Origin of the sequence: Kitasatospora sp. NPDC056731 (assembly GCF_040687675.1) — a bacterium.
In the GTDB taxonomy this organism is placed as follows: Bacteria; Actinomycetota; Actinomycetes; order Streptomycetales; family Streptomycetaceae; genus Kitasatospora.
In genome coordinates this window covers 56,909-113,248 of sequence record NZ_JBFBNR010000016.1, presented here as the reverse complement: position 1 = coordinate 113,248, position 56,340 = coordinate 56,909, and the positions used below count along the sequence as shown (strand labels likewise).

Sequence of the window (56,340 nt, the reverse complement as noted above, 5' to 3'; positions counted from 1 at the left end):
TCGGCCAGTTCCGGCGCGGCCTCCAGCCGGACCTGTGCGGCGGCCAGCGCGGTGCGGGCGGCGGCGAGTTCGACCGGCAGGGTGGGGCGGCGGAAGCCGGTCACCGCCTCCCGGACGTCGATCAGCGACTGCCGGGCGACCTGCTCGATGTCGGCGACCTGCGCCCGCGCCGCCTCGTCCTTGCCGGCGTCCATGAACCGCCCGGCCAGTTCGCTCTTCAGCGTGATCAGCGACAGCGAGTGCCCGAGCAGGTCGTGCAGGTCGCGGGAGAGGCGCAGCCGTTCCTCGGACGCGGCCAGGTGGGCGACGGCGGCGCGGGCCTCGCGCAGCTCCTTCATGGTGGCGACCAGCCGCTGCATGCCGGTCATCGCGGCGCCGGCGAGGAAGGAGGTGAGGGCCAGGGTGGGGATGGTGTCGCCGCCGGCGTGGCTCAGCACGCCGACGGTGGCGGTGAGCGCGGCCATGGCGGCGACGCCGGGCAGCGCGTAGCGCACCGGCAGGACCACGGCGACGCACACCGAGGCGTAGGTGAAGAGGGTCAGGAAGGCCTCACCGAGGACGAAGGCCGAGACGGTCGCGAGCACGACCATCGTCGCGACGATCAGCCGACAGGCCCGGGGCCGCATCCCGACCATCGAGCGGAAGATCACCAGCAGGACGTAGCTGCCGACGAAGACCGCCAGGCAGAGCCAGCCGAACACCCGGGCGGCCGTCCCGTGCCCGCCGTGCAGGAGGTTGCCCACCGGGTAGGCCAGGTAGATCGTCCACAGCAGCATCCAGCTGACCTTGACCAGCAGTTGCCGCCTGGTCTCGATCGGCGAGCCCGGGACGGTCATGAACGACGTGCGCGCCGGACCCGCCTCCGGCTGCTCGTCGGATCGGCGGGTCTGGCGCGGCTCGGTCATGTCGGTCATCATGCCTGGCGGGTGTCGCGGCGGTACAGCGCCGCCGCGGCGACGACGAACACCGCGAGGAAGGCGGCCAGTCCGGCGACCGCGCCGGTGTCCAGGGAGTGCCCGGGCCGGGTGAACGCGGCCAGTTGGTTGTACAGGTACACCGGATTGAACCGGGCGAACTTCTCCAGCGAGCCGCTCACCGGGAACCACGTCCCGCCGAACAGCGCCATCACCATGTAGGTGATCATCACGATGGTCTGCACCGAGTCCGGCGCCGCCGCGTACCCGAGTGCCACCCCGAGTGCCGCGAACACGAAGCTGCCCAGCCACAGCGCCGCCGCCAGACCGGCCCACTGCGCCGCGCCGAGCGACACGCCCTGGACCGCGCCGAGCGCGAAGACCACCAGGATCGCCGGCAGCGTGGTCACCGAGCTCGCGGCGATCTTGCCGAGGGTGTACGCCCGGCCGGGCAGCGCGGTGAGCCGCAGTTGGCGCACCCAGCCGCTCTTGCGCTCCAGCGAGATCCGCTGCGCGCTGCCGGTGAGCACCGCGCCGACCGCGCCGAAGGTGGCCATCGAGACCATGAAGTAGGTCTTCACCGACAGCCCGCCGGCCAGTGGGGAGGAGCCGTAGGCGTGGGTGAAGAAGAAGTACATCAGCGCCGGGAAGGCGATGGTGAAGACCAGGTAGCGCCGGTTGCGGAAGGTCCGCAGGATCTCCAGCCGGATCAGGGTGGTCATCGCACGGTCTCCTTCGCGTCCTCGCGCTGGTCCTGCGCGCCGGTGATCGTCAGGAAGGCCTGTTCCAGGCCGAGGCCGGTGACTTCCAGCCCCCGCGGGTACAGGCCCGCCCGGTAGAGCCCGGCGACGCTGGCGTCGGCGTCCGCGGTGCGGATCCGGACGGTCCGCACGCCCGGCACCCGGGCGGTGACGTCCAGGGACTGCACGCCCGGCAGCAGGCGCAGCACGCTTTCGTCGAACTCCCCGTCCACGTCGTGGAGTTCGAAGGCGACCCGACGGGCTCCGGCGCGCGCCTTGATCTCGGCGGAGCTGCCGTCGGCGATCAGCCGGCCCCGGTGCAGGACGAGAACGCGGTCGGCGATCGAGTCCGCCTCCTCCAGGTAGTGGGTGGCGAACAGCACCGTGCGCCCGGCGTCGGCCTGTGCCCGCATGCTCGCCCAGAACGCCCGCCGGACGGTGACGTCCATGCCGGTGGTGGGCTCGTCCAGCACGATCAGGTCGCTGTCGCCCGCGATCGCGAGCGCGAAGCGGACCCGCTGCTCCTGGCCGCCGGACAGCTTGTCGGCCCGGCGCTCGGCCAGTTCGGTGATCCCGGCGTCGGCCAGCACCTCCTTGACCGGCCGGCCGCGCGGGTGCACGTCGCGGGCGAGCTCGACCAGCTCGCGGACCTTGGCGTCGGCCATCAGCCCGCCGCTCTGCAGCATCGCGCCGACCCGGCCGGCCACGATCGCCTCCCGCGGGGTGCCGCCGAACAGCGTGACGCTGCCCTGGTCGGGCTGGCGCAGGCCGAGCAGCAGGTCCAGGCTGCTGGACTTGCCGGCGCCGTTCGGGCCGAGCAGGGCGACGGTCTCGCCCGGTCGCAGCACGAGGTCGAGGTCGTCCACGGCGCGCACCCGCCCGTAGCTCTTGCCGACGCCGCGGAAGGCGGCCACTTCGGTGCTCATCGCCCTGCTCTTCTCTCCTGGTGGTGTCGCGCCCGTGGTCGCGATCGGTGTCGCGATCGGTGTCGTTCGCACCACCTCAGAGTCCCGTGCGGGCGGGGTGCGGCGGCAGTGTCCGCCGTCGTGCCTTCGGTATGACGGATGTCATGGCTGCGGCCGGTACCCGGGTCAGGGGTACCGGCCGCACAACCGCAGGTCAGGCCAGTTGTCAGAGGCCCAGCGCGCGCTTCACGAAGTCGACCTGGAGCAGCAGCAGGTTCTCCGCGACCTCCTCCTGCGGCGTCATGTGCGTGACGCCGGACAGCGGCAGCACGGTGTGCGGGCGGCCGGCCGCGAGCAGCGCGGAGGACAGCCGCAGGGTGTGCGCGGCGACCACGTTGTCGTCCGCCAGACCGTGGATGATCATCAGCGGCCGCTCCAGCCCGGCGGCGTAGCCGGTCAGCGAGTTGGCCGCGTACACCTCGGGCCGCTCGGCCGGGTGGCCGAGGTAGCGCTCGGTGTAGTGGGTGTCGTACAGCTCCCAGTCGGTCACCGGCGCGCCGGCGACGGCCGCGTGGAAGACGTCGGGGCGGCGCAGCACGGCGAGCGCGGAGAGGTAGCCGCCGTACGACCAGCCGCGGATGGCGACCCGGCCGAGGTCCAGCGGGAACTCCTCGGCGAGCGCCTGCAACGCGTCGGCCTGGTCGTCGAGGGTGGCCCCGGCGAAGTCGAAGGCGATGGACTTCTCCCAGGCCGGGTTGCGCCCGGGGGTGCCGCGCCCGTCGGCGACGACCACGGCGAAGCCCTGGTCGGCGAACCACTGCGAGTTGAGGTGCGGGTTGTGCGCCTGGACGACGCGCTGGCCGTGCGGGCCGCCGTACGGGTCCATCAGGACGGGCAGCAGGCCGTCCCGCTCGCGGTCGTAGCCGGTGGGCAGGAAGACGGCGGCCGGGATGCGGCGCTCGCCGGCGAAGCGGAACACCGGGCGGGCGGTGATGACCGGGGTCTCGGCGTAGGAGGCGATGGTGGCGACGTCGTCGACGACCACGCCTTCGGGCAGGTCGCGGGCGACCTGGACGAGGGTGCCGGGCAGGTCGGGCTCGGCGGTGGCGCGCACGGTGATCCCGCCCGCGTGCACGGCGCTGGTGACGGAGGTGAACGGACGGCCGTTGGAGGACTCCCAGCCGAGCCGCTTGCCGTCGTGGCTGATCCGGCCGACGGCGATCCAGCCGGGCTCGGGGTCGGTCTCCGCGGCGCCGCCGGAGGCGGTGAACAGCACCTCGTCGTCGGTGACGGCGACCACCGAGCGCAGGTGCAGGTCGGCCCCGGTGACGGCCTGGTCGCCGATCACCAGCGCCCGCACGCCGCCCTCGTCAGAGATCCGGACCAGCTTGCCGTCCGGGGTCCAGGACGGGACGCCCTGGAACAGCTCAAGCCAGACGTCGTCGCGCTCCTCGAACAGCACCTCGGTGGCGCCGGTGGCCACGTCGAGGCCGAGGATCAGCTGGCTGCGCTGGTCGCGGGCCTGGACGAGCAGCAGCGGCACGCCGCCCGCGGACCAGTGCACCCGGGCGAGGTACGGGTAGGCCGTGCGGTCCCAGACCACCTCGGTGCGGCCGCCGTCCAGGTCGAGCACCCAGAGGCCGACCTCGGCGTCGGCGGTGCCGGCGGCCGGGTAGGCGACCTCGGCGGGCTCGCGCTGCGGGTTGGCCGGGTCGGCGATCCACCAGCGGCGCACCGGGGTGTCGTCGGCGCGCTCGACCAGCAGCCGGTCGCCGTCGGGGGACCACCAGAAGCCCCGGTCGCGGCTCATCTCCTCCTGGGCGATGAACTCGGCCTGCCCCCAGGTGACGTTCGGGCCGTCGGGCTCGGCGAGCACCCGGTCGGCGGTGCCGTCGGTGCGGGTGAGGCGCAGTTCGCCGGCGGTGTTGGCGTAGGCGACGTGGCTGCCGTCCGGGGAGACCCGCGGGTCCAGCAGCGGGCCCTGGGCGGGCAGTTCGGCGGTGGCGCCGGTGGCCAGGTCGGCGGTGAACAGCCGGCCGGAGAGGGCGAAGGCGGCCAGTCGGCCGGCCGCGTCCAGGGCGTAGCCGACGATGCCGGCCGAGCCTTCGCGGCTGCGCTCGCGGCGGGCCTTCTCGGCGGGCGAGAGGTCCTCCTCGCCGCCGCCGAGCAGCACGGCCGGGTCGGCGGCGATCCGCTCCTCGCCGGTGGCGGTGTCGAGGGTCCAGAGCAGGTTGGCCCGGTCGCCGCCCGACCGGGAGCGCAGGAAGACGACCCGCGAGCCGTCCGGTGCGACGGAGAAGGAGCGGGGCGCGCCGACGGTGTAGCGCAGGGTCCGCGCGTACTGCCGGGGGAAGGTGTCCGCAGGGGTGTGGGAGGTCATGGCACCAGACCCTACGATGCCGTACTCCCGCTGCCGGGCGCCTGGTGATCACTCGTTCGGAGCATCGTTCCCGAGTGCGCCCCAAAGGCGCCCATACCCCCTCCGACCGGCCCATGCGCCCCACGAGTGCCCCCGTACCCCGGCGCGTGGAGACTCACCGAATGTAATGCTCCCCTTACCCATCGGGTATGACTGGTCGGGCGGGTGATCGTCGGGCCCGTCCCGGCCCCGGTCGCCCGACCGCAAGTCCCGTACGGTCCCACCGTCACCCTCCCCAGGGGGTGGCGCACCCGAGAAGGGGTGTGAGCCGACATGGCTTTGTCCGTCTCCGCAGCCATGCTGATGCTGGTCATCGTGGTGGTGCTGATCCGCCGCTCCGGGCTGAAGCTCGCGCACGCGATCATCTGCGCGCTGCTCGGCTTCTACCTGGCGTCCAGCTCGATCGCGCCGTCGATCAGCCAGGTCACCAGCAACCTCGCCGGGATGATCAACGGCCTGAAGCTCTGACCCCGCCACGGCGGTCGTTAGGCTTCCTCCCATGACCGCGACTACCGGCCGCCGCCTGCTCCTGGTGCACGCCCACCCCGACGACGAGTCGATCGGCAACGGCGCCACCATGGCCCGGTACGCCGCCGAGGGCGCCCAGGTCACCCTGGTGACCTGCACCCTCGGCGAGGGCGGCGAGGTGATCCCGCCCGGGCTGGCCCATCTGACGGCCGATCGATGGGGGTCCCCCCGGCCGGAGGCTGGGGGAGGCACCCTCGGCGCGTACCGGATCGGCGAGCTGACCGCGGCCATGCGCGCGCTCGGCGTCACCGACCTCCGCTTCCTCGGCGGCCCGGGCCGCTACCGCGACTCCGGGATGATGGGCCTGCCCGACAACGACGTGCCCGGCTGCTTCTGGCGGGCCGACGTCGACGAGGCGGCCGGCCACCTGGTCGCGGTGGTCCGCGAGGTCCGGCCGCAGGTGCTGGTCACCTACGACGAGAACGGCGGCTACGGGCACCCGGACCACATCCAGGCGCACCGGGTCGCGATGCGCGCGTACGAGCTGGCGGCCGATCCGGCGCACCGCCCGGAGCTGGGCCCGGCCTGGCGGATCGCCAAGGTCTACTGGAACCGGATGCCCCGCTCGGTGATCGAGGCCGGGCTCGCCGAGACCGCCGCCCGGGCGCCCTTCCCCGGGACGGCCCGGCCGGCCGACGTTCCCGGGGTGGTGGCCGACGAGGTGGTCACCACCGTGCTGGACGGCTCCGCCTACGCCGGGCGCAAGGCCGCCGCGATGGCCGCGCACGCCACTCAGATCACCGTGGACGGCGCCTTCTTCGCGCTCTCCAACGACCTCGGCCAGCCGCTGGTCGCCACCGAGTACTACCAGCTGGTACGCGGCCAGGCCGGGCCGGAGCGGCCCGAGGACGACCTGTTCGCCGGCCTGTCGCCCGCCGCCGACCCGCTGCCCACCACCGCCACCGCCACCGCCACCGCCACCGCCACCGCCGAGGAGAGCGTCCGATGACCGAGCCCGCCGCCGCCCGGCCGCCGCGCCGCTCGTTCCCGGCGGCCGTCCTCGGCACCCGCGAGGAGCGGCTGGCCGAGCCTCAGCCCCCGCGCGGCGCCCGGATCACGGCCTACGCCCTGTTCTTCCTGCTGGGTGTCGCGGTGTCGGTCTGCGGATCCTTTGTGCAGGCCTTGTGGCCGCCCGTGGGGGTCCTGCTGGCGCTCGCCGCGACCGGCGCCACCTTCTACGGCGGCCTGCGGGTCACCGGCACCCGGCTGGGCGCGGCACTGCCCGCGGCCGGCTGGTTCATGGCGATGCTGCTGGTGATCGTGCCCCGACCGGAGGGCGACAACGTGCTGTGGTCCAACGCCACCTCGCTCGGCTGGCTGTTCGGCGGCTCGGTCCTGGGCGTGATCTGCGCCACCCTGCCGACCCGTAGCGGCTGGTTCCCGGGCGTGCCCGGCCCGCCGCGCTGAACCCGCCCGCGGGGCACGTACGGCACCGCGCACGACGCGCAGTCAGGAGCGCACGGCCGTACTCTCATACCGGAGGAACCGGACGTATCAGGATCTGTCCGAAGCCGTTCGTCGCTCTGTTCTTCCCAGTATGGTGGTCCCGCAGAACGCCGTACCCGACCGCCGCCCGCCCAGGCCCGGCGACCACGAACCGCGGTCGCGCCGCACGGCCCGCCCGCGAACCCGGAGCAGAGCAGCATTGAGCAGCCGCGAATCTGACAACGCCCACCCGACGCCCCGGCGTACGGGTCCGGACGCCTACCCGTCGGGCACCCCGCCCTACGGCACACCGGGACTCCCGGGCGGCGACCGGGCCGGTGCCGCCCAGGGCGCCGCGTCGGGCGGCGAGGACGACGGCCCGAAGACCGAGACCACCCTGACGACCCGGGTCCGGATCAACATCCCCGGGTCGCGTCCGATCCCGCCGGTCGTGGTCCGCAGCACCGTCAAGAACGAGGACGGCCCGGGCGAGGAGGCCCCGGCGGCCGCCCCCGAGCCGGGCGGCCCGCGGCACCGGTCCGCGCCCTCCTCCCCCGTCCTCGGGGTGATGGAGGGCGGCGCCCGCACGGCCACCCCGCCGGAGCTGCCGCCGGAGTGGCAGGTCCCGCCGATCCCGCCGGCGACGTCCGAGGCCGAGTCCACCGGCGCCTGGTTCCGGCCGCGGCAGAAGAAGGCCGAGCCGGCGCCGACCGCCGTACCGGCCGGTGCCCCGAACACCCCGGGCGCGCCGGAGGCCCCGGCCGCGCCCGCCGCCGCCGAGCCCCGGCCGACGGCCGCCCCGGCCCCCGGCGCCCGCCCGAACGGTGCCCGCCCCGCCCAGGGCGCGGCCCGTCCGAACGGCCGACCGGTACCCGCCCAGGCCCCGAACCCGGCCCCGAACCCGAACGGCTCGCCCGCCGCGCCGTTCCCCGCCGGCCCCGGTGCGCAGACCCCGGCGGAGGAGCCCGGCGTGTACGAGGCCGCCTCCCCCTTCGCGCCGCCCACCGCCGACCCGTTCGCCCCGATGGCGCCCACGGCCGGAGCCCGCGGCCGGCGCGACGACCGCCCCCAGCAGGGCGCCCAGCAGAACGGCGGCCAGCAGAGCGGCAGGCAGCGCAACGGCCGGCCGTCCGACGGACGGCCGCAGCAGGGCCCGCGCCCGGGCGCCCGCCCGCAGGGCCCGGCGGCCGGCGCGACGGACCCGGAGGACACCTCGGTCGACGGCTTCGAGCCGATCCGCGAGGGCACCCCGCCGCCCGCCGCCATACCGGGCCTACCGCAGAACGGCGCCGCGCACGGCGGCGAAGCCCGCCCGCAGCCCGGCCTGTTCGCCTCGGCCCCGGCCGGTGCCGACCCGTTCGCCGCCCAGCGCCCCGCCGCGCCGGGCCAGGACGCCTTCGCCCACCCGGCCCCCGGAGGGCTCTTCCCCGGCGCCCCCGGGCACCCGCAGCAGCAGCAGCCCGGACCGGACCCGGAGGCCACCGAGCTCACCCCGCTGCCGACCCCCGCCCCGGGCCCCCGGCCCGCACCGCAGTCGGCCAAGACCGCGCCCGCGCCCGCCAAGAGCAAGGGCAAGGCCAAGCCGAAGGCCAGCGCCGGCAAGAAGCTGGTCAAGCTGGGCGTGTACGGCGTCGGCTTCGTGCTGTTCCTCGGCGCCGCCGCGTACGGCACCGGTCTGATGCTCAACCAGTCCGACATCCCCAAGGGCACCGTGGTGCTCGGCACCGACATCGGCGGCAACAGCCGCGACCAGGCGATCCACCAGCTCGACGAGACCGTCGGCAAGACCGGCCAGCAGCCGCTCAAGCTGAAGGTCGGCGACCAGGCGCTGAACCTCGACCCGACCGTCGCCGGGCTGAGCTTCGACACCACGGGCACCGTGGACGGCCTCGCCCAGCACAGCTACAGCCCGGTCGACGTCATCAAGTCGCTGAAGGGCGGCACCAAGGCGGTCGCACCGGACGTCAAGGTGGACCGGGCCAAGCTCAAGGCCGCCCTGGACACCCTGGCCTCCGGCTCGGGCCAGGGCCTTCAGGAGGGCTACGTCAAGTTCGCCGAGAACGGCGACCCGGTCGTGGTGCCCGGCCGGGCCGGCCAGGCCGTCGACTCGGCGAGCGCCCTGGACGTGGTCGAGCAGGCCTACCGCGACCGCGCCGCCGGCAAGCCCGAGCAGCCGATCGCGCTCGCCGTCACGGCCGCCCAGCCCAAGGTCTCCCCGCAGGCCCTGCAAGCCGCCGCGGACAGCCTCGGCAAGTCCGCGCTCAACGGCAACGTGTACGTCCTGGCCGGCACCAAGAAGTGGATCTTCGGCAAGGTGGTCGCCGCCAAGACGCTCACGCTCGTCCCGGACGCCTCCGGGAAGATCGTGCCCAAGTGGGACCTCGACGCGCTGAACGGCCAGCTGGGCAGCGTGTTCGACAAGGTGAAGGTCAAGAAGAACGGCCAGACCGCCGCGATCACCCCGCAGGACGTCGCGGACGCCGTCACCTCGCTGCTCGACAAGACCGGCGAGAAGGACCGCACCTTCAAGTTCACCGTCGCCTGAGCAACGACCGCACCGATCGGGGGGCGGGCCGGCATCCGGCCCGCCCCTCGACAACTCCCCCTCCCGGTCAGCAAGATGTGACGCCACACCTTCCGCCACAGCCACCTCGGGGAGCACGCCGATGAGCCGCCGCCTCCAGCACCGGACGGCCCTGCTCGCCGGTCTCACCGCCCTGTCGCTCTCGCTGACGCTCTGTTCGTGCGCCTCCGGCCGGGGCGGCACCGCCGCGGACGGGCCGTCCGCCACCGGGGCCCCCAAGCTCACCTCGATCGACGTCAACCCGCGCGAGCGCTCCCAGCTGCGCCAGGGCGGCACCCTGAACCTGGCGATCGCCCAGTTCTCCCGCCAGTGGTCGCCGATCCAGACCGACGGCAGCGAGTCCTCGACGATCAGCGTCAGCAAGCCGCTGCTGCCGACCTTCTTCCGCTCCGACGCGGCCGGCACCCAGACCGTCAACCCGGCCTACCTGCAAGACGCCCACGCGGAGCTGCGGGACGGCCGGCAGGTCGTCGTCTGGACGCTCAACCCGAAGGCCCACTGGTCCGACGGCACCCCGATCACCTGGCGCGACCTCGAAGCCAACTGGCGCGCGCTGAACGGGAAGGACCCGGCCTACCGGCCCGCCAGCAACACCGGCTTCGAACAGGTCTCCTCGGTCGAGCGGGGCAAGGACGACTTCCAGGCGGTGATGACCTTCGACCGGCCGTTCTCCGAGTGGCAGTCGATGTTCAACGGCGCCGCCAACGCCCCGCTGCTGCCCGCGAGCCGGCTCGCCACCCCGGAGCTGTTCAACTCCGCCTACCTGGACGCGATCCCGGTCACCGCCGGCCCGTTCAAGGTCGAACGGCTGGACCGCGCCGCCCAGACCATCACCCTGGTCGCCGACCCCGCCTGGTGGGGCGACAAGCCGATGCTGGACCGGATCGTCTTCCACGCCATGCTGCCCAACGCCATGGCCCCCGCCTTCGCCAAGGGCGAGATCGACCTCTTCAACAACGGCCCGGACGTCGCCGGCTACCAGACCATCAAGAGCACCAAGGGCGCCGCCGTCCGCCGGGCCGGCGGGCCCGACTTCCGCCAGCTCACCCTCAACGCCCGCACCCCGGCGCTCAGCGACGCGACCGTCCGCCAGGCCGTCTTCCAGGCCGTCAACCGGGACGCCGTCATCCGCTCCGACCTGAACGGCCTGGACTGGCCCGCCGCCCCGCTCAACAACCACCTGCTGGTCGCCAACCAGAACGCCTACCGGGACAACTCCCTCGGCCTCAGCCGCTACGACCCCGCCGAGGCCGCCCGCAAGCTGGACGCGGCCGGCTGGCGGCTCGACGGCGACGTCCGCAAGCGCAACGGCCGCGAGCTGAACCTGCGGATGGTCATCCCGGCCGGCGTCACCCAGGCGCAGAGCGAGGCCGACAGCGCCACCAGGACGCTCAAGGACGTCGGCATCAAGGTCACCACGGTCACCGCCGCCGCCAACGAGTTCTTCGACAAGTACGTCAACCGCGGCGACTTCGACATCACCGCCTACTCGCTGCTCGGCACGCCCTTCCCGGCCAGCGGCAACCGCGCCGACTTCGTCCAGAACGGCGGCACCAACCACGTCGGCGCGGGCAGCCCGGCGGTGGACGCCGCCCTCGACCGGGCCGCCGCCGCACCCGACGCGGCCACCGCCTCCGAGGCGATCAACCAGGCCGACGGCGAGCTGTGGAAGGTGGCCGGCGTGCTGCCGCTCTACCAGCGCCCGCAGCTGTACGGCGCCCGCGCCAACCTCGCCAACATCGGCGCCCAGGGGCTGTCCGACATCGTCTGGGAGAACGTCGGCTTCGAGCGGTAGGCGGCGGCGACGCCCCGGCGCCCTCAGCCGTGCAGGGTCTCCCGCCAGAAGTGGCAGGCGCTGCGACGGCCCGGCAGTTCGGCGCCCTCGGCGTCCACCACCGGTACCAGCGGCGGGAGTTCGCTCAGGCAGCGGTCCTGCACCCGGTTGCAGCGCGGGTTGAACGCGCAGCCCTGCGGGACCTCCAGGAGGCTGGGCGGCAGGCCCTTGATGGCGTGGAGGTTCTGCCCCTTCTGGTCCAGCCGGGGGATCGAGTCGAGCAGGCCCCGGGTGTACGGGTGGGCGGGGCGCGCGTACAGGTCGCGCACCGGGGCCGTCTCGACGATCCGGCCCGCGTACATCACCGCGATCGTGTCCGCGACGTCGGCGACCACGCCGAGGTCATGGGTGATCAGGATCAGCCCCATGTGGAACTCGTGCTGCAACTCGGCCAGCAGGTCCATCACCTGGGCCTGCACGGTGACGTCCAGCGCGGTGGTGGGCTCGTCCGCGATGATCAGGTCCGGCTCCATGGAGAGCGCCATGGCGATCATGATGCGCTGGCGCATGCCGCCGGAGAACTGGTGCGGGTAGTCGCCGACGCGCTGCCTGGCCGCCGGGATCCGCACCCGGTCCATCAGCTCGATGGCCCTCTCCCTGGCCTCCTTGCGGCTGGCGCCGCGGTGCACCTGGAACATCTCGCCGAGCTGGTAGCCCACGCTGAGCACCGGGTTGAGCGAGGACAGCGCGTCCTGGAAGATCATCGCGATCTTCTGGCCCCGGACGAACCGCCGGGCCTTGGAGCCCATGGTCAGCAGGTCCTCGCCGCGGTAGAGGATCCGCCCGCCGGTGATCCGCCCGGGCGGCACGTCCAGGATGCCCATGATCGCCTGCGCGGTCACCGACTTGCCCGAACCGGACTCGCCCAGCACCGCCAGCGTCTCCCCGGCCGACACCGAGTAGCTCACCCCGTTGACGGCCCTGGCCACGCCGTCCCGGGTACGGAACTCGACGTGCAGGTCGTCGACCTCCAGCAGCGGGGTCCCGGGCACCAGGTTCTCCCGACCGCCGCCGATCACCTCCACCATGTCCATCCGAGCAGCCCTCCCCCAGCGCGGCAGCGAGCACCTATACGCGCAGAGCAACTATCAACGACCCGACCCCACTTGCGGAATTGCGCGGCACGTCTCTTTTCCATCACAAGAAAGGGCGCACCCCCGGTGCGGGGGCGCGCCCTGGATCCCGCGAGCCGCTAACCGGGCCCGGCATCCCCCTGCCCAGCCTCGCGCTCCACCGCGCTCTGCCCAGCCTCGCGCTCCACCGCGCTCTGCCCGACCTCACGCTCCACCGCGCTCTGCCCGATCTCGCGCTCCGCCGCGAAATGACACGCCGAGTCGTGCCGGGCCGCCCCACCCAGCCAGGACGGCGAGGCGAGCAGCGGGATCTCGGCCGCGCAGCGGTCCTGCGCCTTCCAGCAGCGGGTGCGGAAGCGGCAGCCGGACGGTGGGTTGGCCGGTGAGGGCACGTCCCCGGTGAGCACGATCCGGTCCCGCGACTCCCGGGCCGTCGGGTCCGGCACGGGGACGGCGGAGAGCAGCGCCTGGGTGTACGGGTGGGTGGCGTGGTCGTAGATCTCGGTATCGCTGCCGATCTCGACCATCTTGCCGAGGTACATCACGCCGACCCGGTCCGAGATGTGCCGGACGATGGAGAGGTCGTGCGCGATGAACATGTACGAGAGGTTGAACTCGCCCTGCAGCTTGTCCAGCAGGTTGATCACCTGCGCCTGCACCGACACGTCCAGCGCGGAGACCGGCTCGTCGCAGATGATGATCTCCGGCTTGAGCGCCAACCCCCGTGCGATACCGATGCGTTGGCGCTGCCCGCCGGAGAACTGGTGCGGGTAGCGGTTGATGTACTCGGGGTTGAGCCCGACCACGTCCAGCAGGTCCTGGACGGCCTTGCGGCGGTCCCCCTTGGGCGCCACCTCGGGGTGGATCTCGAACGGCTCCCCGATGATGTCGCCGACCGTCATGCGCGGGTTCAGCGAGGTGTACGGGTCCTGGAACACCATCTGGATGTTGCGGCGGACGGCCTTCAGCGCCGCCCCGGACAGCCGGGAGATCTCCTCGCCCTTGTAGCGGACCGATCCCCCGGTGGCCGGCTCCAGGTTCATCAGCACCTTGGCCAGCGTGGACTTCCCGCAGCCGGACTCGCCGACGACGCCCAGCGTCTCGCCCTGCCTCAGGTCGAAGGAGACCCCGTCGACGGCCTTCACGGCGCCGACCTGCTTCCTGAACAGCACGCCCTTGGTCAGCGGGAAGTGCTTGACCAGGTCCCGGACTTCGAGGATCGGCTCGCCGCGCGGCACCTCCTGGGCGAAGGCGGCCTCCTCCGGCACCGCGGCGCCCAGTGCGCTGGACCCGTTAGCGGCCATGGAGGGTCTCCTTCCAGAAGAAGCAGGCGCTGCCCCGCCCGGCCAGCGGGGCACCGTCGTCCTCAGCGACCGGGTACAGCTCCGGCACCTCGGCCCGGCAGCGGTCCTGCGCCCGCGGGCAGCGCGGGTTGAAGGCGCAGCCCTGGGGGATCCGCAGCAGGTTGGGCGGCAGGCCCTTGATGGCGTACAGCTCCTGGCCCTTCTGGTCCAGCCGCGGGATGGAGTCCAGCAGGCCGCGGGTGTACGGGTGCGCGGGGCGCGCGTACAGGTCGTGCACCGGGGCGGTCTCGACGATCCGGCCGGCGTACATCACGGCGATCTTGTCGGCGACGTCGGCGACCACGCCGAGGTCGTGGGTGATCAGGATCAGGCCCATGTGGAACTCCGCCTGGAGCTCCGCGAGCAGGTCCATCACCTGCGCCTGGACGGTGACGTCCAGGGCGGTGGTGGGCTCGTCCGCGATGATCAGGTCCGGTTCCAGGGCCAGCGCCATGGCGATCATGATGCGCTGGCGCATGCCGCCGGAGAACTGGTGCGGGTAGTCGTTCACCCGCTGCTTGGCCGCCGGGATGCGCACCCGCTCCATCAGCTCGACGGCCTTGTCCTTGGCCTCCTTGCGGGACGCCCCCCGGTGGGCGCGGAACATCTCGCCGAGCTGGAAGCCCACCGTCAGCACGGGGTTGAGCGAGGACAGCGCGTCCTGGAAGATCATCGCGATCTTCTGGCCGCGGATCCTGCGCCGCTCCTCGTTACCCATCTTCAGCATGTCCCGACCGCGGAAGCGGATCTCCCCGCGCGGGATCCGGGCCGGCGGCATGTCCAGGATGCCCATGATCGCCTGCGCGGTCACCGACTTGCCCGAGCCGGACTCGCCGAGCACCGCGAGCGTCTCCCCCGCCCGGACGCTGTAGTCGACCCCGTTGACCGCCTTGGCCACGCCGTCCCGGGTGACGAACTCGACGTGCAGGTCGCGGACGTCGAGCAGCGGCCCCTCGTACGACGCGGCCCGCTCGGACCTGGTGGCGTCCACGGCTGTACTCACGTTGCGCTCCCCTCGCTCAGCGAAGCTTCGGGTCGAGGGCGTCGCGCACCGCGTCGCCCAGCATGATGAAGGCCAGCACGGTGACGGAGAGCGCCACGGCCGGGAAGAAGAGCACGTACGGCGCCGTCCGGATCACCTTCTGGGCGGAGGAGATGTCGATGCCCCAGGAGATGGTCGGGTCCTGCAGGCCGATGCCGAGGAAGCTCAGCGTCGCCTCGGTGGCGATGTAGCCGCCGAGCGCGATGGTGGCGACGACGATCACGGGGGCGATCGCGTTCGGCAGGATGTGCCGGAACATCAGCCGCCCCGTCCCGGCGCCGAGCGCCCGGCCGGCCACCACGTAGTCGGACTGTTTGACGGTCAGCACGGCGCCGCGCATGACGCGGGCGATCTGGGTCCAGCCGAGGAAGGCCAGCGCGATGACCACGCTCCACACCGTGCGGGTGGTGAAGGCGTTCAGCAGCACCAGGGCGCCGAGCAGCAGCGGGAGGCCGAAGAAGATGTCGGTGATCCGGGAGATCACCGCGTCGACGGCGCCGCCGAAGTAGCCGGCGACCATGCCGGCCAGTCCGCCGAGCACGGTGACCGCCAGGGTCACGCAGATGCCGACGGTGATCGAGGCGCGGGCGCCGTACACCACCCGGGCGTAGATCGACCGGCCCTGCCCGTCGTAGCCGAACCAGCCGGCGCCGAAGAAGTCCGTCCAGTCCGGCCGCCTGAGGTAGTCGTGGATCAGGTCGGCCTTGCGCGGGTCGGCGTCGGTGAACGCCCAGGGGAAGATCGCCATGACGACCAGCAGCAGGATCAGCACGGCGGAGATCAGGAAGATCGGCCGCCGGCGCAGGTCCCGCCAGGCGTCGCCCCAGAGGCTGCGGGCCTCCTCCCGCTTGGCCGGGTCGGGCTCGACCAGGGTCTCCTGCTCGACCGCCATGCCCTGCTCCCCGGCGTAGTCGAGGTGTGAGACCCCGGGCTTGGGGTGCGGCTCGTAGGAGTTCTCGTCGTGGATGTCAGGCATAGCGGATCCTCGGGTCCAGGACCGCGTAGAGCAGGTCGACGAGCAGGCTGGCGACGAGGTAGACGATCACCAGGACGGTCACGATGCCGACCACGGTGGGGCCTTCCTTCTGGTTGATCGCCCGGTACAGGACGTTGCCGACGCCCTGCACGTTGAAGATGCCCTCGGTGACGATCGCCCCGCCCATCAGGGCGCCGAGGTCGGTGCCGAGGAAGGTGACCACCGGGATCAGCGAGTTGCGCAGCAGGTGGCGGGAGATGACGGTCCGCCGGGGCAGGCCCTTGGCGACCGCCGTGCGGATGTAGTCGGCCCGCAGGTTCTCGCCGATGGACGTCCGGGTGAGCCGGGCGACGTACGCGAGCGAGAGCGAGCCCAGCACGATCGCGGGCAGGATCAGCTGCGAGAGGTCGGTGGAGTCCTGCACCGTCGGGGTGACCCAGCCGAGGTTGGTGGCGAAGATCGTCTGCGCGATGTAGGCCAGCACGAAGACCGGGATCGAGATCACCACCAGGGTGAGGATCAGCACCAGGGTGTCCTGGATGCTGCCGCGCCGGAGGCCGGAGGCCATGCCCAGGGCGAGGCCGAGGACCACTTCGAAGACGAAGGCCATCAGCGCGAGCCGGATGGTGACCGGGAAGGCGGTCGCCATGATCTCGGAGACGGGGCGGCCGGTGAAGCTCGTCCCGAAGTCCCCCTGGAAGAGGTTCCCCATGTAGTGCAGGTACTGCTTCCAGACCGGCTGGTCCAGGAAGTACTTGTGCTTGATGCTGGCCACGACGGCCGGGTCGGCGGCCTTCTCGCCGAACAGCGCCGACACCGGGTCGCCCGGCAGCGTGTAGACCATCAGGAAGATCAGCAGCGTGGTGCCAAAGAACACCGGGATCATCTGCAGCACCCGCCGCAGCACGTAACTGCCCATCCGAGCCTCCTTCCTAGACGTGCCCTGGGTGCACGGCCGGCCGGGGACGGTCGGCCGGGAGGGCCGGGCCCCGCCCTCCGTGCGGGAAGGGCGGGGCCGGCGCGAGGGGTCGGGGGATCAGCCCTTGACCTCGACCTGGGTCCAGGCCGGGTTGCCGAAGGAGTCGAACTTCACGTTCTGCACCTTGGTCGAGTAACCCGAGTTGGTGCGGTAGTACCAGAGCGGGATGGCCGGCATCCCGCTCGGCAGCACCGCCTCGGCCTGCTGGTAGCCGGTCACCGTGTCGGCGACGCTGGCGGCCTCGTCGGCCTTGGTGGCCGCCTGGTCGAACTGCGGGTTGCTGTAGCCGAAGTCGTTGGACGCGGCGCCGGTGCGGTACACGTCGGACAGGAAGTTGGCGTTCAGCGGGTAGTCCTGCACCCAGCCGGTGCGGAAGGCGCCGTTGACCTGGTGCCCGGTGATCGCGGCGCGCGCGGTCTTGAAGTCGGACTTCGGGTCGCCGAGGCACTCGACGCCGGTGCTCTGCCGGATCGAGTTGCAGACCGCGTCGACCCACTCCTTGTGGCCGCCGTCGGAGTTGTAGGTGATCAGCAGCTTGTTGCCGGGGACGCCGCCGCCGTCGCTGATCAGCTGCTTGGCCTTGGCCGGGTCGAACTTGCAGAAGTCGCCGCAGGCGCCGTCCTTGTAGCCCTCGACGCCCTCGGCCACCCAGGCGGTGGCCGGCTTGCGGGAGTTCTGCAGCACCGTCTTGGTGATGGTGTCGCGGTCGATCGCCATGGACAGGCCCTGGCGCACCTTGGCCTTGTCGGGCGCGGCCCAGTCGGCCTGGTAGAGGGTGAAGCCGATGTTCTGGATGGCGCCCTGCGGGGCGTCGATCGCCCGGTCGCCGAGGTCGCTCTTGTACGTCGCCAGCGCGGACGGCGGCACCTGGTCCATCACGTCCAGGTTGCTGGACTGGAGGTCTGCGTAGGCGGCCTCGGACGTGGTGTACATCTTGAAGACGATGCCGCCGTTCTTCGGCTTGTCGACGCCCTGGTAGTCCGGGAAGGCCTTGGTGACGACCTCGGTGTTGTGGTTCCAGCTGACGAACTGGTAGGGGCCGTTGCCCACCGGCTTCTGCCCGTACCCGGTCGGGTCGTTGAAGAAGGCGTCCGGCAGCGGGGAGAAGGCGATGTAGCCGAGCTTGTACTCGAAGTACGAGACCTTGTTGCTGAGCTTGACGGTGAAGTGCAGGTCGTCGACCACGGTCAGGCCGGACATCTTGGTCGCGGTCGGCTGGCCGCTGACGGGGTGGACGTTCTGGTAGCCCTCGATGTCGGAGAACCAGGAGCTGTTGATCTGGTTGTTGCTGGTGGTCGCGCTCCAGTTCCAGGAGTCCACGAAGTTCTTGGCGTGCACCGGCGTGCCGTCGTGGAACTTCCAGCCGTCCTTCAGCGTGACGTCGAAGGTCTGGGAGTCACTGGTGTCGATCTTGTCGGCGACCTGCATCCGGATCTTGGCGGTGGCGGGGTCGTAGTCGACCAGCCCCTTGAAGAGGTTCTGGATGATGCGACCACCGCCGACCTCGTTCGCGTTGGCGGGCTGCAGCGGGTTCTGCGGCTCACTGCTCTGGTAGCTGAAGCTCTTGCTGCTGTCCGACGAGCTGTTGCTGCTTCCGCCGCCGCCGCTGCTGCACCCGGTGGCCACCAGGGCCACGGATGTCGCAGCGGCGAGGACCCAGCGAGCACGGGCGGCTACGGGCATGGAGGTCCCTCCTCGTGGTGTGTGTCGCATCACACCCCATGAGAAGCGCGCCCGGTCGACGGCGCGAGTCGAATGCACCCGGACGGGTGCGTTGAGCGCCCCGTGAGTTGACGGAACGACGGAAGGGCCCGCGGCACGAAGCCACGGGCCCTTCCGGGGATGCCACGGGGAGTCAGGCGGCGGCCGGCTCCCGGACCTCGGCGAAGTGACAGGCCGAGTCGTGCGCGGCCGGGCCCTTCAGCACCGAGGGCACCGCGAGCAGCGGGATCTCCTCGGCGCAGCGGTCCTCCGCCTTCCAGCAGCGGGTGCGGAAGCGGCAGCCGGACGGCGGGTTGGCCGGCGAGGGGATGTCACCGGTCAGGATGATCCGGTCGCGGTTCTCGCGCGCCGTCGGGTCCGGCACCGGCACCGCGGAGAGCAGCGCCTGGGTGTACGGGTGGGTGGCGTTCTCGTAGATCTGCTCGTCGGTGCCGATCTCGACCATCTTGCCGAGGTACATCACGCCGACGCGGTCGGAGATGTGCCGGACGATGGAGAGGTCGTGCGCGATGAACATGTACGACAGGCCGAAGTCGCCCTGCAGCTTCTCCAGCAGGTTGATCACCTGCGCCTGGACGGACACGTCCAGGGCGGAGACCGGCTCGTCGCAGATGATGATCTCGGGCTTGAGCGCGAGACCGCGGGCGATGCCGATGCGCTGGCGCTGGCCGCCGGAGAACTGGTGCGGGTAGCGGTTGATGTACTCCGGGTTCAGACCCACGACGTCCAGCAGGTCCTGGACGGCCTTGCGGCGGTCGCCCTTGGGCGCCACCTCGGGGTGGATCTCGAACGGCTCCCCGATGATGTCGCCGACCGTCATGCGCGGGTTCAGCGAGGTGTACGGGTCCTGGAACACCATCTGGATGTTGCGGCGGACGGCCTTGAGGGCCTGGCCGGACAGCTTGGAGATGTCCTCGCCCTTGAACAGCACCTGGCCGGAGGTGGCCCGCTCCAGGTTCATCAGCACCTTGGCCAGCGTGGACTTGCCACAGCCGGACTCGCCGACGATGCCGAGGGTCTCACCCTTGGCCAGGTCGAAGGAGATGCCGTCGACCGCCTTGACCGCGCCGACCTGCTTCTTGAAGAGGATGCCCTGGCTCAGCGGGTAGTGCTTGACCAGGTCCTTGACCTCCAGGATGGGCTCAGCCATGGAGGGTCTCCTTCCAGAGGTGGCACGCGCTGCGGCGGCCGGTGAGCTCCTTGCCGTCCTTGTCGGTCACCTGGTGCAGCGCCGGGATCTCCGTGCGGCACAGGTCGGTGGCGACGTCACAGCGGGGGTTGAACGCGCAGCCGGTCGGGACCTTCAGCAGGTTCGGGGGCAGGCCCTGGATCGCGTAGAGCTCCTGACCCTTCTGGTCCAGGCGCGGGATCGAGCGGAGCAGGCCCTTGGTGTACGGGTGCGCCGGGTTGGCGTACAGGTCGTGCACCGGGGCGGTCTCGACGATCCGGCCGGCGTACATCACGGCGATCTTGTCCGCGACGTCGGCGACCACGCCGAGGTCGTGGGTGATCAGGATCAGGCCCATGTTGTACTCGGCCTGGAGCTCCGCGAGCAGGTCCATCACCTGGGCCTGGACGGTGACGTCCAGGGCGGTGGTGGGCTCGTCCGCGATGATCAGGTCGGGCTGCATCGAGAGCGCCATGGCGATCATGATGCGCTGGCGCATGCCGCCGGAGAACTGGTGCGGGTAGTCGCCGACGCGCTGCCTGGCGGCCGGGATGCGCACCCGGTCCATCAGCTCGATGGCCTTCTCCTTGGCGTCCTTCTTGGAGGCGCCCTGGTGCACCCGGAACATCTCGCCGAGCTGGTAGCCCACGCTGAGCACGGGGTTGAGCGAGGACAGCGCGTCCTGGAAGATCATCGCGATCTTCTGGCCGCGGATCCTGCGCCGCTCCTCGTTGCCCATCTTGAGCATGTCCTGGCCGCGGTACAGGATCTCGCCCTGCGTCACCTTGCCGGGCGGCATGTCCAGGATGCCCATGATGGTCTGGGCGGTCACGGACTTGCCGGAGCCGGACTCTCCGAGCACGGCGAGCGTCTCGCCGGCCGCGACGGAGTAGTTGACGCCGTTCACGGCCTTCGCGATGCCGTCCCGGGTGTGGAACTCCACGTGGAGGTTCTTGACCTCCAGCAGCGGGGTGCCAACTTCGAGTCGGCCGCTCTTCTGGTTGTTGTTCTCGATCACGGTGGTCATCGGGTCGTCACCTCTTCTCTCAGCGGAGCTTCGGGTCGAGGGCGTCGCGCACCGCGTCGCCGAGCATGATGAAGGCCAGAACCGTGAGGCTCAGCATTCCGGCGGGGAAGAACAGGGCGAACGGGGCGGTCCGGATCACCTTCTGGGCGGTGTTGATGTCGATGCCCCAGGAGATGGTCGGGTCCTGCAGACCGATGCCGAGGAAGCTCAGCGTCGCCTCGGTGGCGATGTAGCCGCCGAGCGCGATGGTGGCGACGACGATCACCGGGGCGACCGCGTTCGGCAGGATGTGCTTCCACAGGATCCGGCTGGTGCCTGCGCCGAGCGCCTTGGCGGCCGTCACGAAGTCGGCCTGCTTGATGGTGATGACCGAACCGCGCATGACACGGGTCATCTGGGTCCAGCCCAGGGAGACCAGCGCGAAGACCACGCTCCAGATGGTGCGCGAGGTGAAGGCGTTGAGGATGACCAGGGCGCCGAGCAGCAGCGGGATGCCGAAGAAGATGTCGGTGACCCGGGAGATGATCGTGTCGACCCAGCCACCGAAGTAGCCGGCCAGCATGCCGGTGATGCCACCGAGGATGGTCACACCCGCCGTGACGCAGATGCCGACGACGACCGAGGCGCGGGCGCCGTAGATCACCCGGGCGTAGATACTGCGGCCCTGGAGGTCGTAGCCGAACCAGTCCGCCTGGAAGAAGTGGCTGTAGTTCGGCTTGGTCAGGTAGTGCAGACGCAGGTCGCCGGCGCGCGGGTCCGCCGAAGTGAACAGCCCGGGGGCGATCGCGATGACGATCAGCAGCAGGATCAGCAGCGCGGAGATCACGAAGATCGGCTTGCGGCGCAGGTCGTGCCAGGCGTCGGAGCCGAGGCTGCGGGCCTTCTCGGGCTTGGCCGCCGGGGTGTCGGCGCCACGCTGGGCCGGGATCTCCTCGGCCGTCTTCTTCTCGGTCAGGTCAGGCATAACGGATCCTCGGGTCCAGGACCGCGTAAAGCAGGTCGACGATCAGGCCGGCAGCCAGGTACACGAGCACCAGGAAGGCCACGAAGCCGGCGACCGTCGGGCCCTCCTTGTGGTTGATCGCCGCGTAGAGCGCGTTGCCGATGCCCTTGACGTTGAAGATGCCCTCGGTCACGATCGCGCCACCCATCAGGGCGCCCAGGTCGGTGCCGAGGAAGGTGACCACCGGGATCATCGAGTTGCGGAGCAGGTGGGTGCCGATCACCTTGCGCCGGGGCAGGCCCTTGGCCACCGCGGTGCGGACGTAGTCGGCCTTGATGTTCTCGGCTATGGAGGTACGGGTGAGACGCGCCACGTACGCCAGCGACAGCGAGCCGAGCACGAACGCCGGCAACACCAGCTGGGTGATGTCGTTGCTGTCCTGGACGGTCGGCGTGACCCACTTCAGGTTCTGCCCGAAGACCGTCTGGAAGATGAAGCCCAGCACCGGAACCGGGATCGAGATCAGCAGCAGGGTCAGGACCAGGGTGCTCTTGTCGAACGCCTTGCCGCGGCGCAGACCGGCGAAGAGGCCGATGGTGACGCCGAGCACGATCTCGATGGCGAACGCGAACAGCGCCAGCCGGGTGGTGACCGGCAGCGCATCGGTGATCACGTCGAGCACCGGCCGCTGGTCCAGGGTGGTTCCGAAGTCACCGGTGAGCAGCTTCCCCATGTAGTCGAGGTACTGCTGGACCAGCGGCTTGTCGAAGCCCATCTGGTGCCTCAGAGCGGCGAGCTGGGCCGGGTCCGGCGCCTTGTCGCCCCACATCGCGGCCACCGGGTCACCCGGCAGCGCGTGCACCATGAAAAAGATGAGCGCGGTCGTTCCGAGGAAGACCGGGATCATCTGGAGCAGTCGCCTTGCGACAAAGCGCCCCATCGTGCCTCCATGTATGACTCTGCCGGGCCCGTCATCCCGGCCAGAGATAAGTCGGCGTGCCAACGGCCGGTGCCAGTCCTCGCCCTTGTGGGGATGGGACGGGCACCGGCCGTTGTCACCGGGTCAGGCGGTGCCGACCGATTACTTCTTCTTGACCTCGACGTCGGTGTAGACCGGGTTGCCGAAGGAGTCGAACTTCACGTTCTGGACGTTGTTGGACCAGCCGGAGCTGGTCTTGTAGTACCAGAGCGGGATGGCCGGCATGTCCTTGGCCAGGACGGCCTCGGCCTGCTGGTAGAGCTCGGTGGTCTTCTCCACCGTGGTGGCCGCGTCGGCCTCCTTCGAGAGCTTGTCGAACTCCGGGCTGGAGTAGCCGGCGTCGTTCGCCGCCGCACCGGTGCCGTAGACGTCGCGCAGGAAGTTGGCGTTCAGCGGGTAGTCCTGCACCCAGCCGGTACGCATCATGCTCGACACCTGACGCTTGGTCACGATGTCGCGCGAGGTCTTGAAGTCCGGCTTCGGGTCACCGAGGCACTCGACGCCGGTGGCCTGGCGGATCGAGTTGCAGACCGCGTCGACCCACTCCTTGTGACCACCATCGGAGTTGTACAGGATGGTGATCTTGTTACCGGGGACACCGTTGCCCTCGGCGATGAGCTGCTTGGCCTTGGCCGGGTCGTACTTGCAGGCGTCGCCGCAGGCGCCGGCCTTGTAGCCCATGACGCCGGGCGCCACGAAGCCGTCGGCGGGCTGACGCGTGCCGTTCAGCACGGTCTTGGTGATGGTGTCGCGGTCGATGGCCATCGACAGGCCCTGGCGGACCTTGGCCTTCTCCGGCGCGTTCCAGTCGGCGTTGTACAGCGCGAAGGAGATGTTCTGGATGGCGCCCTGCGGCTGGTCGACCGCGCGCTTGCCCAGGTCGTCCTTGTACTTGGGCAGGTCGGTCGAGTCGACCTGGTCCAGGACGTCGAGGGTGTCCGACATCAGGTCCTTGTACGCGGCCTCACCGGCGGTGTAGTTCCGGAAGACGATGCCGCCGTTCTTGGCCTTGTTCGTGCCCGCGTACTTGTCGAAGGCGGCCAGGGTGATGGCCTTGTTGTGCTCCCACGACACGAACTTGTACGGGCCGTTGCCGACCGGCTTCTGGCCGTAGCCCGCCGGGTCGGAGAAGAACCCGGTCGGCAGCGGGTAGAAGGCCGAGTAGCCGAGCTTGTACGTGAAGTACGAGACCGGGCTGCTCAGCTCGATGGTGAAGTGCGTGTCGTCGACGACCTTCAGACCGGACATGGTGTCGGCGGTCGGGTCACCCTTCTCCGGGTGAACGGCGTCGTAGCCGACGATGTCGGAGAACCAGTCCGAGTTGATCTGGTTGTTCTTGGTGTTCGCCGACCAGTTCCAGGAGTCCACGAAGGACTTGGCCGTCACCGGGGTGCCGTCGTGGAAGGTCCAACCGGACTTCAGCGTGACGGTGTAGTTCTTGGCGTCAGTGGTCTCGATCTTGTCGGCCACCTGGTTACGCAGGGCGCCGGTGGCGGGGTCGTAGTCGACGAGGCCCTGGAAGAGCTGCTTGACGATGCGGCCGCCCTGGTTCTCCATGGCGTTGGCCGGCTGCAGCGGACGCTGCGGCTCGCCGCTCTGGTAGCTGAACACGCCCTGGGCGTTGACCGCAGCGCCATCGGAGCTGCTCCCACCGGTGGAACCGCCACTGCTACAAGCAGTCGCGGCGAGGGCGACCGCAACAGCTGCGACAACCCACTTGGCCTGGCTCCCACCACGCATCGGTGTGCCTCCTGAATTCGACGTTGCAACGAGGAGGGCACTGCGGACGGGTGTTACCTGGCCCGCTGTGCCGTCCGCGCTCGTGGTTTCGGCGCGCACCCCTGCGCGTCACCCTTGACCCGAGCCTGACTGCACCCACTATCCGTCACGCACGGACACGAAAGTGACCAGTGACGATCTCAATTAGGTCACATGAACAGTCGGTAAGTTTCGAAAACCGGACATAAGAGACATAGCCAGACAGGCACCAAACGGACAGTCGTCATGAATGACGAACTGTCACGTTCGCTCAGCGGACACCTGGGAGTGATGAGCGCTATTCCGTTAATACGCCCGTCGACAACTTGGAGTAGTTGAAAAAGTTCGCCCCCCTCTCCATCGGAAAGGGGGGCGAAGCATTCCGGCCAAAGGCCGGTCAAGCCGTCCGGATCACGCCTTCTTGGCGCGCGAGGCGGTGCGGCCGCGGTCCTTCGCGTCGAGGACGACCTTACGGATGCGAACCGTCTCCGGGGTCACCTCGATGCACTCGTCCTCGCGGCAGAACTCCAGCGACTGCTCCAGCGAGAGCTTGCGCGGCGGGACGATCGACTCGGCCACGTCTGCGTTCGAGGAACGCATGTTGGTGAGCTTCTTCTCCTTGGTGATGTTGACGTCCATGTCGTCGGCGCGCGAGTTCTCGCCGACGATCATGCCCTCGTACACCTCGGTGCCCGGCTCGCAGAAGAGCACGCCGCGCTCCTGGAGGTTGGTCATCGCGAAGGCGGTGACCACACCGGACCGGTCGGCGACCAGCGAACCGTTGTTGCGGGTGCTCAGGGTGCCGAACCACGGCTCGTGGCCCTCGTGGATCGAGTGCGCGATGCCGGTGCCGCGGGTGCTGGTGAGGAACTCGGTCCGGAAACCGATCAGACCGCGGGACGGGACGACGAACTCCATCCGGACCCAGCCCGAGCCGTGGTTGGACATGTTGTCCATCCGGCCCTTGCGGACGCCCATGAGCTGCGTGACCGCGCCCATGTGCTCCTCCGGCACGTCCACCGTGAGGCGCTCGACCGGCTCGTGGGTCTTGCCGTTGACCTGCTTGGTGACGACCTGCGGCTTGCCGACGGTCAGCTCGAAGCCCTCGCGGCGCATGGTCTCGATCAGGATGGCCAGCGCCAGCTCACCGCGGCCCTGCACCTCCCAGGCGTCCGGGCGCTCGGTCTCCAGGACGCGCAGCGAGACGTTACCGATCAGCTCGCGGTCCAGGCGGTCCTTCACCTGGCGGGCGGTGACCTTGCGGTCCACCTTGCCGCTGGACTTCGCGTCCGCGCCCTTGCCGCTGCCGCCACGGCCGACCAGCGGCGAGGTGTTGGTGCCGATGGTCATCGAGATGGCCGGCTCGTCCACCGTGATCAGCGGCAGCGCGATCGGGTTCTCCGGGTCGGCGAGGGTCTCGCCGATCATGATCTCGGAGATACCGGCGACGGCGCAGATGTCACCCGGGCCCGCCACCTCGGCCGGCTTGCGGGTGAGCGCCTCGGTCATCAGCAGCTCCGAGATGCGGACGCTGGAGATGGTGCCGTCGCGCTTGATCCAGGCCACGGTCTGGCCCTTGCGCAGCTCGCCCTGCTCGACGCGCAGCAGCGCGATGCGGCCGAGGAAGTTGTCGGCGTCGAGGTTGGTGACGTGGGCCTGGAGCGGCGCGTCGGCCTCGTACGTCGGGGCCGGGACGTGCTCCAGCAGGGTGGAGAAGAACGGCTCCAGGCTGGTGCTGTCGGCCGGGACGGTGCCGTTCTCCGGCTTGGTCAGCGAGGCGACGCCGTCACGGGCACAGGCGTAGACGATCGGGAACTCGATCTGGTCCTCGTCCGCGTCCAGGTCCAGGAACAGGTCGTAGGTCTCGTTGATGACCTCGTCGATCCGGGAGTCCGGGCGGTCCGTCTTGTTGATGCAGAGGATGACGGGCAGCCGGGCGGTGAGCGCCTTGCGGAGCACGAAGCGCGTCTGCGGCAGCGGGCCCTCGGAGGCGTCGACCAGCAGGACGACGGCGTCCACCATCGACAGACCGCGCTCGACCTCGCCACCGAAGTCGGCGTGGCCCGGGGTGTCGATGATGTTGATGGTGATCGGCGCGCCACCATCCTTCGGGTGGTACTTGACGGCGGTGTTCTTCGCGAGAATGGTGATGCCCTTCTCGCGCTCCAGGTCGTTCGAGTCCATCATCCGGTCGTCGAGGTGCTGGTGGGCGGCGAAGGCACCGGCCTGCTTCAGCATGGCGTCGACCAGAGTGGTCTTGCCGTGGTCGACGTGGGCGACGATAGCGACGTTGCGGATGTCGTTGCGCGTGGGCATGCCTAGCTGATTCTCCTGGAATCGTGGGTTGCGGCGCCCGGCCGCGAGACGCCGACCAGCGATCCCTTTGGATCGCCGCCGCCCGTTCCGCCTGCTACTACCGGTCCACCCGCCGTGGCAACGGACATGCCTCGGCTTCCTCCTATCGTACGGGGAAGCGCCCAGGTGAGCAGAAACGGGCAGGTCGGGCGGGATCAAGATCACAGACAGGTCACCCGTTCGTCACCCGGTGTTCGCTCTCCGACCGGCTCCGACGGGCCCGGGGAACGGGCTCAGCCGCTCCACCCCACGTCCTGGAAGCGCGGCCAGCCGTACCCCCAGACCCCGGCGCCCGCGACGCCCGCCCGGACGCCGACCAGCTCGGGCCGCTGGTAGAGCGGCACCGAGTGGCCGAGCTGCCAGATCCGCACGTCCGCCTCCTGGAGCAGGCCGAGCCGGGCGGCCGGGTCGAGCTCGGCGGTGGCGCGGTCGAAGAGCCGGTCGATCTCCTCGGTTCCGCTGCGGGCGTAGTTGCTGCCGGGGTCGAGGGTGCCGTCGGCGTCGGGCCGGGGCTTGGCGTAGACGGGCCGCTGCTCGCTCGCCGGGCTGGTGCCGGCGGGCCAGGAGAACAGGGCGAGGTCGTACTCCCCGGCGGCCAGCTGGTCCTGGACGAAGGTGTCGGCGGACGCCGTCACGGCCTTCACCTCGACACCGGACTCGCCGAGGTCGGCGGTGAGCGCGTCGGCGGTCCGCTTGGCGGTCGCGGAGCCGGCCGGGACGAGCAGGGTGAGGGTGAGCTCCTTGTCGTCCTTGGTGCGGGTGCCGCCGGTGTCGGGCCGCTTCCAGCCCGCCTCGTCGAACAGCCGGGCGGCGTCGGCCGGGCCGGCGGCCGCACTGTTGTCGCGGTAGCCGTCCTGGTCGCCGGCGAGCAGGTGGCTGCCCAGCGGGGCGCCGGGCAGGCCGAGCGGGGTGAGCGCGGCGTCGGCGATCCGCCGCCGGTCGACGGCGCGGGTCAGGGCGAGCCGCAGGGCCGGGTCGGCGAGCGGGCCGTGGGCGGAGTTGAGGGTGAGCTGGGTGAGCGAGGCGCCGACGGCCCGGTGCACGATGACGCCGTGCAGTCCCTCGGCCCGCCGCAGGGCCAGCGCCGCGGCCTCGGGCGCGGCGCCCGGGGGCGCCGCCTCGGCGGTCGGCGTACCGGAGGCGGCCGGGGTGTCGGTCGGCGTGGCGGTCGGCGTGGCGGAGGCGGTGGGCGTGGCGGAGGCCGTGGGCGTGGCGGAGGCGGCCGGAGCGGGCGCGGGCACCGCCTGGTCCACCGCCGCGGTGAGCGGGGCGATGTCCAGCCGGTTCTGGTCGAGCGCGTCCAGCCGGCCCTCCGGCGGCGCGGCGATGAACTCGATCCGGTCGGTCTTCGGCTGGTCCCCCCACCACCGCGGGTTGCGGGCGAGGACGACCTGCCCGCCCGCGGCGTCGTACCCGGAGACGGTGTACGGCCCGGCGCTCAGGTGCTCGCCGCCGGTCAGCGCCCGGTTGAACGCGGCCGGGGTGGCCGTCTCGGCCGCCGGGTAGAGCGGGCCGAACAGCGAGCGCCATTCGGCGTACGGGCGCCGGAAGGTCACCCGGACTTCGTGCGGGTCGGCGCCCTGGGCGATCGCGTCGATGGCGTCGTACCCGGCCGGGCGGCCGCCCTGGTAGGCCGGGTCGAGGCCGGAGAGGGCGGCCCGCTGGGCGGTCAGGTCGGCGGCCGTGAGCGGGGTGCCGTCGCTCCAGACCGCGCGCGGGTTGAGCCGGTAGGTGACGACCTGCGGCTGCTTCCCGGGCGGGGTGGACTCGGCGCCGACCAGGTAGTCCGGGTCGGGGACGAGCCGGCCGTGCCCGTCGGGCCGGAACAGCGAGGGGTAGAGGGCGTGCGCGAGCAGTGCCGAGTCGGCGGTCGCGTCGCCCTGGTAGACGTTGAGCGTGGCCGGGACGCCGTCCACGGCCCAGCGCAGCCTGCCGCCGCCCCGGACGGCGGTGCGGTCGGCGGTCCGGACGTCCCCGGTGCCGGAGGTGGGGTCGGCCGAGGCCGGTGCGGGGTCGGGGGTACGGGCCGGATCCGGGCCGTCGGAGCAGCCGCCGAGGCCGGCGGCGAGCAGCAGCGCGACGGCTGCGGAGGTGAGCTGGCGGACGCGCATGGCGGCCATGGAACGCCGTCCGAGTGCCCGGGCCCGGGCCGACACGGCGGACCGCCCGCCGACTGCACCCGGACGGCCGAACCGCCGAGGGCCTCCAGCCGCCCTAAAGCCCCAGCTCGAACCAGACGATCTTGCCCTTGGGCGTCCGCCGGCTGCCCCAGCGCTCGGCCAGCAGGCTGACCAGTTGCAGGCCGCGCCCGCCCTCGTCGGTCTCCTGGGCGCGCCGCTGCCGGGGCTGGGCGTAGCCGTCGTCCCAGACCTCGCAGACCAGGCCGCGATCGCGCAGCAGCCGCAGCCGGATCTCGCCCCGGCCATGCTTGAGCGCGTTGGTGACCAGTTCGCTGACCAGCAGCTCGGTGGTGTCCACGAGCTCCTCCAGGCCGCGGGTCAGCAGCCAGCTGCAGGCCAGCTCGCGGGCCTTGGCGACGGAGGTGGGCTCGGGCGGCAGGAACCAGTTGCCGACGGCGTCCTCGGGGAAGGCGTGCACCTTGGCCATCAGCAGGGCGATGTCGTCCTCGCCGTGGTGCGGGTTGAGCTCGCCGAGGACGTGCTCGCAGAGTTCTTCGAGGCCCTTGCCCTTGGCCGACAGCGCGGTGCGGAAGCCGCGCAGGCCCTCGTCCAGTTGGTGCTTGCGGCTCTCCACCAGGCCGTCGGTGTAGAGGCCGAGGATGGCGCCGTCCGGGAGGGTCAGCTCGACCTCCTCGAAGGGCTCGCCGCCGACGCCGAGCGGCAGGCCGGGCGGGACGTCGAGCATCCGGGCGGGTTCGCCGGGGCTGAGCAGGACGGGCGGCAGGTGGCCGGCGTTGGCGATCCAGCAGCGCCGGGTGACGGCGTCGTAGACCGCGTAGACGCAGGTGGCCAGGTAGACCTCGCGGGCCTCCTCGTCGGCGGCGGAGGTGAGCCGGCCGTACGGGGTGGGCGGGCCGGCCGCCACGGTGTCGCCGCCGAGGCCGCGGGCGATCTCGTCGAGGGCGGTGAGCACCTCGCCGGGCTCCAGGTCGAGCATGGCGAGGGTGCGGACGGCGGTGCGCAGCTGGCCCATGGCGACGGCGGCGCGCAGGCCGCGCCCCATCACGTCGCCGATGACCAGGGCGGTGCGGTTGCCGGGCAGCGGGATGACGTCGAACCAGTCGCCGCCGACCTCGGTGTTGTTGTTGCTGGGCAGGTAGCGGCAGGCGATCTCCAGGCCGCTGGCGGCCGGGTTGCCCGGGGGCAGCAGGCTGCGCTGGAGGATCAGGGCGCGCTCGTGCTCGCGGCGGTAGAGCCGGGCGTTGTCGATGCAGACGGCGGCGCGGGCGACGAGTTCCTCGGCGATGGCGACGTCGCGGGCGTCGAAGGGCTCGCTGCCGATCGCGCGGGAGAGCTGGACGAGGCCGAGCACCTGGTCGCGGGCGACCAGCGGGACGATCAGGGTGGAGCGCAGCAGCGGGTCGGGCCCGGGCTCGGGGACGACGCTGCGGCCGGTGCGCAGCGCCCGGGCGTGCGGGGAGCGTCGCGGGTAACAGAGGGTGCCGCCGGCCTCGGCGATGGGCAGGCCGGTGACCGAGCCGAGCACCGAGGAGGCGCCGCCGATGACGCTGGAGACGGCGACCCGGCGCAGTTCGCCGCTGCCGTCGGTGAGCACGGTGTCGCCGAGCCGGCCGGCGCTGGGCACGGTCTCGCCGGAGAGCAGCGCGGTGTACAGGTCGACGGTGGCGAGGTCGCAGAACGGCGGGACGACGACGTCGAGCAGTTCCTTGGCGGTGGTCTCCAGGTCGAGGGTGGAGCCGATGTGCGCGCTGGCCTCGTTGAGCAGGGCGAGGTTGCGGCGGACGCCGTCGGCCTCGCGCTCGGCGACGTGCCGGCTGGTGACGTCGGAGACCTGCCCGGCGAGGCCGATCGGCTGTCCGGCCGCGCCGTTGAGGCGGTACAGCGAGACGGCCCAGAGCCGGTTGCCCTCGCGGGTGGGGACGGCGCCGTGGAAGCGCAGGTCGAAGACGGGCTCGCCGGTGGCGAGGACCTTGCGCAGGGCGGCGGTGAGGCGGTCGGCCTCGGACGGCGGGAAGAGGTCGTGCGGGGTGAGGCCTTCGAGGTCGGTGGGGGCCAGGCCCATGCCGGAGGCGAAGGCGTCGTTGACCCGCTGGAGGCGCAGCCGGTCGTCGAAGAGGATGAAGCCGGTGGGCGTCTGCCCGAAGACGGCCTCGGAGGCGGCGAGGTCGGTCTCGACCCGGCGCAGTCGGCCGAGGTCGACGGCCAGGCAGGTGGCGCCGGCGGTGGGCAGGGCGCTGTCGGGCATCAGGTAGAGCTCGGCGAGGCCCTCGCCGCCGGCGGCGTCCCGGTAGGGGGCGGTGCCGACCCACTCCTCGCCGGCCAGGGCGCGTTCCAGCCGCGCGCGGCCGCGCTGCCAGAGCTCGCGGGGGACGAAGGTGGTGATCGGGTCGGCGCCGACGGCGTCGGGGGCGGGGACGCCGAAGAACTCGGCGGCGCGCTCGCTCCACTGGCTGATCCGGCCGTCGGGGCCGATGGTGAAGGTGGCGACCCGGATGTAGTCGTAGATCGACCCGGGGCCGCCCGCGCCCCACGGGTGGTCCGCGGCCCCGGGGTGGTGACCGAGGCCCACGGGGTCGGCGCCGGGCGGGTCCGCCGGTACGGGCAGGTGCGGTGAACCGGCCTGCCCGGGCACGACAGCATGACCGCTGCTGCTCGGCGCGTTCCGCGCCGGGGTGCTGTTCAACGGACCGACCCCTCCAACCCGCGACCGTCCGGATGTCGAGAAGACCGAGTATTCATCATCGAGGGGTACGTTCACACGCCCTCAACATCACAACATCAGATCGGGCGAAGGTTTTTGTCCTACCGCCCGCGCAACCACAATGCCACGTCCGCGCCCCCTTCCGGGCTGCGCGCTCCCCCCGGCCACCTGCTGGCATATGCGGTTCCGTCCTCCTCGCCCCCGCTCGGGCTCACGCCCCCGACCCGCTGCGCTCCCTATGACTCGTCGGGCTCACTACCCGGCAGCGTCTGCTCGAACCAGACCACCTTGCCGATGCCCTCGGCCCGGGCACCCCAGCGCAGTGCCAGGCGGCGGACCAGTTCCAGGCCCCGGCCGCCCTCGTCGGCCTCGGCCGCGTGCCGCTCCCGGGGCGGGTCGGGCAGCGGGTCGGAGATCTCGACCAGCAGCGTCTCGCCGAGCGTCAGCCGCACGCCGATGGGGGCGCTGGCGTACCGGACGGCATTCGTGACCAGCTCGCTGACCAGCAGCTCCGTGGTGTCGGTGAGCTCCTCGACGCCCCACTCGGCGAGCGCGGAGCGGACCAGCCGACGGGCCCGGGAGACGGCGGTGGGCTCGGCGGGCAGGGTCCAGCCGACCGTCGGGGTGCCGGCCTGGCCGTGGCCGAGCCGGGCCAGCAGCAGCGCGACGTCGTCCGGCTCGCGGCCCTGCTCCATGGTGCCGAGCACGGCCTCGCAGGCGGCCTGGATGGAGGCGTGCGGCTCCTGGAGCACGGTGACCAGCCGGCCGAGGCCGACGTCGAGGTCCTTGTCCCGGGACTCGACCAGGCCGTCGGTGCAGAGGGCGAGCAGGCTGCCCTCGGGGATCTTCAGTTCGACGGATTCGAACGGGACGCCGCCGACGCCGAGCGGGGCGCCCGAGGGGAGGTCGAGGATCCGGCCCGCGCCGCCGCGCAGCGGGCCGCCGGTCCGGGTCGGCTCCCCGCCCTCCTCGCCCGGCACCACCAGGACGGGCGGGATGTGTCCGGCCTTGGCGACGGTCAGCCTGGCCGTCCCCGGGTCGAACACCGCGTAGACGCAGGTGGCGAGCAGCGCCTCGTCCGGGCCCTGGGCCAGGTCGTCGGCCAGTTCGTGGACGTGCCGCAGCAGGACGTCCGGCGGCAGGTCGAGGGCGGCCAGCACCCGGACGGCGGTGCGCAGCCGGCCCATGGTGGCGGCGGCCCGCAGGCCGTGGCCCATCACGTCGCCGACCACCAGCGCGGTGCGGTCGCCGGGCAGCGGGATGACGTCGAACCAGTCGCCGCCGACCTCGGCGCCGCTGCTGCCGGGCACGTACCGGTAGGCGACCTCGACGCCGGTGGGCTGCGGGACCTGCTGCGGGAGCAGAGTGCGCTGGAGGGTGAGCGCGGCGGTGCGCTCGCGGGCGTACAGCCGGGCGTTGTCCAGCGAGCTGCCGGCCCGGTCGGCCAGCTCGACGGTGAAGGCCAGGTCGTCCCGGTCGAAGCCCTCCCGGTAGCCGCCCCGGCTGACCAGCAGCAGACCGATCACGATGCCGCGGGCGCGCAGCGGGACGACCAGCATGGAGTGCACGCCCAGGTCGTGGGCGGCCTGCGTCTTCGGGTCGCCGGGGTACGTCACGTCGTCGAGCTGGTCCGCGCCGGAGAGCAGTTCAGGGACGCCGGTGCGCAGCACCCGGCCGCAGGCGGAGTCCTCGGCAAAGGTGATCCGGGCGCCACGGCGGAGCATCACCTCGACCTCGGGGCCGTCCTGGACGGAGGCGGTGCCGAGCTGGAGCAGCGAGGTGCGGCGGTCGTGGCCGTGCCGGGGCAGGTCGTCGCCATGCGCGACGGCCTGCAGCAGGATCACCGCGGAGTGGTCGGTGAGCCGGGGGACGACGGAGCTGGCGAGCTCCTGGGCGATCCGGGCGGCGTCGAGCAGGTCGCCGACCCGGGAGCCGAACTCGTTGAGCAGCGAGAGCCGGCGCCGGGCGTGCTCGACCTTGGCGACGGCGCGGTAGCGCTCGGTCACGTCCATCACGGTGCCGGAGATGCCGAGCACCCGGCCGGAGCGGTCGGTCATCCGGCTGTAGGAGATCGAGCGGTAGCCGGAGCGGGCGGTGACCGGGGAGGCCAGGGTGACGTCGATGACCGGCTCGCCGGTGGCCAGCACCTGGCGCTGGATCGCGGTGACCTCGTCGGCGGCCCGCTCGGGCAGGGTCTCGCCGGTGGTCCGGCCGACGTGGTCCTCCAGGGCGACGCCGTTCATCTCGGCCAGGGTCTGGTTGACGGCGGTGTAGCGCAGCTCGGTGTCCATGATCGCGATGCCCAGCGGGGACTGCTCGAACAGCGCGTCACGGACGGCGAGGTCGCGCTCGACGGCCCGGACTGCGGCCGCCTCGGCCATGTTGACCTGGAGGAACGGGGTGCCGTCGCCGTCCACCAGGAGGGAGATCCGGGCGTCCACCGCGATCGGCACGCCGTCCCGGTCGCGCAGCTCGGCGTTGCCGGCCCAGCGGCCGTGGCGCAGGGTGTCCTGGATCGCGGCCCGGATCCGGCCGACCTGCTCCTCGTCGGGGATCAGCTCGTCGATCCGGCGGCCGACCAGCAGCTCGTTCGGCCAGCCGAGCAGTTCCTCGGCGGCCGGGCTCCAGAGCACCACCCGGCCCGCGGTGTCCAGGATCGCGATGGCGACCTTCAGCATGTCGAGCAGGCTGCCCTCGCCCGGCACGCCGGGGCCGTACGGGGCGTCGGACGGCCCGCCGGGGAACGGTCGGGCGGGCCGGCTGCGCAGGCCGGGCCGGGGGCCCGGGTCGGAGACGGGGACGGCCAGGGTCGGCGCCGGCTGGTCGGGCCGCAGGACGTCGGGGGCATCGGCGGCGTCCCGCCGACGGCGGCCGGCCGGCGGCTGCGGGGCGGCGGGCTGGGCACCCCGGCGCAGCCGGGCGCGGGCGGCTGCGCTCCCCGCGGCGCCTGTCCGCCGTGCTCCTCCGCCGCCGTTCCCGGTACTCGACACCGACGGGGCCTCCGGCTCTGGTCGGGATCGGCGTCGCCGGCTGGGGCGGCTCACCGATGGTGACGAATAGTGCCAAAAAGTGACATACCCAGCAGAACCCAGGCTATCCCGGCCGCCGGGTCGTCTTGTCTGATTGACCTACCCCGTACCCTGCGCGTCGCACACCGGCTCAGGCCGCCCTATGCATGGAGCAACCGGGCGACGTGCGGCAGGACGTCGCGGTCGTGCTCGATCCAGTCAACGCTGTCCAGCTCGGCCGGGCCGAGCCAGCGCAGCTCGTCGTGGTCCTCCAGGGGACGGGGGTCGCCGGCCAGCAGCTCGGCCGCCCAGAAGCGCAGTTCCAGACCCGGCCGGACGCTCCACGCGCCCGGCAGCCGCTCCAGCGCCCGCACCCGGACGCCCAGTTCCTCCAGCAGCTCCCGCTCCAGCGCCTGCGCCTCGGTCTCGCCGGGTTCGGCCTTCCCGCCCGGGAACTCCCAGCGCCCCGCCACCGCCGCGGGCGCGCTGCGCCGGGCGGCCAGCACCCGGCCCCGGTGGATGAGGGCGCCGCCGACGACGATCCGGGGCTCGACGGGGTTCTCGCTGGCCTTGTCCATGGGCCCGACCTTAGGTCCTGTCCGCCCCCGCGCCGTCCGCAGCCTCGGGCTCGGCCTCGACCCAGTACAGCTGCTTGTGGCCGCGGGCCTCGAACTCGGCCGCCAGCCGCTCCGCCGCGAGGCGGTCGAGCCCGCCCGCGACCAGGAAGCGGTTGCCGTTGTCGTCCTGCCGCATCACCCGAAAGGCGCTCATGGCGGGGAGCGTATCCCCGGCCTGCGTGGGGGTCGGGCCGGGGATCCGCCCCCACGACGCTACGGACGGCTCGCTACCGGCAGGTACGGGCGCGGTTAACGGCGGGTAACCCGGCCGCGCCCGGCGGCTCAGACCGGGCGGCGGCAGGACCCGTCGGCGGCTCAGACCTGGAGGTCGGGCACCTGCTCGCCGGTGGACAGGCCGAGCCCGCGCCGGATCTCGACGCTGAGCGGGACCGACTTGGTCACCAGCGCCCGGGCCCGTCGGACGTCGCCCTCCAGGTCGTCGCCGGAGGCCGCGGCGTCCCAGGCGGCCGCGGCCGCCTCCTGGGCCGCGGCCAGCTTGCGGACCGCCGGCTTGACCTCGGCCGGCCACGCCGCCGACGCCTTGTTCAGCGCCGCGGCCTCCGCGTGGGAGGCGGTGGACATCCGCCGGGCCCACGTCCGGTACTCGGACGACGCGTCCGCGAAGCCCTTGCTCGGCTCCTCCGCGTAGGCGTCGTTGAAGCCCCGGACGGCCTCCAGGTACGCCAGCTGGGCGGGGTTCAGGCTGCCCCGGTCGGTGCGGACCGTCCCCAGGTGCTCGCCGTCGCGGTCCTCGAACGCGCAGGTGACGTAGCGGTCGCCGGACCTCCAGTTGCCCCGGGTCGGGTAGAGGTAGACGTCGTCCATGCCGTCCGGGATCGCCCACTGGTCGAGGGCGTAGTCGTCGAGCACCGTGCGGCACAGGTCCGCGGCCCGCAGGCGGACCGTCGCCTCGCCCGGGTAGGACGGGCCGTCGCTCGCCGGGATCCGGGCGGTGCCGGCCACCTCGCCGTGGTGCGCGGTCGAGCACGGCACCCGGCGGACCCAGTAGAGCGTCTCGTCACCGCCCTCGGGGTCGGCCCGGCTGCCGTTCTCGGGGGTGTTGTAGCAGTCCCCGGACTTCAGCGCGGCCCAGGGGACGGACCCGGCCGGAGCCTTCGTGGACTGGTCGAACCTACCGCCCCCGGGGAGCTCGAAGGTCGAACCGGCCACGGCGAGCGACAGCAGCACCGTGCCGACCACGCCGAGCACCAGGCCGGTCACCGCCATGCCGAAGCCGCGCTCCTTGCGGCGGTTGATCTGGACCAGCGCGATGATGCCGAACACCAGGGCCACCGGCGCCACCACGACCAGACCGGTCACCAGGGCGGCGACCGCGAAACCGTTGGTGACGGGGGCGGGCCGGGGGTAGGGGAAGCCGGGCTGGAGGCCGGACTGTGCGGCGGGCGGCACCGATGCCCAGCCGCCGGCGGGCAGCGGCGGGGGCGGGGGCGGGGGCTGCGGCGGGGCCTGCGACGGCAGGGGCGCGGCCCACGGGTTGGCGGGCACGGGCGGGGCGGCGGGCGCGGACGGCTCGGGCTGCGCCTGCTGCTCCGACTGCCCCATCCGCTCGGCCTGCTTCGCCGTCGCGGCCTCGTGGGCCGGTATGCGGGGATCGGCCGCGGGCGGCTCGGACGCAGGCTTGGACACGTGGACTCCCCCGGCCCGCCGGTACGGGCATCGACTCAGCAGCTCGACTCGTCGGCTCGCCCCCTCCAGCAGCGGGCCGGACGGGCCCGAACGGCCCCGGTACGAGCGGACGCGCGACTTTACCCGATCTTTCCGAACGCCCGCGCGACCGTTTCTCCCACCCCGTCGCCCGCCCCGCCGCCCGGCCCCGATCTCGACCCTGCCCCCGGTCAGCCGCGCGCCAGGATCTCGCCGTGCAGCATGGAGAACCAGCCGTCCCCGGCGGCGCTCCACTCCTGCCAGCCGGCCGCGATCCGCGCCAGTTCGGCCTGGTCCGCGAAGCCCCGCTCCACGGCCGTCCGGCCGATGGCGGAGCCGGTCACCCGGTCCGCCCACATCCCGCCCCACCAGGCGCGCTGCTCGGGCGTCGCGTACGTCCAGGTGGTGGCGGTCGCGGCGATGTCGGTGAAGCCCGCCGCCCGCGCCCAGGACAGCAGCCGCCGCCCGGCGTCCGGCTCGCCGCCGTTGGCGCGGGCGATCCGCTCGTACAGCTCCAGCCAGCGGTCCAGCGCGGGCGCCTCGGGGAACCAGGTCATCGACGCGTAGTCGACGTCCCGGGCCGCGACCACACCGCCCGGCGCCGCGACCCGGCGCATCTCGCGCAGCGCGGCCACCGGGTCGGCCACGTGCTGCAACACCTGATGGGCGTGCACCACGTCGAACTCACCTTCCCGGTAGGGAAGTTCGTGGACATTGGCGATCTCGAACACGACATTGGGCAGGCCCCGGCCGGCCACGTACGCGGCGGCCTGCTCCAGCACCTCGGCGGAGGTGTCCACGGCCACCACGCGACCGCCCGGGCCGACCAGCTCGGCCAGGTCGGCGGTGATCGTGCCGGGCCCGCAGCCGATGTCCAGCAGCGTCTGCCTGGGGCGCAGTTCGGGCAGCAGGTAGGCGGCCGAGTCGGCGGCCGTCCGGGAGCGGTGCGAGCGCAGCACCGCCTCCTGGTAGCCGTGGGTGTAGACGGTGGCGGGCTGCCGTCCGGTCATGGTGTCCCCCTGGGGCGTGGTCGGTTTCCGCAGCGCCTTCGACGCTAGCGGACGTTCCGGATGCCGAGAAGATTTGTCTCACCTGTCGATCACCCGGCGACTGCACCACCCCCGGCGGCCGTACCGTGGGGGCGCACCCGAGAGAACGGTCCCCCCGCCCATGCCCGGCCAGCGCCCCTTCGTCCTGCTGAGCGCCGCGATGTCCCTCGACGGCCACCTCGACGACGCCTCCCCCGACCGCCTGCTGCTCTCCAACCGGGCCGACTTCGACCGGGTCGACGCCGAGCGCGCGGACGCCGACGCCGTCCTGGTCGGCGGCAACACGCTGCGCACCGACAATCCGCGCCTGCTGGTCAACGACCCCGCACGCCGGGCCGCCCGGCTCGCGGACGGCCGCGCCGAGTACCCGCTGAAGGTGACGCTCAGCGCGAGCGGCGCGCTCGACGCCGGCCTGCGCTTCTGGCACACCGGTGGCGCCCGGCTCGCCTACACCACGGACGCCGGCGCGACCGTGCTGCGGCCCCGCCTGGACGGGCTGGCCGAGGTGGTCGCGCTCGGCGGCGCGGTGGACCTCGGCGCGGTGCTGGACGACCTGGGCGCGCGCGGGGTGCGCCGACTGATGGTCGAGGGCGGCGGCGGCGTGCACACCCAGTTCCTGGCCCAGGGCCTGGCGGACGAGCTCCAGCTCGCGGTCGCCCCGCTGCTGGTCGGCCAGGCCGAGGCGCCGAGGTTCGTCCGCCCGGCCGCGTTCCCGGGTGGCCCGGCCCGGCGGATGCGCCTGCTGGAGGCACGTACGGTGGACGACGTCGTCCTGCTCAGGTACGCCCCGAAGGAGCCCGCCCCGTGACCGGAGCCCGTCCCGCGACCACCGACCTCGACCACCTGCGCCGGGCCGTCGAACTCTCCCGCCGCTGCCCGCCGTCCGCGACGGCCTTCTCGGTCGGCGCGGTGATCGTCGGCGCCGACGGCGAGGTCCTGGCGGAGGGCCACAGCCGGGAGGGCGACGCGCACGACCACGCCGAGGAGGCGGCCCTCGGCAAGCTCCCGGCCGGCGACCCGCGGCTGCGCGGGGCGACCGTCTACAGCTCGCTCGAACCGTGCGGACAGCGCGCCTCGCGGCCGGCGCCGTGCGCCCGGCTGCTGATCGCGGCGAGCGTGCCGCGGGTGGTGGTGGCCTGGCGCGAACCGGACCTGTTCGTCACCGACTGCCAGGGCACGGCCCTGCTGGCGGCGGCCGGGGTCGAGGTGGTGGAGCTGCCGGAGCTCGCCGAGGCGGCCCGCGCGGTCAACGCACACCTGCTCGGCTGATCTTTTGTATCATCAGGGAACAAAGAGCTCGTCCTTCCTTGCCCGAGGAGCAGCCCCATGCCCACCGCACCCCTCCAGCTGACCGCTCGCGCCCTCCTCCTGGACATGGACGGCACCCTGGTCAACTCCGATGCCGTGGTCGAGCGCTGCTGGCACCGCTGGGCCGAGCAGCACGGCCTCGACCCCGTCGCCGTCCTGGCCGTCGCCCACGGCCGCCAGGGCCACGCGACGATGGCCGAACTACTGCCCGACCGCCCGGTGGAACTCAACCTCGCCGACAACCGGCGGATGCTCGCCGCCGAGCGGGCCGACACCGACGGCGTCGTCCCGATCCCCGGCGCCGCCGCCTTCCTCACCGCCCTGAACGGCCTGCCGCACGCCCTGGTCACCTCCGCCGACGAGCCGCTCGCCCGCGTCCGGATGGGCGCCGCCGGCCTGCCGATGCCGCCCGTCCTGGTCACCGCCGAGTCCGTCGGCGCCAGCAAGCCCGACCCGGAGGGCTTCCTCAAGGGCGCCGCCGCCCTCGGCTTCGCCCCCGCCGACTGCCTCGCCTTCGAGGACTCCGACGCCGGCATCACGGCCGCCCGCGCCGCCGGCATCCGCGTCATCGGCATCGGCCCCCGCGCCACCGCCCACCGACCCGACGCCCACGCCGCCACCCTCGACAACATCACCGTGACCACCACACCGGACGGCGTCATCACCGTCAGCATCCACCCCTGACCGAGCCGGCCGCCCGCCCCGCTCGGATCCCGCACCGGAACATCCAGCACGGGCATGACGAAGGGGTCGGCTCCCGCAGGACCCGACCCCTTCCGACCCGCACACCTGAACAACCAGGTCAGGTGCAGCACGCACCTGGCTACACGTTGAAGCGGAACTCCACCACGTCGCCGTCCTGCATGATGTATTCCTTGCCCTCGATGCGGGCCTTGCCCTTGGAGCGGGCCTCGGCGATGGAGCCGGTCTCGACCAGGTCGGCGAAGGAGATCACCTCGGCCTTGATGAAGCCCTTCTGGAAGTCGGTGTGGATGACTCCGGCGGCCTCGGGGGCGGTGGCGCCCTTCTTGATGGTCCAGGCGCGGGTTTCCTTGGGGCCTGCGGTGAGGTAGGTCTGCAGGCCGAGGGTGTCGAAGCCGACCCGGGCGAGGGTGGCGAGGCCGGGCTCCTCCTGGCCCATCGACTGGAGCAGCTCCAGGGCCTCGTCGTCGTCGAGCTCGATCAGCTCGGACTCGATCTTGGCGTTGAGGAAGATCGCCTCGGCCGGGGCGACCAGCTCGCGCTGGACGTTCTTGAAGTCCTCGTCGGCCAGCTCGGCCTCGTCCACGTTGAAGACGTAGAGGAAGGGCTTGGCGGTCAGCAGGTGGAGGTCGCGGATCGGGGTGGTGTCGAAGCCGGCCTCGAAGAGGGTCTTGCCGGTCTCCAGGACCGCCTGCGCGGCCTCGGCGGCGGCCAGCACGGGGGCGGTCTCCTTCTTCAGGCGCGCCTCCTTCTGGAGCCGCGGCAGGACCTTCTCGACGGTCTGGAGGTCGGCCAGGATCAGTTCGGTGTGGATGGTCTCGATGTCGTCCTTGGGCGACACCTTGCCGTCCACGTGCACCACGTCCGGGTCGGTGAAGGCGCGCACGACCTGGCAGATCGCGTCCGACTCGCGGATGTTGGCGAGGAACTTGTTGCCCAGTCCCTCGCCCTCGCTGGCGCCGCGCACGATGCCGGCGATGTCGACGAAGTCGACGGTGGCCGGGAGGATCCGCTGGGAGCCGAAGATCTCGGCGAGCTTGGCCAGCCGCGCGTCCGGGACGCCGACGACGCCGACGTTCGGCTCGATGGTGGCGAACGGGTAGTTGGCCGCCAGCACGTCGTTCTTGGTCAGGGCGTTGAACAGGGTCGACTTGCCGACGTTCGGCAGGCCGACGATTCCGATCGTGAGCGACATGAAGCGCAGTCCCGTGGGCTTGGAGGAGTTGGGTCGGCACCGTGCGGGCCGACCCCCAAGTCTACGGGCAGCGCCTCACGCCCCGGTCGCCGCCGGGAGGGGCTCCGGGAACTCCGGCCGGGTGCCGGGGTGGCTGGGCCGGACAGGTCAGGCCGCTGAACGACGATCACATCAGCACTCCGCCAGGAGACACGGGACAAGACCTGAACGGTCCATTACACAGTGTGGCGATGATCGGACCGTACGTTGGGCGGGTGGAGCAGAGCATCCGTACCCAGCCGCCAGGGCCCAGACGCCGACCGCCGAACGGCGCGGCCGGGGCCGCCGTCCCCGGGCCCGGCCGGGCTCCCGAGACCGCCGGAGCCCCCGCAGCCCCCGCAGCAGCCCCCGCCGCCCGGCTACGCCCGGTAGCCGGGCCGCCCGCCGCCGCCGCCCGCCCGGCCACCCCCAGGCTGCGGTTGCGGCTGCCGCTGCCCGGACGCTCCGAGGCCCCCCTGTACGGGCGGCGCCGGACCGGACGGCCGACCCGGCTGACCGCCATCGGCACGGGCGTGGCCGCCGTGCTGGCGACGCTCGCCGTCGCGGGCCTGGACCGGCTGCTGTTCGACGGCCTCGGCTGGCTGTTCGGCCTCGGCTACCTGGTCGTCTGCTTCCAGCTGGCCGTCCGGGTGCGCTACGTCGACCTGCTGGCCGCACCGATCAGCGGGCCGATCGCCTTCGCGCTGGCGCTGCTGCTGCTCGGGCCGGTCACCTCCTCGGGCGTCACCGCCCAGGTGGTGGCGCTGGCGACCGGGCTGGCGCTGCGGGCCGGCTGGCTGTTCTCCGGCACCGGGCTGGCCGCGCTGATCGTGCTCGCCCGGTTCGTGGCCCAGCGCCGGATCCAGCGCTCCCGCTGAGCGGCGCCTCGGGCGGGCGGCCTCAGCCCGCCGCCCGGGCCGCCGCCATGGCGGCGCCGACGATGCCCGCGTCGTTGCGCAGCTCGGCCGGCACCACCCGCGCCTCCCGCTCCCGCAGCAGCGGCAGGAACTTCTCGTGCTTGCGGCTCACCCCGCCGCCGATCACGACCAGTTGCGGCGAGAACAGCATCTCGACCAGGTCCAGGTACTCGTCGACCCGCCCGGCCCACTGCTCCCAGGTCAGCCCGTGCCGTTCCTTGGCGGCCGAGGAGGCCCGGCGCTCGGCGTCCTTGCCGCGCAGTTCCAGGTGGCCCAGTTCGGTGTTGGGCACCAGCACGCCGTCGACGAAGAGCGCGCTGCCGATGCCGGTGCCGAAGGTGAGCACCAGCGCCACGCCCGACTGGTCGCGCCCGGCGCCGTGCACGGTCTCGGCGAGCCCGGCCGCGTCGGCGTCGTTGAGCACGGTCGCGGGCAGGTCGAGCGCCTCGCGGAACAGGCCCGCGGCGTCCAGGCCGATCCAGCCCTTGTCCACGTTGGCGGCGGTTCTGGTCCGGCCGCCGACCACCACGCCGGGGAAGGTGAGCCCGACCGGGCCCTGGTGGTCGAACTGGCGGACCACCTCGCGGACGGCGGCGACCACGGCCTCGGGGGCGGACGGCTGCGGGGTGAGCACCTTGTACCGCTCCTGGGCCAGCACGCCCCGGGCGAGGTCGACCGGTGCGCCCTTGATGCCCGAACCGCCGATGTCCACGCCGAATACCGCCGTCATCACGTCCACCCTCCGCCGGGGCCGCGGACCGCTTGTCCACAGCCTGTGCACAAAACTACGAGAGGGCACGGGCGGACGCACAGCAGAAAACCCGGCAACCCCGAGGGGGGTGCCGGGCTCTGCGCGAAGGGCCTGGGAGCGGTCCGGGAAGCGGCCCCAGGACCAGCCCTACAGCTTGCCCGCCGCCTCGGCGCGCAGGTCGCGGCGCAGTTCCTTGGGCAGCGAGAAGATCAGGTGCTCCTCGGCGGTCTTGACCGTCTCGACCGTGTCGTAGCCGCGCGCGGCCAGCCACTCCAGCACGCCCTCGACCAGGATCTCCGGGACGGAGGCGCCGCTGGTCAGACCGACCGTGCCGACGCCCTCCAGCCAGGCCTCCTGGACCTCCTCGGCGAAGTCCACCAGGTGGGCGGCCTTGGCGCCGTACTCCAGGCCGACCTCGACCAGGCGGACGGAGTTGGACGAGTTCTTGGAGCCGACCACGATCAGCAGGTCGGTCTCGGGGGCCATCTGCTTGACCGCGACCTGGCGGTTCTGGGTGGCGTAGCAGATGTCGTCGCTGGGCGGGCTGACCAGCGCCGGGAAGCGCTTCTTCAGCTCGCCGACGGTGGCCATGGTCTCGTCCACCGACAGGGTGGTCTGGGACAGCCAGACGACCCTGGACTCGTCCCGGACCCGCACGTTGGCGACGTCCTCGGCGCCGTCCACCAGGTGGATCCGGTCCGGGGCCTCGCCCATCGTCCCGACGACCTCCTCGTGGCCCTCGTGGCCCACCAGCAGGATGTCGAAGCCCTCGTCGGCGAAGCGCACGGCCTCCTTGTGCACCTTGGTGACCAGCGGGCAGGTGGCGTCGATGGTGGCCAGCCGGCCGGCCTTCGCCTCGTCGTGGACGGCCGGCGCGACGCCGTGCGCGGAGAAGACCACGATCGAGCCCTCGGGCACCTCCTCCGTCTCGTCGACGAAGATCGCGCCCTTCTTCTCCAGGGTCTGCACCACGTACTTGTTGTGGACGATCTGCTTGCGGACGTAGATGGGCGCCCCGTACTGCTCCAGGGCCTTCTCCACGGCGATCACGGCGCGGTCGACACCCGCGCAGTAGCCCCGGGGGGCGGCGAGCAGGACACGGCGCGGCGCGGTGTTGGACATGGCTCCATCGTACGGGCGGCGCCGAGCCGCGCCGACGGGAGGCGCTTTCCGGACAGACCCGGTCGTCGGTGCTCAAATGTGGTGTCTATGAGCTCTGCGAACGGGCAAACGGAACCGGGCGGCCTGCGCCGCAGCCTGAGCGTCCGCGACCTGATGGTCTACGGCCTGCTGTTCATCGCTCCGATGGCACCGGTCGGTGTGTTCGGCGTCCTGGACGCCAGGAGCCACGGCGCCGTCGCCACCGTCTACCTGGCCGCGACCGTCGCGATGGGCTTCACCGCCTTCTCGTACGCCCAGATGGTGCGCGCGGTGCCGCAGACCGGCTCGGTGTTCGCCTACGCGCGGGCCGGGCTGGGCGAGGGGCCCGGGTTCATCGCCGGCTGGATGGCGATGCTCGACTACCTGCTGATCCCGGCGGTCGCCTACCTGTTCTCCGGGATCGCGCTGAACTCGCTGGTGCCCGGGGTCTCCCGCTGGGTCTGGACGGCGCTCGCGGTGGTGCTGACCACCGCGCTCAACCTGATCGGCGTACGGACGGCGGCCGTGGTCGGCTTCGCGGTGCTCGCCCTGGAGATCGCGGTGCTGGCGGTGTTCGTCGCCGCGGCCGTGGTGGCCCTGGTCCAAGGCGGCGCCCGGCGCGGCTGGGACACCCCGTTCACCGCCGTCGGCGCCTTCTCGCTGACCGCGGTGATCTCGGCCGTGTCCGTCGCGGTGCTCTCCTACCTGGGCTTCGACGCGATCGCCACCTTCGTCGAGGAGGCGGTCGGCGCCTCGGCGGCGGTGGCCCGGGCCGTGCTCTGGTGCCTGGCACTGGCCGGGGTGCTGTTCGTCACCCAGACCTACCTGGCGGCACTGCTGGAGCCGCTGGGCCCGCAGCAGCTGGCGGCCGACCCGGCGGCGCAGGGCTCGGCCTTCTACGACACGGTGGAGAGCGGGGTCGGGCACTGGCTGCACGTCCTGGTGGCGGCCAGCAAGGCGATCGGCGCGGCCTTCGCGGCGCTGGCCGGGCAGGCGGCGGCCGGGCGGCTGGTCTACGCGATGGGCCGGGAGGGACGGCTGCCGCGCGTCCTCGGCACGGTCGACCCGGCCACCGCGGTGCCGCGCCGGGCGCTGCTGGCGGCCGCGGTGATCACGATGGCCGCGGCGGTCTGGGCGGCCAACCGGGACGACGGGCTCGACCAGCTGACCTCGGTGGTCAACGTGGGCGCGCTGACCGCCTTCGCGCTGCTGCACGCCTCGGTGATCGGCTGGTACACGGTGCGGCACGGCTCCCGGGACCGGGTGCGGCACCTGATCGTCCCGGCCCTGGGGATCGCGGTGATCGCCACGGTGGTCTACGAGGCCTCGACGACCGCGCAGCTCGTCGGGCTGATCTGGCTGGCGGTCGGGCTGGTGGTGCTGGGCGTCCAGGGCTCCCCCGCTTCGGGCGGCCCTGTCGGCGGACGCCGCTAGCCTCGTACGCGCGGCCCTGTCGGCGGACGCCGTTAGGGGCGGCCCTGTCGGCGGACGCCGCTAGCCTCGTACGCATGGCCAACACCAGCTCCCCCGAAGCCCCGATCCCGGTCGGCAAGGTCTCCGCGCTGATCGGCGGCTGGATCGACCGGCTCGGCGCGGTCTGGGTGGAGGGGCAGATCACCCAGCTCAGCCGCCGGCCGGGGGCGGGCGTGGTGTTCCTGACCCTGCGCGACCCGCAGGCGGACGTGTCGCTCACGGTGACCTGCTTCCGCTCGGTGTTCGACCAGGTCGCGGAGGTGGTGCAGGAGGGCGCCCGGGTCGTCGTGCACGCCAAGCCGGAGTGGTACGCGGCGCGCGGGCAGCTGTCGCTGCGGGCCTCGGAGATCCGGCCGGTCGGGCTGGGCGAGCTGCTGGCCCGGCTGGAGCAGCTGAAGCGGCGGCTCGCCGGGGAGGGCCTGTTCGCGGCCGAGCGCAAGCGCCCGCTGCCGTTCCTGCCGCAGTGCGTCGGGCTGGTCACCGGGCGCGGCTCGGCGGCCGAGCGGGACGTGCTGGAGAACGCCCGGCGGCGCTGGCCGGCCGTCCGCTTCGAGGTGCGCAACGTCCCGGTGCAGGGGGTCAGCGCGGTGGAGCGGGTGAGCGCGGCCGTCCGGGAGCTGGACGAGCACCCCGAGGTGGACGTGATCATCGTGGCCCGCGGCGGCGGCAGCGTCGAGGACCTGCTGCCGTTCTCGGACGAGGGGCTGGTGCGGCTGGTCGCGGCCGCCCGTACGCCAGTGGTCAGCGCGATCGGCCACGAGCCGGACCAGCCGCTGCTGGACTTCGTCGCCGACCTGCGCGCCTCCACCCCGACCGATGCCGCCAAACGGGTGGTTCCGGACGTCGGCGAGGAGCTGGCCAAGGTCCGCCTGCTGCGGGACCGTGCCCGGCGGCACGTCCTCGGCCGGGTCGAGCGCGAGCAGCACGGACTGGACGGCGTGCGCAGCCGCCCCGCGCTGGCCGCCCCGCACCGGATGCTGGACGGGCGCGGCCAGGAGGTCACCGCGCTGCTGGAGCGGGCCCGGCGCACCCTGCGACACCGGCTGGACCATGCGCAGAGCGACCTCGGGCACACCCTCGCCCGGGTGGTCGCGCTGTCCCCGGCGGCCACCCTGGAGCGCGGTTACGCGGTGCTCCAGCGGACGGACGGCACGGTGGTGACCGACCCGGCGCAGGTCACGGCCGGCGAGGGGCTGCACGCCCGGGTCGCGGGCGGGGCCTTCGACGTCGCGGTGGCGGACGGTCAGGCCTCGTAGGAACGCCCGGCGCCGCGGTGGACGACGGTCAGGGCTCGTAGGAACGCCCGGCGCCGCGGTGGACGACGGTCAGGCCTCGTAGGAACGCCCGGCGCCGCGGTGGACGACGGTCAGGCCTCGTGGGAGCGCTGCCGGGAGAGCGCGATGGAGTGCTCGCCGAAGCCGAGGCTGCGGTAGAGCGCCTCACCGCCACTGCTGGCGTGCAGGTCGATCCGGCCGACCCGCTGGTCGTCGAACCAGTCCAGCAGCGCCTCGGTGCAGGCCCGGGCGTAGCCGCGCAGCCGGTGGCCGGGGTCGGTGCAGATGTTGAAGACGAAGCCGAACCGGCCGTTCGGGTTTCCCGGCGCGGGCAGCCGGTGCTCCAGCGTGCCGACCGCGCAGGCGGCGAGCCGGCCGGGCCGTCGCGGATCGTCCACCACGAAGGACGGCATGGTGAGTTCCCCGGCCGGGACGGCGAGGCGCTCGCGCAGCATCCGCTCGGCGGTGGCCTGCCAGGGCCCCGGCCCGGTCAGGCCGGCCATGCTGGGCATCGCCTCGAACATCAGGTCGCGCAGCCGGACGAGCTCGGGGGCGTCGGCCGGGGCGGCGGGTCGGACCGTGATCATGCGGCGGAGGGTAGCGCCGCCGGCCGACCGGACGCATCCGATTTCGCCCCGCCGCCTCACCCGCTGCTTTCGCCCTGCTGCCTTCACCCCGCCGAGGCCGTTCCGGCTTTCACCCCGCCGCGGCCGTTCCGTCGGTGCTGCGCCGGCTCTGTCTGCTCCAGCCCCTACGCTGGCACGCATGGCAGAGCAGCAGGAGCAGCAGGACGCGGCGGCACCGACCCCGGACGACGCGCTGGGCTACGAGCACGCCCGGGACGCGCTGCTGGAGGTGGTCCGGCAGTTGGAGAACGGCGGGACGTCGTTGGAGGAGTCGCTGGCGTTGTGGGAGCGCGGCGAGCAGCTGGCGAAGGTGTGCCAGCGCTGGCTGGACGGCGCCCGGGCCCGGCTGGACGCGGCGCTGGCCGCCGAGGAGGACGGGGCCGCGGGCGAGGAGTGACGCGGCTCACAGCAGGCCGGGGAATCGTTGAATCTTCACCCATGTTGAGATGGTGTGACCGGCCACGGCCGGTCAATCCGACGAAACCCCCTCCCGCATGAGGTGCAGACAAGCATGACCACCGACGCCCTGGTACTCGACGCCGCCGCTCAGGACCTGCTGTTCCGCGAGGCCCGCACCGCGAACACCTTCACCGACGAGCCGGTGACCGAGGAGCAGGTCCAGGCCATCTACGAGCTGGTCAAGTACGGCCCGACCGCCTTCAACCAGCAGCCGCTGCGCGTCGTCCTGGTCCGCTCGACCGAGGGCCGCGAGCGCCTCGTCCAGCACCTGGCGGACGGCAACAAGGCCAAGACCAGCACCGCCCCGCTGGTCGCCATCCTCGCCGCGGACAACGAGTTCCACGAGGAGCTGCCGACCCAGTTCCCGCACTTCCCGCAGGCCAAGGACGTGTTCTTCTCCGAGCGCACCGTCCGTGAGCGCTCCGCCTCGCTGAACGGCGCGCTGCAGGCCGCCTACTTCATCATCGGCGTGCGCGCCGCCGGCCTGGCCGCCGGCCCGATGACCGGCTACGACGCCGAGGGCATCAACAAGGAGTTCTTCGGCGACGGCGAGCACTCGGTGCTGGCCGTGGTCAACATCGGCAAGCCGGGCGACGAGGCGTGGTTCCCGCGCTCGCCGCGCCTGGCGTACGACCAGGTCGTCACCACGGTCTGATCCGCCGCACGCGCGAGGGCCCGCACCGGTTCGTCCGGTGCGGGCCCTTTCCGTATGCGCACGGGGGCGTTCGGGGTCGTACGGGCGCGTCCGCGGGGCGTCCGCGGGGGCGTACGGAGCCGTTCCCCCCGGGGGCGACCCGGGGGGACGGGCTACTTGAGCGCCTGGGCCAGCTCGGCCAGTTCCTCGTAGGAGGCGGTGCCGGTGAGCACGGTGGTCGCGTCACCGGTCTGCACGGTCAGGGCGCGGGACTTCTCGCCCTGCACCCGCTCCCAGGTGCGCCCGGCGACCTCGGAGGTGCCGTCCGGCTTGCCGCCCGCGATCTTGTCGGCCAGCAGCGCGTCGCGCGGGACGTCGCTCTGCTCGACCGCCGCGTACTGGCCGGACGGCGTGACGAAGCCCAGGTGCCAGGCGTTGCCCTTGCCCTTGCTGATCGCGGCCGGCTGGTAGCCGACCGAGGTGGCCCGCCACTGGTCGGACAGCCCGTCCGGGGAGAGCAGCGGGTACGGCGCGCCGCGCTTCGCGGAGGCCGCCGCCACCTTGTACTCGACCACGTGCACCGGGTCGCTGTTCGCGTCGTGCGGAAGGAACAGGTACCCGATCCAGACCACGGCGCCGACCGCCAGCATCGACAGGACCATGTCCCGTACGGTCTCCCGGCCCCTCATGCGTTTGCTCTCTCCAGCCACCCCCACATGGTGACTCATCCCTACGGCGGTACGGCCACCCGGGGTGCCCGCGTACGGGTGAAGCGGGACGAACCGACCAGGTCGGGCGCCGGGTGGCGACCCGCGCCACAGACAGTCATCCCATAGGCAGATACGATCGCAGGACCCTCACCACGGCGTTCGACCAGGCAGTAGTCGGGCGCTTACTGGCCGTCGCGTACAGAGAGGTAACGACGATGACCACGCAGTACCCGAACCACCTTCCCAGCGCCCTGGAGGTCGCGCCCGAGGCTCCGGACCGGAACCTCGCGCTCGAACTCGTCCGGGTCACCGAGGCGGCCGCGATGGCCGCCGGCCGGTGGGTCGGCCGTGGCGACAAGAACGGCGCGGACGGCGCCGCCGTCAAGGCGATGCGCACCCTCGTCTCGACCGTCTCGATGAACGGCGTAGTCGTCATCGGGGAGGGCGAGAAGGACGAAGCCCCGATGCTCTACAACGGCGAGCGGGTCGGCGACGGCACCGGCGCCGAGTGCGACGTCGCGGTCGACCCGGTCGACGGCACCACGCTCACCGCCAAGGGCATGAACAACGCCGTCGCCGTCCTGGCCGTCGCCGACCGCGGCACCATGTTCGACCCCAGTGCCGTGTTCTACATGGACAAGCTGGTGGCCGGCCCCGAGGCCGCCGAGTTCGTCGACATCACCGCCCCCGCGGCCGTCAACATCCGCCGGGTCGCCAAGGCCAAGGGCAGCGCCGTCGAGGACGTCACGGTCGTCGTCCTCGACCGCCCGCGCCACGACGGCCTGGTCCGGGAGATCCGCGAGGCGGGCGCCCGGATCAAGTTCATCTCCGACGGCGACGTGGCCGGCGCCATCATGGCCGCCCGCGAGGGCACCGGCGTCGACCTGCTGATGGGCATCGGCGGCACCCCCGAGGGCATCATCGCGGCCTGCGCCATGAAGTGCATGGGCGGCGTCATCCAGGGCCGACTGTGGCCCAAGGACGACGCCGAGCGGCAGAAGGCCCTCGACGCCGGCCACGACCTGGACCGGGTCCTCACCACCGACGACCTGGTCAGCGGCGAGAACGTGTTCTTCGTCGCCACCGGCATCACCGACGGCGAGCTGCTGCGCGGCGTGCACTACCGCCAGGAGACCGCCACCACCAGCTCGCTGGTGATGCGTTCCAAGAGCGGCACGATCCGCGAGATCAACTCCGTCCACAAGCTGTCGAAGCTGCGGGCCTACAGCGCGATCGACTTCGACCGCGCCAACTGACACCGGGCGACCGCACCCGCGGCCTCGGCGGAATCCCCCTCCGCCGAGGCCGCGGCGCGTCCGGCCCGGGGCACACCCGGAGCCCCGTCAGCCCGCTATCCGCCGCTGCCCCGCGACCACCCTGGTCGCCTCGCGCAGCTCCGACTCCCGGCGGCGGCGCCGGGCCAGCACCACCCGCCGCTCGGCGGCCGTCAGCCCGCCCCAGACCCCGTACGGCTCCGGCTGCGCCAGCGCGTGCTCGCGGCACTCCAGCAGCACCGGACACCGGGCGCACACCTGCTTCGCCTGCTCCTCGCGCGACAACCGGGCCGCCGTCGGCTCCTTCGAGGGCGCGAAGAACAGCCCCACCTCGTCCCGCCGGCAGGCCGCGCCGGTGTGCCAGGGGCTGTCCTCGCCCGAGGACGCGCCCTGGGCGACGGTCTGGGAGCCCTGGCCGCCCGGGGGGTGCGGCTGCGGACTGCGCTCCAGCAACTGCGCGGCGGCGACGGGCGAGGTGGTGCGGGACTCGATCGGATGCAGCACGGCCGTACTCCTGACGAGACTCTCGGACACGGGGAAGCTCGCTCCCCTGCCCGGCTGCGAGCCCCCGCTGTCCAACCCCGAGTCGGCCGCTGGGCCGCCTCCGGTGCGCAGCCGTACAAGAAGCGATGTGCGGAAGGAACTACCCCGCCCGCCCGCGATTCATGCACACTGCACGCAATCGACTACGGAGCGCACCGGAGACAACGCAGAACGCCCGGCCGGGAGTTGATCCCCGGCCGGGCGTTCGACCCGCCAACCCCGGCTACTCGGTGCCGAGTTGCTTGCGCACCCACTCCTTGAGCTTCTTGCCCCGGCGCGGCTTGGCCTCGCAGCCGCCGAACACCGCGACGCCCTTGACCCGGACCACCGGCGCGTACGGGTCCGCCGCCGTCTGCTCCTTGACGTCGAATCCGCCGAAGATGCCGACGCCGCCGCCGTGCAGGCTCACGTTCTCCGGCACCCGGATCTCGACGCCGCCGAACAGCGCCGTCACCTCGATCTCCACCTCGGGCGACTCGAACACGGCGTCGGTCAGGTCGATCTCCACCCCGCCGAACGCCGCGAACGCCTTCAGGTGCGACCCCACCCGCCAGCGGCCCTTGCGGGACGAGCCGCCGAAGATCGCCACCATCGACGGCGACTCCTGGCGCGCGGGCGGCAGCGCCGGCGTCACCGCACGCGGCGCCGGGGCCTCCAGCGGCGGCTTCTCGAACGACAGCGGCCGGTGGCCCGGCAGGTCCCTGGTCAGCGGCACCAGGTCGCCGAAGGTCTTGGCGGCGTACGCGGCCCCGATCCGGTCCGCGTGCTCGTCCGCGTCCAGCCGGCCCTCGGCGTAGGCGTCCCGCAGCAGTTCCGCGATCCGCTCGCGGTCGGCGTCCGACACCCGCATCTCCGCCTGCGCCACCGGGGCGTGCGACGGCTGGGTCTTCTGCTCAGGCAGCGGCCGGAGTTGCGGCTGCGGCTCGGGCCGGGTCTCGGGCTTGTTCATCGGTACGGGCGCCGGCACGGACGGCTGCCCCGGATCGTCCTGCGACGGCGAGTTGTCCACGGCCCAAGACTAGTCGCTCGCACGTGCGCCCGAGTGAGCCCGGTCACGCAGGCTGCCCTGTCCGCGTGCGACGCGGAGCCGGGTCCTACCCTTGAGGGTGCTTCGCCGACGCAGCCGGACCACTGGAAACCTAAGGACCGCCCCCATGGCTCCCACGCCAGACTTCGAGTACAGCGACCTGCTCCCCCTGGGCGCTGACCCGACCCCGTACCGCAAGCTGACCTCCGAGGGTGTCTCCACCTTCGAGGCCGGCGGTCGCACCTTCCTCCAGGTCGAGCCCGAGGCGCTGCGGCTGCTCACCGCCGAGGCGATGCACGACATCTCGCACTACCTGCGCCCCGCCCACCTCGCCCAGCTGCGCCGCATCCTGGACGACCCGGAGGCCAGCCCGAACGACCGCTTCGTCGCGCTCGACCTGCTGAAGAACGTCAACATCTCGGCCGGCGGCATCCTGCCGATGTGCCAGGACACCGGCACCGCCATCGTCATGGGCAAGCGCGGCCAGAACGTGCTCACCGAGGGCGGCGACGAGTCGGCCATCGCGCGCGGCGTCTTCGACGCGTACACCAAGCTCAACCTGCGCTACTCCCAGATGGCCCCGGTGACCATGTGGGACGAGAAGAACACCGGCAACAACCTGCCGGCCCAGATCGAGCTGTACGCCACCGACGGCGGCGCGTACAAGTTCCTCTTCATGGCCAAGGGCGGCGGCTCCGCCAACAAGTCGTACCTGTACCAGGAGACCAAGGCCATCCTGAACGAGGCGAGCATGCTCTCGTTCCTGGAGCAGAAGATCCGCTCCCTCGGCACCGCCGCCTGTCCGCCGTACCACCTGGCGATCGTGATCGGCGGCACCAGCGCCGAGTTCGCGCTCAAGACCGCCAAGTACGCCTCCGCGCACTACCTGGACAACCTGCCGACCTCCGGCGACGCCAAGACCGGCCACGGCTTCCGCGACCTGGAGCTGGAGGCGAAGGTCACCGAGCTGACCCAGAAGATCGGCATCGGCGCCCAGTTCGGCGGCAAGTACTTCTGCCACGACGTGCGGGTCGTCCGCCTGCCGCGCCACGGCGCCTCGCTGCCGGTCGCCATGGCCGTCTCCTGCTCCGCCGACCGCCAGGCACTCGGCAAGATCACCGCCGAGGGCGTCTTCCTGGAGCAGCTGGAGACCGACCCGGCCAAGTACCTGCCGGACACCACCGACGAACACCTGGACGACGACGTCGTGCGCGTCGACCTCGACCAGCCGATGTCCGCGATCCGCGCCGAGCTGTCCAAGTACCCGGTCAAGACCCGGCTCTCGCTCACCGGCACCCTGGTCGTCGCCCGCGACATCGCCCACGCCAAGATCAAGGAGCGCCTGGACGCCGGCGAGGGCATGCCCAAGTACCTCCAGGACCACCCCGTCTACTACGCCGGCCCGGCCAAGACCCCCGAGGGCTACGCCTCCGGCTCCTTCGGCCCCACCACCGCCGGCCGGATGGACTCCTACGTCGACCAGTTCCAGGCCGCCGGCGGCTCCATGGTCATGCTTGCCAAGGGCAACCGCAGCAAGCAGGTCACCGACGCCTGCGCCGCCCACGGCGGCTTCTACCTCGGCTCCATCGGCGGCCCGGCCGCCCGCCTCGCCCAGGACTGCATCAAGAAGGTCGAGGTCCTGGAGTACGCCGAGCTCGGCATGGAGGCCGTCTGGCGCATCGAGGTCGAGGACTTCCCGGCCTTCATCGTGGTCGACGACAAGGGCAACGACTTCTTCCGCGAGACCACCGAGGGCCCGCTGATCACCAGCCTCCGGGTCCGCTCCAAGGAGTAACCGCCCCGGCCTCCCCAGCCGCCCCCGCCTCCTCAACCGCCCCGGCCGCGTTCATCGCGACCGGGGCGGTTCTGCATGGACGCAATACGCTGGCAGGTGGTACCCAGGACTCGTACCATGGCGGTACCGAGAACCGGTACGAACATGGAGGGCATGGCGATGGCGATCAGTGCGAGCGAGGCACGTACCCAGCTCTTCCCGTTGATCAAGAAGGTCAATGACGACCACGCCCCGATAAGGATCACCTCCAGAAGCGGGGACGCGGTCCTCATGTCGGCCGAGGACTACGACGCGTGGCAGGAGACGATCTATCTCCTGCGCTCTCCCGCCAACGCCCAGCGGCTCATGGCGGCCGTCGCCCGCGACAAGGCCGGCCACCCCGGCGTCACCAGGACCCTGGAGGAGTTGGAAGCCCTGGCGGGTGAGGTGTGAGGAGTGTCCACTTCGACCCGGACGCCTGGGAGGACTTCCTGTTCTGGCTCGGATCGAACCGGAAGATGGCTCAGCGGATCACCCGCCTGGTCGGCGAGATCCAGCGCGACCCCTTCAGCGGGATCGGCAAGCCCGAGCCGCTGAAGGGCGACCTGGCCGGCTACTGGTCACGCCGGATGGACGACGAGCACCGCCTGGTGTACCGGGCCGACGAGAAGGAAGTGATGATCCTCAAGGCCCGCTACCACTACCAGTAGCGATGCACCCCGCCCCGGCCGCGTTCGTCGCGACCGGGGCGGCCGCGTTGCGCGTGCTCACGCGTCGAAGTCGTACTCCAGGACGTAGGAGGCGGCGTCGAGGATCATCTCGTTGAGCTCGACGACCTGGCCCTCGTCGGCGAAGGCAGTGCGGCAGATCAGGATGACCGGGGTGCCCGCCGACAGCTCCAGGCGGGCCGCCTCCTCCGCGCCGGGCATCCGGGAGCGGACCTCCTCGCGGAAGTGGACGGGCTTCGCGCCGATCTCGGCCAGCCGGGCGTAGGTGCCGCCCGGGCCGGTGTCCTCGCGGGTGATGGCCGTGCCGGCGACCAGGCCGGCCGGCAGGTAGGAGGTCGACAGCAGCACCGGCTTGCCGTCCAGCACGAAGCGGCGGTGCCGTACGCACATCGACGCGCCCGGATCCACTCCCAGCACCCGGGCGACGTGCTCCGGCGCGCCCCGTTCGGTGACGGACACCTGGTCGACCACCAGCAGGCGGTTGTCGATGTCCGCCGACCATATCGACCGGCCCGAGCCCCACTGCCCCTGCGCCAGCCGCTGGATCCCGCGCCGGCGCAGCGGCCGGAAGTCCCGGACGAAGACCCCGGCTCCCCGGCGTGCCTCGGCGATGCCCTCGCTCTGCAGCACGCCGAGCGCCTGGCGGGCGGTCATCCGGGCCACGCCGTACTCGTCCATGAGGTCGTTCTCGCCCGGCAGCCGGTCACCCGCGCGGTACCGGCCGTCGTCGATGGCCGCCTTCAGCGTGTCGGCGATCCGTTGGTACTTGGGCTGTTTGTCGCCACTGCTGCCGGTCATCGCCGCTCCCTCTCCCTCGGACAAATCGTAGGCGCGACCGCGGCGGACGGTAAGCGGCTACGACTGTTGACATCTCTAGAGATATTAGCTTCTCTAGAGATGCTGGGTAGTCGCCGAGCACCACACACACGGACAGCGACCAGGGCGCGGCCCCCACCCGGCGCCGCACCCGCACCAGAACAGCGAGGAGCAGTGCGGTGAGCACCCGTCAACGCGACTCCGCGGCCTACCGGCCGCACGTGGGTGAACTCGTCCTCGACCGGAGGACCGGACGCACCGGCATCTACATGGACACCCTCGGCGGGGAGCACTACCTGCGCCCCGAGGGCGGCGGCCTCGAATGGACCGCCGAACCCGGACGGGTCGGCCCCGCCCCCGACACCCCGCGATTCACCTGAATGCGATCAGGCCGGTAATTGCGGCAAAATCCACGCAAACCACGGTATTCAGGGCCTGCAATCCCCCCGGTGAATCCGGAATTCCGGAACGCGCCGGGCCCGCCGCCGGGCACGTTACGGATAACGCCGGTCACCATGCGTGCACCGCCGAAGGGAATCGGCCACCCGGTGGGCCCGCACACGAATTGGCGCGCCCATCACCAACAGTGCCCCCGTGCGGGACAGCACGGGGGCACGGGACGCTCGGCCGGAACGGCTTACGGGTGGCCGCCGACGACGCTCTCGGGCACGTACTTCTTGCCCGGCCCGCCGGTGGCCGGTGCAGCGGGGTCCACCACGTAGTCGGCCTCGTCGCCAAAGAGGCCGTTCTCTATCGCGGCCTTCTGGGCGTCAGTCGGCGCGGTGTACTCGGCCGGGTCCGAGGACGCGGCCACGGCGCCCCCGACAGCCTTGCCCGCCTCCACAGCGACGGCCGGGGCATCCGTCGTCGCCGCGTTCTCGGGCGCCGACGCCACCGGGGTCTCGCTCTGGTCATTGGCCATTGGGCGGCCGCCTTTCGGTCATCAAATGTGTCCCGCCCGACCTCCGTGGCGCGGGCGTGCGGACAGTATCGTAGGGTTGATTAAATGTCCGATAAACACCGTGCGGCTTGCACTGCCGTCCGGCAGAGTCGGACGTCCGCCTAAGCTGAAGCAC

Annotated in this window: 48 protein-coding genes and 1 pseudogene (1 of these 49 running past the window's edge); 17 read left to right on the top strand and 32 right to left on the bottom strand. The window is 72.2% G+C overall.

What is annotated here, in order from left to right; translation table 11 throughout:
- The 4 genes from AB0R04_RS18955 to AB0R04_RS18940 form a co-directional block, all read right to left on the bottom strand.
- On the bottom strand, positions 1-905 hold the 5' portion of the coding sequence (locus AB0R04_RS18955) for a histidine kinase (RefSeq protein ID WP_363372555.1). Its footprint begins 358 nt before the window's first position; only the first 905 of its 1,263 coding nucleotides appear in the window; the start codon lies at positions 903-905; its stop codon lies beyond the left edge, outside the window.
- A gap of 8 nt (positions 906-913) precedes the next feature.
- The gene (locus AB0R04_RS18950) at positions 914-1,636 is read right to left on the bottom strand and encodes an ABC transporter permease (protein WP_363372553.1); all 723 of its coding nucleotides are present in this window, start codon (positions 1,634-1,636) and stop codon (positions 914-916) included.
- Entirely contained in the window at positions 1,633-2,580 is a 948-nt protein-coding gene (locus tag AB0R04_RS18945) for an ABC transporter ATP-binding protein (RefSeq protein WP_363372551.1), read from the bottom strand. The genes AB0R04_RS18950 and AB0R04_RS18945 overlap by 4 nt, the downstream gene beginning before the upstream one ends.
- Before the next feature lie 205 nt (positions 2,581-2,785).
- Positions 2,786-4,939, bottom strand: a complete 2,154-nt coding sequence (locus AB0R04_RS18940; protein ID WP_363372548.1) for a prolyl oligopeptidase family serine peptidase — start codon at positions 4,937-4,939, stop codon at positions 2,786-2,788.
- Positions 4,940-5,251: 312 nt separating this feature from the next.
- Here AB0R04_RS18940 and AB0R04_RS18935 point away from each other — a divergent pair, with 312 nt between their 5' ends.
- The 5 genes from AB0R04_RS18935 (at position 5,252) to AB0R04_RS18915 (ending at position 11,310) form a co-directional block, all read left to right on the top strand.
- The gene (locus AB0R04_RS18935; RefSeq protein ID WP_063347949.1) at positions 5,252-5,446 is read left to right on the top strand and encodes a DUF2304 family protein; all 195 of its coding nucleotides are present in this window, start codon (positions 5,252-5,254) and stop codon (positions 5,444-5,446) included.
- Positions 5,447-5,477: 31 nt separating this feature from the next.
- Entirely contained in the window at positions 5,478-6,455 is a 978-nt protein-coding gene (gene mshB / locus AB0R04_RS18930) for an N-acetyl-1-D-myo-inositol-2-amino-2-deoxy-alpha-D-glucopyranoside deacetylase (protein WP_363372545.1), read from the top strand.
- Positions 6,452-6,913: a DUF6113 family protein gene (locus AB0R04_RS18925; protein WP_363372543.1), complete on the top strand. Its 462-nt coding sequence runs from the start codon at positions 6,452-6,454 to the stop codon at positions 6,911-6,913. The genes mshB and AB0R04_RS18925 overlap by 4 nt, the downstream gene beginning before the upstream one ends.
- 238 nt (positions 6,914-7,151) lie before the next feature.
- Positions 7,152-9,476, top strand: coding sequence for a peptidoglycan binding domain-containing protein (locus tag AB0R04_RS18920; RefSeq protein ID WP_363372541.1), 2,325 nt, complete (start codon positions 7,152-7,154; stop codon positions 9,474-9,476).
- A 121-nt stretch (positions 9,477-9,597) separates the two neighbouring features.
- Complete coding sequence (locus AB0R04_RS18915) at positions 9,598-11,310, top strand: ABC transporter family substrate-binding protein (protein WP_363372539.1); 1,713 nt, start codon at positions 9,598-9,600, stop codon at positions 11,308-11,310.
- Between the two features lie 23 nt (positions 11,311-11,333).
- Here the strand turns inward: AB0R04_RS18915 and AB0R04_RS18910 are convergent, their stop codons facing one another.
- The 19 genes from AB0R04_RS18910 to AB0R04_RS18820 all read right to left on the bottom strand — a co-directional run bounded on the left by AB0R04_RS18910 (position 11,334) and on the right by AB0R04_RS18820 (position 37,856).
- The gene (locus tag AB0R04_RS18910) at positions 11,334-12,383 is read right to left on the bottom strand and encodes an ABC transporter ATP-binding protein (protein ID WP_363372537.1); all 1,050 of its coding nucleotides are present in this window, start codon (positions 12,381-12,383) and stop codon (positions 11,334-11,336) included.
- Positions 12,384-12,541: 158 nt separating this feature from the next.
- The gene (locus AB0R04_RS18905) at positions 12,542-13,726 is read right to left on the bottom strand and encodes a dipeptide ABC transporter ATP-binding protein (protein ID WP_363372534.1); all 1,185 of its coding nucleotides are present in this window, start codon (positions 13,724-13,726) and stop codon (positions 12,542-12,544) included.
- On the bottom strand, positions 13,716-14,768 hold the full coding sequence (locus tag AB0R04_RS18900) for an ABC transporter ATP-binding protein (RefSeq protein ID WP_363372532.1): 1,053 nt from the start codon (positions 14,766-14,768) through the stop codon (positions 13,716-13,718). Before AB0R04_RS18900 ends, AB0R04_RS18905 begins: the two co-directional genes overlap by 11 nt.
- Positions 14,769-14,784: 16 nt before the next feature.
- Positions 14,785-15,699 carry an ABC transporter permease gene (locus AB0R04_RS18895; RefSeq protein ID WP_063351165.1) on the bottom strand — a complete coding sequence of 305 codons (915 nt, stop codon included), beginning with the start codon at positions 15,697-15,699 and terminating at the stop codon, positions 14,785-14,787.
- Between the two features lie 76 nt (positions 15,700-15,775).
- Positions 15,776-16,702, bottom strand: a complete 927-nt coding sequence (locus AB0R04_RS18890) for an ABC transporter permease (RefSeq protein ID WP_363372530.1) — start codon at positions 16,700-16,702, stop codon at positions 15,776-15,778.
- 117 nt (positions 16,703-16,819) lie between these two features.
- Positions 16,820-18,445: an ABC transporter substrate-binding protein gene (locus AB0R04_RS18885; protein ID WP_363372527.1), complete on the bottom strand. Its 1,626-nt coding sequence runs from the start codon at positions 18,443-18,445 to the stop codon at positions 16,820-16,822.
- 172 nt (positions 18,446-18,617) lie between these two features.
- On the bottom strand, positions 18,618-19,634 hold the full coding sequence (locus AB0R04_RS18880) for a dipeptide ABC transporter ATP-binding protein (RefSeq protein WP_363372524.1): 1,017 nt from the start codon (positions 19,632-19,634) through the stop codon (positions 18,618-18,620).
- Complete coding sequence (locus AB0R04_RS18875) at positions 19,627-20,679, bottom strand: ABC transporter ATP-binding protein (RefSeq protein ID WP_363372523.1); 1,053 nt, start codon at positions 20,677-20,679, stop codon at positions 19,627-19,629. The genes AB0R04_RS18880 and AB0R04_RS18875 overlap by 8 nt, the downstream gene beginning before the upstream one ends.
- A 19-nt stretch (positions 20,680-20,698) precedes the next feature.
- Positions 20,699-21,643: an ABC transporter permease gene (locus tag AB0R04_RS18870; RefSeq protein ID WP_363372521.1), complete on the bottom strand. Its 945-nt coding sequence runs from the start codon at positions 21,641-21,643 to the stop codon at positions 20,699-20,701.
- Positions 21,636-22,562, bottom strand: a complete 927-nt coding sequence (locus AB0R04_RS18865) for an ABC transporter permease (RefSeq protein WP_363372519.1) — start codon at positions 22,560-22,562, stop codon at positions 21,636-21,638. The genes AB0R04_RS18870 and AB0R04_RS18865 overlap by 8 nt, the downstream gene beginning before the upstream one ends.
- A gap of 141 nt (positions 22,563-22,703) precedes the next feature.
- On the bottom strand, positions 22,704-24,341 hold the full coding sequence (locus tag AB0R04_RS18860; protein WP_363372516.1) for an ABC transporter substrate-binding protein: 1,638 nt from the start codon (positions 24,339-24,341) through the stop codon (positions 22,704-22,706).
- Between the two features lie 429 nt (positions 24,342-24,770).
- Positions 24,771-26,675 (bottom strand): translational GTPase TypA, encoded by a 1,905-nt coding sequence (typA, locus tag AB0R04_RS18855; RefSeq protein ID WP_363372513.1) that lies wholly within the window; start codon positions 26,673-26,675, stop codon positions 24,771-24,773.
- Positions 26,676-26,947: 272 nt separating this feature from the next.
- Entirely contained in the window at positions 26,948-28,825 is a 1,878-nt protein-coding gene (locus AB0R04_RS18850) for an ABC transporter family substrate-binding protein (RefSeq protein WP_363372510.1), read from the bottom strand.
- A gap of 103 nt (positions 28,826-28,928) precedes the next feature.
- Positions 28,929-31,424 carry a SpoIIE family protein phosphatase gene (locus AB0R04_RS18845; protein ID WP_063351166.1) on the bottom strand — a complete coding sequence of 832 codons (2,496 nt, stop codon included), beginning with the start codon at positions 31,422-31,424 and terminating at the stop codon, positions 28,929-28,931.
- Between the two features lie 368 nt (positions 31,425-31,792).
- A complete protein-coding gene (locus AB0R04_RS18840; protein ID WP_363372508.1) occupies positions 31,793-34,546 on the bottom strand; it encodes a SpoIIE family protein phosphatase in 2,754 nt (917 codons plus the stop codon).
- A 179-nt stretch (positions 34,547-34,725) separates the two neighbouring features.
- Positions 34,726-35,142, bottom strand: coding sequence for an NUDIX domain-containing protein (locus AB0R04_RS18835; protein ID WP_363372505.1), 417 nt, complete (start codon positions 35,140-35,142; stop codon positions 34,726-34,728).
- 10 nt (positions 35,143-35,152) lie between these two features.
- Positions 35,153-35,335: an SPOR domain-containing protein gene (locus AB0R04_RS18830; protein ID WP_363372502.1), complete on the bottom strand. Its 183-nt coding sequence runs from the start codon at positions 35,333-35,335 to the stop codon at positions 35,153-35,155.
- A gap of 161 nt (positions 35,336-35,496) precedes the next feature.
- Positions 35,497-36,828, bottom strand: coding sequence for a DUF4190 domain-containing protein (locus tag AB0R04_RS18825; RefSeq protein ID WP_363372500.1), 1,332 nt, complete (start codon positions 36,826-36,828; stop codon positions 35,497-35,499).
- Positions 36,829-37,037: 209 nt separating this feature from the next.
- On the bottom strand, positions 37,038-37,856 hold the full coding sequence (locus AB0R04_RS18820; RefSeq protein ID WP_363372497.1) for a methyltransferase domain-containing protein: 819 nt from the start codon (positions 37,854-37,856) through the stop codon (positions 37,038-37,040).
- Between the two features lie 160 nt (positions 37,857-38,016).
- On the opposite strand from AB0R04_RS18820, the pseudogene AB0R04_RS18815 reads away from it, so the two are divergent.
- Together AB0R04_RS18815 and AB0R04_RS18810 are read left to right on the top strand one after the other, a co-directional pair.
- Positions 38,017-39,164 (top strand): annotated as a pseudogene (locus AB0R04_RS18815) (dihydrofolate reductase family protein).
- 57 nt (positions 39,165-39,221) lie between these two features.
- Positions 39,222-39,887, top strand: a complete 666-nt coding sequence (locus tag AB0R04_RS18810) for an HAD-IA family hydrolase (RefSeq protein ID WP_363372494.1) — start codon at positions 39,222-39,224, stop codon at positions 39,885-39,887.
- A 139-nt stretch (positions 39,888-40,026) separates the two neighbouring features.
- Here the strand turns inward: AB0R04_RS18810 and ychF are convergent, their stop codons facing one another.
- Positions 40,027-41,100: a redox-regulated ATPase YchF gene (gene ychF, locus AB0R04_RS18805; protein ID WP_063347971.1), complete on the bottom strand. Its 1,074-nt coding sequence runs from the start codon at positions 41,098-41,100 to the stop codon at positions 40,027-40,029.
- 254 nt (positions 41,101-41,354) lie between these two features.
- Between ychF and AB0R04_RS18800 the strand changes: the two genes are divergently transcribed.
- Complete coding sequence (locus AB0R04_RS18800; protein ID WP_363372490.1) at positions 41,355-41,996, top strand: DUF6542 domain-containing protein; 642 nt, start codon at positions 41,355-41,357, stop codon at positions 41,994-41,996.
- 22 nt (positions 41,997-42,018) lie between these two features.
- On the opposite strand, the gene ppgK is transcribed toward AB0R04_RS18800, so the two are convergent.
- Together ppgK and AB0R04_RS18790 are read right to left on the bottom strand one after the other, a co-directional pair.
- Complete coding sequence (gene ppgK / locus AB0R04_RS18795; protein ID WP_363372488.1) at positions 42,019-42,765, bottom strand: polyphosphate--glucose phosphotransferase; 747 nt, start codon at positions 42,763-42,765, stop codon at positions 42,019-42,021.
- A 168-nt stretch (positions 42,766-42,933) separates the two neighbouring features.
- A complete protein-coding gene (locus AB0R04_RS18790) occupies positions 42,934-43,908 on the bottom strand; it encodes a 4-hydroxy-3-methylbut-2-enyl diphosphate reductase (protein WP_063347973.1) in 975 nt (324 codons plus the stop codon).
- 87 nt (positions 43,909-43,995) lie between these two features.
- On the opposite strand from AB0R04_RS18790, the gene AB0R04_RS18785 reads away from it, so the two are divergent.
- Both AB0R04_RS18785 and xseA read left to right on the top strand, forming a co-directional pair.
- Positions 43,996-45,360 carry an APC family permease gene (locus AB0R04_RS18785; RefSeq protein WP_363372485.1) on the top strand — a complete coding sequence of 455 codons (1,365 nt, stop codon included), beginning with the start codon at positions 43,996-43,998 and terminating at the stop codon, positions 45,358-45,360.
- A 74-nt stretch (positions 45,361-45,434) separates the two neighbouring features.
- Positions 45,435-46,655, top strand: a complete 1,221-nt coding sequence (xseA, locus tag AB0R04_RS18780; protein WP_363372483.1) for an exodeoxyribonuclease VII large subunit — start codon at positions 45,435-45,437, stop codon at positions 46,653-46,655.
- Positions 46,656-46,765: 110 nt separating this feature from the next.
- Here xseA and AB0R04_RS18775 read toward each other — a convergent pair whose 3' ends face one another.
- A complete protein-coding gene (locus AB0R04_RS18775; protein WP_363372481.1) occupies positions 46,766-47,260 on the bottom strand; it encodes a GNAT family N-acetyltransferase in 495 nt (164 codons plus the stop codon).
- A 178-nt stretch (positions 47,261-47,438) separates the two neighbouring features.
- On the opposite strand from AB0R04_RS18775, the gene AB0R04_RS18770 reads away from it, so the two are divergent.
- Together AB0R04_RS18770 and AB0R04_RS18765 are read left to right on the top strand one after the other, a co-directional pair.
- A complete protein-coding gene (locus tag AB0R04_RS18770; protein ID WP_363372478.1) occupies positions 47,439-47,696 on the top strand; it encodes an exodeoxyribonuclease VII small subunit in 258 nt (85 codons plus the stop codon).
- Between the two features lie 114 nt (positions 47,697-47,810).
- Complete coding sequence (locus tag AB0R04_RS18765; protein ID WP_063347977.1) at positions 47,811-48,413, top strand: malonic semialdehyde reductase; 603 nt, start codon at positions 47,811-47,813, stop codon at positions 48,411-48,413.
- Between the two features lie 152 nt (positions 48,414-48,565).
- Here AB0R04_RS18765 and AB0R04_RS18760 read toward each other — a convergent pair whose 3' ends face one another.
- Positions 48,566-49,081: a DUF4245 domain-containing protein gene (locus AB0R04_RS18760; RefSeq protein ID WP_063347978.1), complete on the bottom strand. Its 516-nt coding sequence runs from the start codon at positions 49,079-49,081 to the stop codon at positions 48,566-48,568.
- 236 nt (positions 49,082-49,317) lie between these two features.
- On the opposite strand from AB0R04_RS18760, the gene glpX reads away from it, so the two are divergent.
- Positions 49,318-50,358, top strand: a complete 1,041-nt coding sequence (gene glpX, locus AB0R04_RS18755) for a class II fructose-bisphosphatase (protein ID WP_063347979.1) — start codon at positions 49,318-49,320, stop codon at positions 50,356-50,358.
- A gap of 87 nt (positions 50,359-50,445) precedes the next feature.
- On the opposite strand, the gene AB0R04_RS18750 is transcribed toward glpX, so the two are convergent.
- A complete protein-coding gene (locus AB0R04_RS18750; protein ID WP_063351170.1) occupies positions 50,446-50,826 on the bottom strand; it encodes a WhiB family transcriptional regulator in 381 nt (126 codons plus the stop codon).
- 316 nt (positions 50,827-51,142) lie between these two features.
- Positions 51,143-51,928 carry a DUF1707 domain-containing protein gene (locus AB0R04_RS18745; RefSeq protein ID WP_363372474.1) on the bottom strand — a complete coding sequence of 262 codons (786 nt, stop codon included), beginning with the start codon at positions 51,926-51,928 and terminating at the stop codon, positions 51,143-51,145.
- Between the two features lie 145 nt (positions 51,929-52,073).
- Here AB0R04_RS18745 and AB0R04_RS18740 point away from each other — a divergent pair, with 145 nt between their 5' ends.
- The 3 genes from AB0R04_RS18740 to AB0R04_RS18730 all read left to right on the top strand — a co-directional run bounded on the left by AB0R04_RS18740 (position 52,074) and on the right by AB0R04_RS18730 (position 54,430).
- Complete coding sequence (locus tag AB0R04_RS18740) at positions 52,074-53,741, top strand: fumarate hydratase (RefSeq protein ID WP_063347981.1); 1,668 nt, start codon at positions 52,074-52,076, stop codon at positions 53,739-53,741.
- Positions 53,742-53,900: 159 nt separating this feature from the next.
- The gene (locus AB0R04_RS18735; RefSeq protein ID WP_063351171.1) at positions 53,901-54,173 is read left to right on the top strand and encodes a type II toxin-antitoxin system prevent-host-death family antitoxin; all 273 of its coding nucleotides are present in this window, start codon (positions 53,901-53,903) and stop codon (positions 54,171-54,173) included.
- Positions 54,170-54,430 carry a Txe/YoeB family addiction module toxin gene (locus tag AB0R04_RS18730; RefSeq protein ID WP_363372471.1) on the top strand — a complete coding sequence of 87 codons (261 nt, stop codon included), beginning with the start codon at positions 54,170-54,172 and terminating at the stop codon, positions 54,428-54,430. Before AB0R04_RS18735 ends, AB0R04_RS18730 begins: the two co-directional genes overlap by 4 nt.
- 57 nt (positions 54,431-54,487) lie before the next feature.
- Here AB0R04_RS18730 and AB0R04_RS18725 read toward each other — a convergent pair whose 3' ends face one another.
- On the bottom strand, positions 54,488-55,246 hold the full coding sequence (locus AB0R04_RS18725) for a GntR family transcriptional regulator (protein WP_063347983.1): 759 nt from the start codon (positions 55,244-55,246) through the stop codon (positions 54,488-54,490).
- 197 nt (positions 55,247-55,443) lie between these two features.
- On the opposite strand from AB0R04_RS18725, the gene AB0R04_RS18720 reads away from it, so the two are divergent.
- The gene (locus AB0R04_RS18720; RefSeq protein WP_363372469.1) at positions 55,444-55,644 is read left to right on the top strand and encodes a hypothetical protein; all 201 of its coding nucleotides are present in this window, start codon (positions 55,444-55,446) and stop codon (positions 55,642-55,644) included.
- A 257-nt stretch (positions 55,645-55,901) separates the two neighbouring features.
- On the opposite strand, the gene AB0R04_RS18715 is transcribed toward AB0R04_RS18720, so the two are convergent.
- Positions 55,902-56,186: a hypothetical protein gene (locus AB0R04_RS18715; RefSeq protein ID WP_363372467.1), complete on the bottom strand. Its 285-nt coding sequence runs from the start codon at positions 56,184-56,186 to the stop codon at positions 55,902-55,904.
- Between the last annotated feature and the right edge of the window lie 154 nt (positions 56,187-56,340).

What these genes read in the sequence shown, in the direction of transcription:
- ychF (WP_063347971.1), bottom strand. Translation starts at nt 41,100, where the DNA reads ATGTCGCTCACGATCGGAATCGTCGGCCTGCCGAACGTCGGCAAGTCG.
- glpX (WP_063347979.1), top strand. Translation starts at nt 49,318, where the DNA reads ATGACCACGCAGTACCCGAACCACCTTCCCAGCGCCCTGGAGGTCGCG.
- AB0R04_RS18905 (WP_363372534.1), bottom strand. Translation starts at nt 13,726, where the DNA reads ATGGCCGCTAACGGGTCCAGCGCACTGGGCGCCGCGGTGCCGGAGGAG.
- AB0R04_RS18915 (WP_363372539.1), top strand. Translation starts at nt 9,598, where the DNA reads ATGAGCCGCCGCCTCCAGCACCGGACGGCCCTGCTCGCCGGTCTCACC.
- AB0R04_RS18775 (WP_363372481.1), bottom strand. Translation starts at nt 47,260, where the DNA reads ATGATCACGGTCCGACCCGCCGCCCCGGCCGACGCCCCCGAGCTCGTC.
- AB0R04_RS18735 (WP_063351171.1), top strand. Translation starts at nt 53,901, where the DNA reads ATGGCGATCAGTGCGAGCGAGGCACGTACCCAGCTCTTCCCGTTGATC.
- AB0R04_RS18945 (WP_363372551.1), bottom strand. Translation starts at nt 2,580, where the DNA reads ATGAGCACCGAAGTGGCCGCCTTCCGCGGCGTCGGCAAGAGCTACGGG.
- ppgK (WP_363372488.1), bottom strand. Translation starts at nt 42,765, where the DNA reads ATGACGGCGGTATTCGGCGTGGACATCGGCGGTTCGGGCATCAAGGGC.
- AB0R04_RS18740 (WP_063347981.1), top strand. Translation starts at nt 52,074, where the DNA reads ATGGCTCCCACGCCAGACTTCGAGTACAGCGACCTGCTCCCCCTGGGC.
- AB0R04_RS18770 (WP_363372478.1), top strand. Translation starts at nt 47,439, where the DNA reads ATGGCAGAGCAGCAGGAGCAGCAGGACGCGGCGGCACCGACCCCGGAC.
- AB0R04_RS18725 (WP_063347983.1), bottom strand. Translation starts at nt 55,246, where the DNA reads ATGACCGGCAGCAGTGGCGACAAACAGCCCAAGTACCAACGGATCGCC.
- AB0R04_RS18715 (WP_363372467.1), bottom strand. Translation starts at nt 56,186, where the DNA reads ATGGCCAATGACCAGAGCGAGACCCCGGTGGCGTCGGCGCCCGAGAAC.
- typA (WP_363372513.1), bottom strand. Translation starts at nt 26,675, where the DNA reads ATGCCCACGCGCAACGACATCCGCAACGTCGCTATCGTCGCCCACGTC.
- AB0R04_RS18865 (WP_363372519.1), bottom strand. Translation starts at nt 22,562, where the DNA reads ATGGGGCGCTTTGTCGCAAGGCGACTGCTCCAGATGATCCCGGTCTTC.
- AB0R04_RS18935 (WP_063347949.1), top strand. Translation starts at nt 5,252, where the DNA reads ATGGCTTTGTCCGTCTCCGCAGCCATGCTGATGCTGGTCATCGTGGTG.
- AB0R04_RS18895 (WP_063351165.1), bottom strand. Translation starts at nt 15,699, where the DNA reads ATGGCGGTCGAGCAGGAGACCCTGGTCGAGCCCGACCCGGCCAAGCGG.
- AB0R04_RS18890 (WP_363372530.1), bottom strand. Translation starts at nt 16,702, where the DNA reads ATGGGCAGTTACGTGCTGCGGCGGGTGCTGCAGATGATCCCGGTGTTC.
- AB0R04_RS18870 (WP_363372521.1), bottom strand. Translation starts at nt 21,643, where the DNA reads ATGCCTGACCTGACCGAGAAGAAGACGGCCGAGGAGATCCCGGCCCAG.
- AB0R04_RS18765 (WP_063347977.1), top strand. Translation starts at nt 47,811, where the DNA reads ATGACCACCGACGCCCTGGTACTCGACGCCGCCGCTCAGGACCTGCTG.
- AB0R04_RS18830 (WP_363372502.1), bottom strand. Translation starts at nt 35,335, where the DNA reads ATGAGCGCCTTTCGGGTGATGCGGCAGGACGACAACGGCAACCGCTTC.
- AB0R04_RS18820 (WP_363372497.1), bottom strand. Translation starts at nt 37,856, where the DNA reads ATGACCGGACGGCAGCCCGCCACCGTCTACACCCACGGCTACCAGGAG.
- AB0R04_RS18760 (WP_063347978.1), bottom strand. Translation starts at nt 49,081, where the DNA reads ATGAGGGGCCGGGAGACCGTACGGGACATGGTCCTGTCGATGCTGGCG.
- AB0R04_RS18860 (WP_363372516.1), bottom strand. Translation starts at nt 24,341, where the DNA reads ATGCGTGGTGGGAGCCAGGCCAAGTGGGTTGTCGCAGCTGTTGCGGTC.
- AB0R04_RS18785 (WP_363372485.1), top strand. Translation starts at nt 43,996, where the DNA reads ATGAGCTCTGCGAACGGGCAAACGGAACCGGGCGGCCTGCGCCGCAGC.
- AB0R04_RS18850 (WP_363372510.1), bottom strand. Translation starts at nt 28,825, where the DNA reads ATGCGCGTCCGCCAGCTCACCTCCGCAGCCGTCGCGCTGCTGCTCGCC.
- AB0R04_RS18885 (WP_363372527.1), bottom strand. Translation starts at nt 18,445, where the DNA reads ATGCCCGTAGCCGCCCGTGCTCGCTGGGTCCTCGCCGCTGCGACATCC.
- AB0R04_RS18790 (WP_063347973.1), bottom strand. Translation starts at nt 43,908, where the DNA reads ATGTCCAACACCGCGCCGCGCCGTGTCCTGCTCGCCGCCCCCCGGGGC.
- AB0R04_RS18910 (WP_363372537.1), bottom strand. Translation starts at nt 12,383, where the DNA reads ATGGACATGGTGGAGGTGATCGGCGGCGGTCGGGAGAACCTGGTGCCC.
- AB0R04_RS18880 (WP_363372524.1), bottom strand. Translation starts at nt 19,634, where the DNA reads ATGGCTGAGCCCATCCTGGAGGTCAAGGACCTGGTCAAGCACTACCCG.
- AB0R04_RS18950 (WP_363372553.1), bottom strand. Translation starts at nt 1,636, where the DNA reads ATGACCACCCTGATCCGGCTGGAGATCCTGCGGACCTTCCGCAACCGG.
- AB0R04_RS18925 (WP_363372543.1), top strand. Translation starts at nt 6,452, where the DNA reads ATGACCGAGCCCGCCGCCGCCCGGCCGCCGCGCCGCTCGTTCCCGGCG.
- AB0R04_RS18940 (WP_363372548.1), bottom strand. Translation starts at nt 4,939, where the DNA reads ATGACCTCCCACACCCCTGCGGACACCTTCCCCCGGCAGTACGCGCGG.
- xseA (WP_363372483.1), top strand. Translation starts at nt 45,435, where the DNA reads ATGGCCAACACCAGCTCCCCCGAAGCCCCGATCCCGGTCGGCAAGGTC.
- mshB (WP_363372545.1), top strand. Translation starts at nt 5,478, where the DNA reads ATGACCGCGACTACCGGCCGCCGCCTGCTCCTGGTGCACGCCCACCCC.
- AB0R04_RS18835 (WP_363372505.1), bottom strand. Translation starts at nt 35,142, where the DNA reads ATGGACAAGGCCAGCGAGAACCCCGTCGAGCCCCGGATCGTCGTCGGC.
- AB0R04_RS18810 (WP_363372494.1), top strand. Translation starts at nt 39,222, where the DNA reads ATGCCCACCGCACCCCTCCAGCTGACCGCTCGCGCCCTCCTCCTGGAC.
- AB0R04_RS18875 (WP_363372523.1), bottom strand. Translation starts at nt 20,679, where the DNA reads ATGACCACCGTGATCGAGAACAACAACCAGAAGAGCGGCCGACTCGAA.